Genomic DNA, 44,350 nt, shown 5'->3' on the forward strand with positions numbered 1-44,350 from the left:
CCCGAAGGCCGACCATCCGCGCGTCCTCGACATCACCGACGCCAACGTCAACGACGCCCAGATCGGTCGCCGGATCACTATCGAGTCCGCGGCGACCTATGTGTTCGACAAGGGCTATTGCCACTATGGCTGGTGGACGGCGATCGCCGAGGCCGGGTCGGTCTTCGTGACGCGGCCCAAGACCAACATGAGGCTGGCGCAGGTGTGCAACCGCCCCGTGGCCGAGCCGCAGGGCGACGGCTTCCTGATCCTGGAAGACAGTGAGGTGAACCTGGTCAGCAAGGGCGCTTGCAAGCTGCCGATACGCCTGCGGCGCCTGCGCATCCAGCGCCAGGAAGGCGACACCATCATGCTTTTGACCAACGACATGGAGCGCTCCGCAGTCGAGATCGGGCAGCTCTACAAAGGCCGCTGGCAAATCGAGCTTCTGTTCCGCTGGATCAAGCAGCACCTCAAGATCGGCAAGTTCCTGGGCAACAACGGCAATGCAATCCGCCTGCAACTCTTCGCGGCAATGATCGCCTATGCGCTGCTGCGCATCGCCGCGCGCAACAGCCGTGTCGCCATTCCAATCCTGAGGTTCACAGAGCTGGTCGCCCAATACTTGTTCGGGCGGCGAAAAATACACGCCATCGACAAGCCGCCGCCGGTCAATCCGAGCCGACCAAGAGACCGATCCTCCCTCAATCAGATGGCCTTCATATATGAATAACTTTCCCCGGACAGTCCTGCGTGAACGGGGAGAAGGGAAAGCTAGCTATGCGCAACCATCACATGGCGCACGGCGGTGTAGTCTTCCAGCGCGTAGAGCGACATGTCCTTGCCGTAGCCGGACTGCTTCAGTCCGCCATGCGGCATCTCGTTGGTGAGCATGAAATGGGTGTTGATCCAGGTGCAGCCATATTGCAGGCGCGCGGCCGTCGCCATGGCCCGCGAGACGTCCTTGGTCCATACCGATGACGCCAGGCCGTAGTCGCTGTCATTGGCCCAGCTCACAGCCTCGTCGACCTCGGAAAAACGAGTGACCGAGACGACCGGCCCGAACACTTCGCGGCGTACGATCTCGTCTTCCTGCAGCGCGCCGGCAACGACGGTCGGCTGGTAGTAGAAGCCGGAGCCCTCGCCCGGCTTGCCGCCGGTGGTGATCTCGATGTGCTTCAGTTCCGAAGCGCGCTCGACGAAGCTGGAGACGCGGTCGCGCTGGCGGCGCGAAATCAGCGGACCGATCTCGTTTTCGGTGTCGTCGGGACGGTTGTACTTGATGGTCGAGACGGCCGATGACAGATCGGCGACGAGCTTGTCGTAGATCTTCTTGCCGGCGTAGATGCGGCAGGCGGCGGTGCAGTCCTGGCCGGCATTGTAATAGCCGAAGGCGCGCAGGCCATTGACCACGGCGCCGAGGTCGGCGTCGTCGAAGACGATGACCGGCGCCTTGCCGCCGAGTTCGAGATGCGTGCGCTTGACCGACTTGGCGGCCGCCTGCAGCACCTTCTTGCCGGTGGCGACATCACCGGTGATCGAGATCATGTTGACCTTGGGGTGGTTGATCAGCGTGTTGCCGACGCTGTCGCCGCGGCCAAGCACGACGTTGACGACGCCTTTGGGCAGGATCTCGGCAAGGATTTTTGCCAACTTCAGCGCCGTCAGCGGTGTCTGCTCGGACGGCTTGAAGACGACGGTGTTACCGCCGGCGATCGCCGGCGCCAACTTCCAGGCCATCATCATCAGCGGGTAGTTCCACGGCGCGATGGAAGCGACGATGCCGATGGCGTCGCGGCGGACCATCGAGGTGTGGCCGGGAATGTATTCGCCCGCGGCCACGCCCGGCATCGAGCGAACGGCGCCGGCGAAGAAGCGATAACAATCGACGATCGCCGGGATTTCGTCATTGAGCACGGCGTTGATCGGCTTGCCGCAGTTGAGCGCCTCGAGCGTGGCGAACCCCTTGGCGTCGGCTTCGATGCGGTCGGCGATCTTCAGGAGATAGCCTGAGCGCTGGGCCGGCGTGGTGCGCGACCACAAGACGAACGCTTGTTCGGCGGCAGTGACAGCCGCCTCGATCTGTGCCTGGTTGGCCTCGGGCAGGTTGAGGATGGTCGCCCCGGTCTTGGGATTGAGGATCGGTTCCTCGGTCTCGGTACCCTTCTCGAATTTCGAGCCGATCAGCATTTGGGTGTCCATAAGGTTTCTCCCTTAACAGGAGCGAATAGCGAGTGGCGAATAGCGAGTAGGGTTTGACCGTCGATCTTCCCTATTCGCTATTGGCTACTCCCTATTCGCTGTTTTTCATTTCCCGCTTCCAGCGATCTGATCGCCGTCGCGGGTGAGGTAATAGGCGGCAAGGATCGGCAGGAGCGTCACCAGCACCACGACCATGGCGACGACATTGGTGACCGGGCGCTGGCGCGGACGGATCAGCTCTTCCAGCATCCAGATCGGCAGCGTCTGCTGCTGGCCGGCTGTGAAGGTGGTGACGATGACCTCGTCGAAGGACAGCGCGAAGGCCAGCATGCCGCCGGCAAGCAGCGCCGTGGCGATGTTGGGCAGCACGACATGGCGGAAGGTCTGAAAACCGTCGGCGCCGAGATCCATCGACGCCTCGATCATCGAACCGGAGGTGCGGCGGAAACGGGCGACGGCGTTGTTGTAGACGACCACGACGCAGAAGGTGGCGTGGCCAAGCACGATCGTCCAGAACGAGAACGGGATATCGGCAAGCGAAAAGGCCGAGCGCAGCGCGATACCGGTGATGATGCCGGGCAGCGCGATCGGCAGGATGACCAGCAGCGAGATGGTTTCGCGGCCGAAGAATTTTGTCCGCGACACCGCCGCCGAACAGAGCGTGCCAAGGATGAGCGCAATCGCTGTCGAGATGGCCGCGACCCTGACCGAAAGCGACAGCGCCTGCCAGACATCCGGCCGGTTCCAGGTGACGGCGAACCATTGCGTCGTCAGTCCGGGCGGCGGCCAGACAAAACTCTTCTCCTCGGTGGTGAAGGCATAAACGAAGATCAGCAGGATCGGCAGATGCAGGAACAGCAGCCCGCAGGCGGCGTCTATCTTTAGGCCGCGCGGAGCCGACTGGGAACCATCAGAGCGCATCGAAGGCCCCCATGCGCTTGGCGCCCCAGAGATAGAAGCCCATGATGACGATCGGCACCACGGTGAAGGCGGCGGCGAGCGGGATGTTGCCGGCGGTGCCTTGCTGCGAATAGACCGCCTGGCCGACGAACAGGCGCGACGTGCCGATGATCTGCGGGATGATGTAGTCCCCCAGCGTCAGCGAGAAGGTGAAGATCGAACCGGCGACGATGCCCGGCAGCGCCAGCGGGAACAGCACGTTGCGGAAGGTCTGTCCGGGCGAAGCCCCCAAATCGGACGAGGCCTCGACCAGATTGCCGGGGACGCGCTCAAGTGCGGCCTGCACGGGCAGGATCATGAACGGCAGCCAGACATAGACGAAGACGATGAAGGTGCCGGTGAACGACACCGACAGCGAATTGCCGCCGACGACCGGCAGCGACAGCCAGGCGTCGAGCACCCACAACAGGTGCAGCTTGGCGAGCAGCCAGGTGAGGATGCCTTCCTTGGCCAGGATCAGCTTCCAGGCGTAGATCTTGACCAGATAGCTCGACCACAGCGGCAGCATGATGCCGAGGTAGAACAGCGCCTTCCAGCGGCCGCGCGTATAGCGCGCCGCGTAGTAGGCGATCGGGAAGGCTATGACCGCAGAGGCCAGCGTGACCAGAGCCGCCATGGTCACCGTGCGCAGGATGATGTCGAGATTGGCGGCCTGGAACAGGTCGCCGTAGGTCTTCAAGGTGAATTCGCGGTTGATGAGGCCGGAAAACTCGTCGATGGAGAAAAAGCTCTGCGCCAGCAGCGCGAACAGCGAGCCGATATAGACGATGCCGAGCCACAGCACGGGCGGCAGCAGCATGAGCAGCAGCAGGACCTTCGGCTTGCGCCAGAAGAGGTCCGACAGGGCGCCGCGCAAGCCGCCGCTGCCCGGCAGGATGGCGGGGGTGGGATTTGGGTTGAGCGCGGCGATTGTCATGACGCGGCTGCCGTGCTGATTGGATCAATGGCCGCAAGGCCGCGATCCTTCACACCCCCCTCTGTCCTGCCGGACATCTCCCCCGCAAGGGGGGAGATTGGCTGTCCCCACAGGCTTCGCCAGCTTCCAACACTGCAAAACTGGTGAGGCAGACAAGCTGCTGATCTCCCCCCTTGCGGGGGAGATGTCCGGCAGGACAGAGGGGGGCGCTTCGCGCAAGCCTTCGTCATGCCGGCTCATCCATCAGGTGCAGATGCTCGCGGTTGAAGGTGAGCACGACCGTCTCGCCTTCCCCCGGCAAGGCCGTGCCGGCCGGCACGATGGCGTGCAACCGCAGCCCGTCGGCGTCGAGCGCCAGCTTCGTCGTGGCACCGAGATAATTGGTCGAGACGAGGCGTGCGGACACGCCTTCGCCAACCCCGCTGGCCGCGCGCCCGACACGAATGGATTCAGGGCGCAGACTGCCCCAGCGATGCTGACCGGAGTAACGCTGGACGAAGTCCGGCGGCAGCACGTTTGAGGAGCCGACGAAATCGGCAACAAAACGCGTCTTCGGCCGCTGGTAGATATCCTCCGGCGTGCCGATCTGCATGATCTTGCCATCGTTGAAGACGGCGACGCGATCGGCCATCGACAGTGCTTCGCCCTGGTCGTGGGTGACGAAGACGAAGGTGATGCCGAGCGCCTTCTGCAGCGACTTCAGTTCCTCCTGCATGTTCTCGCGCAATTTGAGGTCGAGCGCGCCGAGCGGCTCGTCGAGCAGCAGCACCTTGGGCTGGTTGACCAGCGCGCGGGCGAGCGCGACGCGCTGGCGCTGGCCGCCGGAAAGCTGGCCCGGACGGCGCGCGCCATAGCCGGGCAGCCGGACCAGCGACAACGCCTCTTCCGCCGCCTTGTGCCGCTGAGCCTTGCCGGCGCCCTTGACCATCAGCCCGTAGGCGACGTTGTCGAGCACGTTCAGATGCGGGAACAGCGCATAGTCCTGGAACACGGTGTTGACGTTGCGGCGATAGGGCGGAACGCCCTCGGCGCGTTCGCCGAAGATCGAGAGCGAACCCGAGGTCGGCTGCTCGAAACCGGCAATGAGGCGCAGGCATGTGGTCTTGCCGGAGCCGGACGGCCCAAGCATAGCGAAGAATTCGCCCGGCGCGATGTCGAGATCGACCGCGTCAACGGCGCGAACGCTGCCGAAATGGCGCGAGGCTTTCTGGAAGGAAACGGCTGATGTCATGGTGCTGTCAGTCTGTTGCCGATTTTAGTTCTGTCGATCACCTCGCCTGCAAATCCTGGCAGGGGATGCGAATTCGCGCGCCACTACACCTCCCCTCGATGGGGGAGGTCGCAGCAAAGGCCACGGTGGGGGGCGGCCTCATAGGCAAAATCGTGTCTGGGCGAACCCCCACCCCGACGCTGCGCGTCGACCCTCCCACAAGGGGAGGGAAGGGCGCTTAACGACCGCCGATGACGCCGATATAGTCCGACACCCAGCGGTAGTAGGGCACGCACTGGTCGTTCTGGGTGGCGCATTTCGACACTGGGGTCTTCCAGAACTTGATCTTGCCGAAATTGTCGTAGCCGTTGGTCTTGCAGCCTTCGTCGGTCAAAAGCTCATTGCCCTTACAGGCGGCTGGCACGACGGGCAGCGAACCAAACCAGGCCGAGACATCGCCCTGCACCTTGGGCGACAGCGAATGTTCCATCCACATATAGGCGCAGTTGGGATTGGCCGAGTCGGCTTCCATCATCGTGGTGTCGGCCCAACCGGTTGCGCCCTCCTCCGGAATGGTCGAAGCGACCGGCTTCTTGGCGGCAACCAGCGTATTGACCTGATACGGCCACGAACCGGAAGCGACGACGCCTTCGTTCTGGAAATCGTCGACCTGGATAGCGGCGTCATGCCAATAGCGGCCGACCAGGGTGCGCTGGACGCGCAGCAGGTCGAGCGCTGCCTTGTACTGGTCCTCGTTCAGTTCATAGGGATCCTTGATGCCGAGTTCCGGCTTGTGGAACATCAGATAGTTGGCGGCATCCGCGATGTGGATCGGCCCGTCATAGGCCTGCACGCGCCCCTTGTTGGACTTGCCGTCCGGCAGCTTCATTTCCTCGAAGACGATGTTCCAGCTCTTGGGAGCCTCCTTGAACACGTCGGTGTTGTACATCAGGACATTGGGACCCCACTGGTAGGGAACGCCGTAGTGGGCGCCGCCGACGGTGAACCACGGCGCGTCCTTGAGGCGCTCGTCGACCGTCTTCCAGCTCGGGATGAGATCGGTGTTGATCGGCTGTACGCGCTTGCCGGCAACGAGGCGCAGCGAGGCATCGCCTGAAGCGGTGACGAGGTCGAAACCACCCTCATTCATCAGCGAGACCATTTCATCTGACGTGTTGGCGGTCTTGACGTTGACCTTGCAGCCGGTCTCCTTCTCGAAGGAGCTCACCCAGTCATAGCCCTTGTCGGTTTCGCCGCGCTCGATGTAGCCCGGCCAGGCCACGATGTTGACCTGGCCTTCGCCCTTGCCCAGTTCCTTGACCTGGGCGACGGCCTGACCGGAAAAGGTCAGCGCGACCGTCAGAGCAGTGCATGACTTCAGGAATGAATTCATTGTCGATCTCCCATTTAGGCGCCTGACTGCGAAGGCCGGTTTTCGGTCTTCGCCAGGAAGTCACGCGCAAACTGAAAAAGTCAGTCCGTTGGACTTGATGCCGCTCTGAATGGCGGCTTGATCCCTGGAATCGGAAAGTGCTTGGAAAATTCCGGTTTCGCAAATTCATTTATCAGAAGGGTGATATCGGTTTTTCCGATAGCCAGACGCCCCTTCAAGCCAGCGCCGTCACCAGCCAGCAGGCCGCATTGAAGCGAGCCTCACCGTCCTCCACGAAAGGCGCGAACGCAGCAGGCAACACCGTAGTGATTTTTTCGGCCGTTGCCCGGTCAACCTCGCGCAGCGCGGCGCCGACCGACCCTAGCCGGGTGACATACGTCATCAGATCGTCTTGGGCGATCTGACACAGGACGTCCGCCTGTTCGACTTCGATCGATGCCCAGCCGCTCGCGTCAAGGATCCGCTTCACCTTGGCGCCGTCGGCAAAGGCAAACTGCCCCGGCGCATCGGGGTCTTGCGCGGGTGCGGGCGGCAGGAAAGGCGCAGCCGCTCGCGCAGCGGTCGTCATGAAATCATTCTCGACCGGACTGCGCCAAGCAACAAAGGCGAGTTTGCCACCGCGCCTTGCGGCCCGTCTTATGTTGGTGAACGCGGCCACGGGATCATCGAAGAACATGACACCAAAGCGCGAGACAACAGCGTCGAAGTGCCCGGATTCGAATGCATATGCCTGGGCATCGCCCACTTCAAAACTTGCGTTTGCTACCAATTCCCGCCGCATGCGCTCCGTCGCCAGGGCGACAAGCGGCTGCGAGATATCAAGCCCAACACAACGTCCGTCCTTGCCCACGAGGCGCGCCATCGCCAGAGTTGTAGCGCCGGCGCCGCAGCCGATGTCCAGGACATTGCCCCCTTCCCCGGGATAGCCGGCATCGACTACCAGCCGCTCGAACGGCGCCAGTACCTCGTCGAGGATCGGCTGCATCTCGACCCAGGCCTTTCCGCTGACATCATTCCAGAGCGCGGCTTGCCGTGTGTTTGGCTGCGCGGATTGTGGCATAACGGACCTCACTTTCTGTTGCTCTCACCGCTCGTCGCGAGCACTCTACGAGTTCAAGCCGACTTGAGGTCAAGCATGAAAGATATGGATATTGCCGAAGTGTCACGCCGCACCGGCGTGCCCGCCTCGACACTTCGCTACTACGACGAGAAGGGCCTCATTGCCTCGATCGGCCGTCGCGGCCAGCGCCGCTTGTTCGACCCGGCCGTCCTGGAACGGCTCGCCTTGATCGCGCTTGGACGCGCCGGAGGATTTGCACTGGACGAGATTTCCGCGATGCTGACGCCCGACGGCCTGCCGAAAATGGATCGAAGGCGCCTTGATGCCAAGGCGAACGAACTTGACCAAACCATCCAGCGCCTGACCGCGATCCGAGAGGCTTTGCGTCACGCCGCCCGATGTCCGGCAGCCCGGCCGATGGAGTGTCCGACGTTCCGCCGCGCCGTCAGGCTTGCCGGCGCCGGCCGCTTCGAGGTTGCTCCAATCGGGCCGTTCAAGGCGGAGGCGGTTTCTGTCTCAAGGCGCGAGCGCAAGACTGGCGACGTCAACTTGGAGTAGGCCACACTAGCGGCGGACCGTCCGTTGCGATTGGGCAAGGCCGATGAAATCGCGCGCAGCCTGCGGCAGGCCGGAGCCGCGCCGCCAGACCATGCCGACCTGGACCACCGGCAAGGAGCCGGAAATATCGCGCGACTCGATGCGGTCGCCTTCCAGCGACCAGGGCCGGTAGACGAGATCGGGCAGCAGCGCCACGCCAGCGCCGGTGGCGACGAGACTGCGCACGGCTTCTACGGAACGTGTACGGAAGGCGACATGCGGCTTGGCGCCAATTGCCGTCAGCAGCTTGCCGGTGTTTTCCTCGATCTCGTCGACGGTCAACATAATCAGCGTTTCGGAGGCAATGTCGCCGATGCTGATGATGTCAGCGCTGGCGAGCGGATGACCGAGCGGCAGCCACAGCCGATAGGCCGAGACTTCGAGGATTTCCGACTGCAGCGCGGTGCGGTCGCGCAAATTGGAGGTGACCATGACGGCAATGTCGAGCTTGCCGCCGATCAAGAGATGTTCGAGATAATCGCCATTGTCCTCGATGGCCGAGACCTCGACGCCGGGATAGGCACGGCGATAACGGGCAAGCAGATCCGACAGCACATAACCGGCGACCAGCGAGGTGACGCCGAGCTGCAGTCGTCCGCCCACTGCCGCCTGTTCGTCTGAGAAAGAGCGGCGCGCGTCGGAAACATCGGCGAGGATCTTTGTCGCATGGCGCAGGAACTGGTGGCCCTTGTGGGTGATGTTGAGGCCGCGCGGATGGCGTTCGAACAGTTCGACGCCAAGATCGCTTTCGAGTTCCTTGATCGCTTCGGTGACCGACGATTGCGAGATGGAGAGGTTCTGCGCGGCACCCGACACCGTGCCTTGCTCGGCCACGGCGATGAAGAACTGCAACTGGCGGATGGTGAAAGCCATGGCCGGACTAAACACCGGCGTGGAAGCGAAGGAAAGCCGACGGCAGAGCTTATCCAATGACCGGAGAGATGGCGCTCAGCCGAGCACCAGCTTGATGCGCCGCCGGCATGCGGGGCCATAGCGAAGCGCGAGCATGAATGCCGTCTCCAGAGCCACGACAATGACAATGATGCGCAGGCCCACCGTGAAGGAATCCTGGCCACTGCCGCGCAGCAGGTAGCCGGTCAAGAGAAAGCCCGCGTTCCAGAGCGTGGCGCCGAGTAGCGTTACGGCAGCAAAGGGCCAAACAGGAAGACAGAGCGCGCCGGCGGCGATCGGCAGGTAATTGCGCACCGTCGGGATGAACTGCGCCAGCAACGAGACCCGGACATGATGGCGCCGATAGGCCTGGCCGAGCCTGCAGTAGGTCACATGACGCAGAAAGACATATTTGCCGAAACGGTCGACCAGCCTGTCGGCACGGTCAAATCCAACCCGGCGGCCGACCGCATACCCAGACAAGGCAGCCACTGGTGGAGGCAAGCGTCGTCACCATCAGCACGATCGCCAGCGTCAAACCATCCGGCGCCGCCGTCATGCCGAGGAACAGCAGCAGCACATGCGACGGCGGCACGGGCAGGATCTTTTCGGTGAAGGCGAGGCAGAAAACGCCCAACAGGCCAAAGCCCAGAATAGTCGCCAGCGGCCCCGTCATGCGAAGCGCCAGTCATAGGTGCCGAGCGTCTTGATCCTGGCGATGCGATAGACGGTCGCCGGCGGGAAATTGCGGAAGGTGCGGCCGACCCGTGTCGCTTCCAGATCCAGCCGGTCGAGCAGCGTCTGGTCGAACGGGCATCGTCCACCAAGCGTGAACTGATAGAGCGCGCCGCCTGGACGAAGGTTTGCGAAAACGCCTTCAAGTATGGCGAGCGTCTTGCGCGGGGAAATCAGGAGGAAGGGCAGGCCACTGACGGCGGCGCCGACCAACGGCCTAGGGAATAGCGAAAGGTGGCGCAGACCGACGGCATCCATTTCGAACACCCGGGCGGCGGGAAAGCGCCGCTTGAGCAGCGCGGCAAAGTCCAGATCGGATTCGATCACGTCAGATCCTCTTCGTTTACGCCCCGCGCCAGCAACGCCCGGGTGAACGGGCCGGTTCCAGGACCAAGTTCCAGCACAGGCCGGTGTCGGGACCGATGTCGCGCGTCATCAGCGCCGCCAGGCTGGAGCTGGACGGCGTGACGGAGCCGATCCTGAACGGCGCGGCGGTCCAGGCCATGAGAAAAGACAGAGCATCATTTGCAGACATAGCTAACCTCAATCCGGACAGCAGCGCGACAATCAGTTTGGTGCGGCCATTTGATTTCGTTTCAGCGTCGGACCCAAACCTGTTGCATATTCGGGCCCGACGCCTTGATGCCGGCATGGCGGTTCGTGCCGACCGGTGCTGTTTGCGGCGACTGGATTGCATAGACATTGCGCAAGGTGGCAGATGCAAAGAAAGGACTTGTCGCCGCCGGCCGCCAGGATTTGCCATGCTTGCGCAATGTTGGCGCTGTAGCGCCCCCAGCAGTGGCCTTCGTGAGAGGATGATGGATGCGTATCTTGCTGGTCGAAGACGAGCCCGAAATGGTCTCGGCCTTGCGCGCAGCCCTGAAGCGCCATGACATGGTCGTCGATCACGCGGGCTCGCTGCTCGAGGCGGAAGGCTTCGTTGCCACCGACAGCTACGACGCCATACTGCTCGACCGCCAGTTGCCGGATGGCGACGGGCTGTCGCTGGTGCCCAGAATGCGTTCGGCGAAAAACACCACGCCCGTGCTGATGCTGACGGCGAAGGGGGATACGCCGGACAAGGTCGACGGGCTGGATATGGGCGCGGACGATTATCTAGCAAAGCCATTCGCTTTCGAGGAATTGCTGGCCCGGTTGCGCGCGCTGCTCAGGCGCCCGGTACCGATGCAGTCGCAATTCATCCGCGCCGGCCATTTGGTGCTCGATGTCGGGCATCGCGAGGTGTCGATCCGTGGCGAGCCACTCAGCCTGCCGCGCCGCGAACTCCTGGTGCTGGAAACGCTGATGCGGCGGACCGGCCGCATGGTGCAGCGCGAGGCGCTGATGGAAGCGGTGTTCGGCCTCGACGATGAGATCCAGTCCAACGCACTCGACACCCACGTCTCGCGCCTGCGCCGCAAGCTCGCCGACGCCGATGGCGGGGTGACGATCAACGGCATTCGCGGCGTCGGCTATCTCTTGCGCGAGACGACATGACCATCAAGCGCCCGCGTTCGCTGAAATGGAGCCTGGTGCTGCGCATCGCATTGCTGCAATGCGCGATGCTGACACTGATCATCGTCGGCATTGTTGGCGCCATGCTGGCAACCGGGCTTATTCCACACGACTATGAGGACGGCACGATGGACATACTGGCGGATGCGGTGGCACGCGATATCGGCGGCAAGCTTGTCCTCAACGAGACGCCGGACATGGCAAAGCTGCGATCTGGAGTTCCGGACCTCTGGTTCATCATTCGCGACAAGCAAGGGCAGCGGCTGCGGGAAGGAACGGTGCCGACCATCTTCCAGCCCTTTGTCGGACTGCTGGACACCATCAGCGATGCCCGTATCGACCAGGCAATCGGGCAAGCCGCGCCGCCCGGGGGAAAGATACGCTGGACCGACACGGCGGCCGGCAATGTCCAGATCTTCACCGGGACCAAGGGCGGCCTTTCGCTCATGCGCCTGCTTCAGCAGGCGCCGCAATTTTTCCTGCAAGGGATATTGCCGCTGGCCGGGCTGATGGCACTGGCCACGCTGTTCGCCACGCCCTGGGTGGTGCGCGGCGCGCTTTCGGGCCTTGGCCATGCGGCCGCCGAGGCCGAACGCATCGACATCGACCAGCGCGGCGCGCAACTGCCGCTGAAGGACGTGCCGACGGAAGTGACGCCGCTGGTGAAGGCGGTGAATGCCGCGCTATCGCGCCTCGACAAGGGCTATGAGCGCCACAAACGCTTCCTGACCGACGCCGCACACGAACTCCGCACGCCGGTCGCCATCCTCAACACGCGTCTCGCCTCGCTGCCGGCGACACCGGAACGGGCGCGGCTGCTGCAGGACGCAGCCCGGCTTTCGACGCTGACCGACCAGTTGCTCGACCTGCAGCGCCTCGACCGGCAGACGACGCCGTTCGAGAGGATCGACCTTGTGGCGATCGCGCGCGGCGTCATCGTCGACCTGGCGCCGATGGCGTTCTCGGCCGGATACGAGATGTCGTTCGAACCGGAAAGAGAAACAATTTTCGCCACCGGCGACAGAACGGCAATCGAACGCGCCGTGACCAATCTCGTCCAGAACGCCATCGAGCATGGCGGCTGTTCGGGCAAGATCACTATCGGCGTCACCGCCCCTGCCATCATCGAAGTGCGGGATGAAGGCGGCGGCGTGCCTCCGGCCGAGCGGGAGCGTATCTTCGAACCCTTCTACCGGCTGCGCCCGCAGGATCACGGCGCGGGGCTCGGCCTCAACCTGGTGCAGGAGATCATGCAACTGCATGGCGGGCGCATCGAGATGCTCGACGGCGAGCCGAGCGGCGCCTGCTTCCGGATGAGCTTTCGCGCTTTGCCTGTAGAGACATTCCCGCAAGCCACCATGTGAGTGTAGGCGCGTTTGATATCAATCGCTGGTGTTCGGCTAAAACCCGGCTTCCCCGCCGGCGATGCTGAGCCGCGCACCGGCCTGCGCAAGGGCGGCGGCTATATCGCGCGGCGGTGACCGGTCGCTGGCAAGTTCGGAAAAACTGTCGAAGCCGCAGACCTGGACCAGGCCCTGGCGGCCGAACTTCGAGTGATCGGTGATGACAAGTGAACGCTGGCCGCGCGACAGCACCATGCGGGCGAATTCGGCCTCTTCCAGGTCATAGTCCATGACGCCCATCACCGCATCGATGGCACCGGTGGAGATGATGGCGTGGCTGACCGAGAAGCGGCTGACGAAGTCGATGGCCGAGGCGCCGAAGGCAGCGCCGGAATCGCTGCGCAATTCGCCACCGGCCATATAGACCTTGTTGCCGTTGATGGTGGCCAGCGTGCGGGCGATATCCGACGAATTGGTGACGACCGTCAGGCGCCGGTGGCCCAGCAGCTCTCGGGCAAGGAACGAGGTCGTCGTGCCGGTGTCGAGCATGATCGATTCGCCGTCGCGAATGGTGGCGGCGACCATGCGGGCAATGACGCGCTTGGCGTCGGCATTCTCACGCATGCGCCGTTCGAACGGCGCTTCGCCGACCATCGACGGCAGGCCGATGGCGCCATGCATCTTGAGGACCGAGCCGTCGCCGGTGAGCGGTTTGACGTCGCGGCGCACGGTCTCGAGCGACACGCCCAGCCGGTCGGCCAGACTGGCGATGGTGACGGTGCCTTCTTCCTGCAGGAGCCGCAGGATTTCGCCATGGCGTTTGGATTGGGCCATTTGGTTCCCCGAACTGAGAATTTGACCGATTTTAGGGTAATTCAAGCGCTTTTAAAGGAGCTATCTTATGGTTTCGGGCAAAACACCCAAAAAAGGTCACATCTTTTTCTTGACAACCGGGCAACCCTGGCGTGAAATCGAGACAGGGTTCGGAGCTGCAACGGGAGGATGATGGCAGAGCCGCAACTCACGCATCAGGCCGTTTGGAACGTGCCGGGCGCAAGGAATTTTCAGATCCGCGGGGGCGGATGCCGGGCTCAAAAACCTGGCCAAGGGGCTCGTCGGTGCGGTGCGGGATACCGATCCTGGCATCCCGCACCGACGAGATTTTTGCGTTTCTCTCCACCGTCGTTGCGCTGTCTATGGCACCCTATCGAACCCCCAGCAAACCAGGGATGATTCTGTGACTGCCGAAGAACGCATCCGCGCCCTGCCCTGCTGGACCGGCGGCATCGAAATCGCACCATTGCCTGGCGGTCTGAGCAACGCCAACTATGTGGTCGCGGACGCGACCGGCAAACATGTCGTTCGCTTCGGCAAGGACTATCCGTTCCACCATGTCTTTCGCGAGCGCGAGGTGATGACGGCGCGGGCGGCCCATGCCGCCGGTTTCGCGCCGGCAGTCCTCCATGCCGAACCGGGCATCCTGGTCACGGAGTTTCTTGGCGCCAAAACCTATCAGGCGGAAGATGTGCGCGCCAACCTTGGCCGTGTCGCTGCCTTGATGCGCGCCTTCCACCGGGAGATGCCCAATCACGTCTCCGGGGCCGGCTTCATGTTCTGGGTGTTCCATGTCATCCGAGACTATGCGCGCACGCTTGAAGAAGGCGGCAGCCGCAAACGCAGCGACCTGCCGCGCCTGCTGACGCTGGCCGACGAGCTGGAGCGCGCGCAGAAACTGCTGCCGATCGTCTTTGGCCACAATGACCTGTTGCCGGCCAACATTCTCGACGACGGCAACAGGCTGTGGCTGATCGACTTCGAATATGCCGGCTTCAACACGGCGATGTTCGACCTCGCCGGCGTGGCCTCCAACGCCGGCATGAGCGACGAGGAATCCTTCGCCTTCCTGACCGCCTATTTCATGAAGGAACCGGATGAGGCGATCCGCCGCTCGCACGCGGCCATGCAATGCGCCTCGCTGCTGCGCGAGGCGATGTGGAGCATGGTGTCCGAGCTGTATCTCGACGCGCCCGGCATCGACTACGTCGCCTACACCGAGGAAAACCTGACGCGGCTCGAAGGCGCGCTGGAAAACTACAGAACGAAGTACGGGACACAGAAATCATGACATTGCCTAGCCAGGCCGCGATCGTCGTCATCGGCGGCGGCATCATCGGCTGTTCGACGGCCTATCATCTGGCGCGCGACCACAAGGCCGACGTGGTGCTGCTCGAGCAGGGCAAGCTGACCTCGGGCTCGACCTGGCATGCCGCCGGCCTCGTCGGGCAGCTGCGCTCATCGGCTTCGATCACCCGCGTGCTGAAATACTCCGTCGACCTCTATAAGGGACTGGAAGCCGAGACCGGCCTTGCTACCGGCTGGAAGATGACCGGGTGCCTCAGGCTCGCCACCAATGCAAACCGCTGGACCGAGTACAAAAGGCTGGCGACGACGGCGAAAAGCTTCGGCATGGACATGCAGTTGCTGTCGCCGGCGGAGGTCAAGGCCATGTGGCCGCTCATGGAAACCGGCGATCTTGTCGGAGCCTCCTGGCTGCCGACCGATGGCCAGGCGAGCCCTTCCGACATCACGCAGTCGCTGGCCAAGGGCGCGCGCATGCATGGCGCGAAATTGTTCGAGGATGTCCGCGTCACCGGTTTCGAGATGAAGGACGGCCGCATCACGGCGGTGAAGACCAGCAAGGGCGACATCGCCTGCGACAAGGTGGTCAACTGCGCCGGGCAATGGGCGCGGCAGGTCGGCGGGATGGCCGGCATCAACGTGCCGCTGCAGCCGGTGAAGCATCAGTACATCATCACCGAGAAGATCGATGGGCTGGCGACCGACGCGCCGACCATCCGCGACCCGGACCGGCGCACCTATTTCAAGGAAGAGGTCGGCGGGCTGGTGATGGGCGGCTATGAGCCGAACCCGCAGGCCTGGGCGACTGATCTCCCCGGAGGCGATGTGCCTGACGATTGGGAGTTCCGGCTGTTCGACGACGACTACGACCATTTCGAACAGCACATGATGCAAGCGATCGCGCGGGTGCCGGCGCTGGAAACCGTCGGCGTCAAGCAGATGATCAACGGGCCGGAGAGCTTTACGCCGGACGGCAATTTCATCCTCGGCACAGCGCCCGAATGCGCCAACATGTTCGTCGGCGCCGGCTTCAACGCCTTCGGCATCGCCTCGGGTGGCGGCGCCGGCTGGGTGTTGGCGCAGTGGGTGGTCGATGGCGAAGCGCCGCTCGACCTGTGGGTGGTCGACATCAGGCGCTTTTCCAACCTGCACCGTGATCGCCAATGGGTACGCGAGCGCACGCTGGAGGCCTATGGCAAGCATTATACGATCGGTTTTCCGCACGAGGAGTACACCAGCGGGCGGCCGCGCATCGTCTCGCCGCTTTACGACAGGCTGAAGCAGCAGCGCGCCGTGTTCGGCTCGAAGCTCGGCTGGGAACGGCCGAACTGGTTCGCCCCAGAAGGCGTCGAGGCGCAGGACATCTATTCGATGGGCCGGCAGAACTGGTTCGCGACGGTCGGCGGCGAACACCGGCATGTGCGCGAAAAGGTCGGCATCTTCGATCAATCGTCCTTTGCCAAATATGAGCTGAGCGGGCCCGACGCGCTGAAGGCGCTGGACTGGATCTGCGCCAACGACGTCAACAAGCCGGTCGGCCGGCTGACCTACACGCAGCTTCTCAACACACGCGGCGGCATCGAGGCGGATCTGACGGTGGCGCGGCTGGCCGAGGAGAAGTTCTACATCGTCACCGGCACAGGCTTCCGTACGCATGATGCCTCATGGATCAGCGATCACATCAGCCAAGGCCTCGATGCCACGCTTGTCGACGTCACGGAGGACTTCGGCACGCTGTCGCTGATGGGTCCCCGGGCGCGCGACGTTCTTTCGGCGGTGACCGAAGCCGAGGTGTCGAATGCGAGCTTCCTGTTCGGCCATGTGCGCGAAATCGCTGTCGCCGGTCACACGGTTCGGGCGCTGCGCGTCACCTATGTCGGCGAGCTCGGCTGGGAACTGCATGTGCCGATCGCGGCCACCGGCGAAGTCTTCGACGCGCTGATGGCGGCAGGCAAGACGCATGACATCCGCCCGGTCGGCTACAGAGCGCTCGAATCGCTGCGGTTGGAAAAAGGCTATCGCGCCTGGGGCTCCGACATCACGCCCAATGACACGCCACAAGAAGCCGGGCTCGGCTGGGCGGTCAAGCTGCGCAAGAACACCGACTTCATTGGGCGGCGAGCGCTCGAGACGGCCAGCGGCGCGGCACTAAAGAAACGCTTTGCCGGCTTCACGGTCGATGACCCCGAGATCGTGTTGCTCGGACGCGAGACCATCCTGCGCAATGGCGAGTTGGTCGGCTATCTCACCAGCGGTGGCTACGGCTACACGCTGGGCAAGAACATCGGCTACGGCTATGTGCGCAACGCCGATGGCGTCAGCGACGATTTTCTCACCTCGGGCGACTACGAACTGGTGGTCGCGATGGAACGAACACCGGCCAAGATCCATCTCGAGCCGATGTACGATCCGACAGCCGCCAAGGTCAAAGCGTAGAGTTCTTTAATAGGACGCAATTCCGGACGGAAAACCGCTTCACACTTTTCCTGGAATTGCTTTAGTTCACGCGCAAAGCGAGACCGCGGCTCGGCACGGTGTCGGCCTCGCCCGGCATGGAGATGTAAGGCCTCGTTTCCTCGACGCGGCTGACGAGGCCTTGCGCTTCGAGCTCGGCGATGCGCGCGGCGAAGCCCGCTTTCCACAGCGTGTTCTTGACGGTCAGCACGATCACTCCGCCCGGTCGGCAGATGCGGATCAACTCGTCCAACCCCTCGACGCCGACATGGCCGGAGGTGAAGACGCCGGCCGAGATGATCCCGGCATAGGCCCCGTCGGCAAAGGGCAGATGACCGCCGAGAGCCAGGCAATGGAGCGCCGAATAGACGCCTTTGCGCGCCGCCTGAGTCAGCATGCCTTCAGAAATGTCGAGCGCCTCGACCTCGGGATAGCCAGCAATGTTCAACCATTCGCCGATCAGCCCGGTGCCGGCGCCGGCATCGAGCAGCGGGGCTGAACCGCGCGGCAGATGGCGCGCTAGCAGCGCAAGGCAGATCGTTGGATGGCGATAGCCGGCGGCCGACATGTCGGCGTCATAGGTCTGCGACCAGCTGTTATAGAGTGCTGCGACCTCCTCCGGGCGCTTGGCCGCATAGACGGCGCCAAGTGCACCATGATGTTTGCTGTCCGCCACTTTTGTCCTGTCCACCATTCCTTGGGTCTCACATCGGATGATAGCCAAAGCACGAAAATTGTGGAACCGTCGCTGCGACAAATAACAGCGTGGGGGCGCAGGCATGGTGACAGACGAAGTGCGCGCGACATTGGCCGCCATTCCCATGCTGGTCGGCTACACCGGGCCACTCGAACGGCTTGGCGGTCTCACCAATCTGGTATTCAGGGCCGGCGACTTCTGCCTGCGTATTCCCGGCAAAGGCACCGAAGAATACATCAACCGGGCCAATGAAGCTGTGGCGGCGCGCGAAGCGGCAAAGGCAGGGGTCAGCCCTGAGGTGCTGCATGTCGACCCCGCCACCGGAATCATGGTGACGCGCTTCATCGCCGGCGCCGAGACGATGTCGCCGGAAAAATTCAAGCTTCGGCCGGGCAGTCCCGCGCGGGCCGGCGAGGCTTTTCGCAAGCTGCACAATTCAGGCGCGGTGTTTCCCTTCCGCTTCGAATTGTTTGCGATGATCGACGATTATCTCAAGGTGCTGTCGACCAAGGATGTCGCCCTGCCCGCCGGCTACCATGACGTGGTGCACGAGGCCGAGACTGTGCGATCGGCGCTCGCCACCCATCCGCTGCCCATCGTCGCCTGCCACTGCGATCCGCTGTGCGAGAACTTCCTCGACACGGGCGAGCGGATGTGGATCGTCGACTGGGAATATTCGGGCATGAACGACCCGCTCTGGGACCTTGGCGACCTCAGCGTGGAAGGCAAATTCGACGCCGCGCAGGACGAAGAGATGATGCGCGCCTATTTCGGCGGCGAGGCGAGGCCGGCCGAGCGCGGCCGCATCGTCATCTACAAGGCGATGTGCGATTTGTTGTGGACGCAGTGGGGACTGATCCAACTCGCCAACAACAATCCGGTCGATGATTTCCGCGCCTATGCCGACGGTCGGTTTGTCCGCTGCAAGGCGCTTATGGAGACGTCGGAGTTTTCACGGCATCTGGCGATTATACGTCAGGGCTGAGCCTGGACTAATTGACGCCCTTCGGCACGTTTTCGGGCGGCACCGTGGTCTCGACCAGTTTCTGGCGGTGGAAGATGAACAAGCCGGCCAGCACGACGATGCCCGAGCCGATCAGGATGCGCGGGCCCGGAACGTCACCGAAGAACACCAGCCCGAACACAACCGCCCACAGGAGCAGCGTGTAGTGCAGCGGCGCCAGCGTCGAGGCCGGCGCCAGCTTGAGCGCCCTGGTGATCATCAGATGTGCGCCGCAGGAGACAATGCCGAGCAGCAGCATGGCGCCGAAATCGAGTGCTGACGGCGTCTGCCAGGCGCCGATGGTCAGCACACCGCCGACCAGCAGCGTGCCGATGGTCTGCCAAGTCACCAGATTGGTGTCGCTGGTGCCGCGCAAGCGGCGGTTGAGGATGATGGCGAAAGCGAAGGCGACGCTGCCTGCGAGCGCGAAGCCCGATGACAGCGAGAACGCCGCCGAGGACGGTTTCAGCATGATCAGCACGCCGCAGAAGCCGAGCAGGATAGCCATCCAGCGGCGCCAGCCGACCTTTTCGCCAAGCAAGAGGTGCGAGAGTGCCGCGACATAGATCGGCCCGGCCATGTAGAAACTCATCACATCGGCAAGCGGCAGATAGACGACGGCGGCATAGAAGAGCGCGGTGTCGAGCGTGGTCATCACCACGCGCAGCAGCTGCAGCTCCAGGCGCTCCATGCGAAACAGCTTGGCCGTGCCCTGATGGGCGATCATCGGGCCAAGCACGAAGAAGGCGCCGATGGACCGGATCAGCACAACCTGGCCGACGGAGAAGCTGGCGACCAGCCACTTGCCCATGGCGTCGTTCAGCGCAAACAGGAAGTCGCCGGCCAGCATCAGCAGAATGCCGGCCAAAAGCACGTTCCTGACTGTGGAATTCTGCGCCACGGGCTGCGTCATGCCGATCCCGAATCCTCCCTGCGTAAGCCGCGTCGTAGACGGAAGCGGCGGCTTTGACGAGGAGAAATCCGGAAATCGGCAAGGCCAGAGCCGGGAATCGGCTGTATCTAGGAGCAATTCCAGGAAAAGTGTGAAACGGTTTTCCCGGGAAAAGCGCATAGCGCTTTCCCTTGGGAATTGCGTCAAAACAAAGAGCTAGCAGTGGTTCGCCGTTTCCGCGAAACGGTGACCCACCCTAGCCGGATATGTGCCGCCGGTTCACCAGTGCCGGCCGTCCAACGATCGAAAGCCTGGTCTCCTGCTTCGTCCGCTCCGCCACCACCTTGCCCCTGGCGATGACACACAGGCGTTCGGCGCGCAGGCGCAGGGCCTCGACCGGATTGCCGGCGTCGAGGACGACAAGGCTGGCGCGCTTGCCGACCGCCAGGCCGAGATGGTTGAGCCCCATGATCGATGCGTTGACGTTGGTGACCATGTCGAAGCAGCGCGCCATGTCGGCCGGGCTCGACATCTGGGCAACGTGCAGCCCCATGAAGGCGACATCGAGCATGTCGGCGGTGCCCAGCGAATACCAGGGATCGAGCACGCAATCCTGGCCCCAGCCGACGCGGATGCCGAGCGCCTGCATTTCCTTGACCCGGGTCATACCGCGGCGCTTCGGGAAGGTGTCATGGCGGCCCTGCAGCATGATGTTGATCAGCGGGTTGGGGATGGCCGAGACACCGGCTTCGGCGATGAGCGGCAGCAGCTTCGAGACGTAGTAATTGTCCATCGAATGCATCGAGGTGAGATGCGAGCCGGCCACCTTGCCCTGCAGGCCAAGGCGCTGCGTCTCATAGGCAAGCTGTTCGATATGACGCGACAGCGGGTCGTCGGTCTCGTCGCAATGCAGGTCGACCATCAGGCCGCGCCTGGCCGCGATCTCGCACAGCTCCGTTACCGAGCGCGTGCCGTCGGCCATGGTGCGCTCGAAATGCGGGATGCCGCCGACAATATCGACGCCCAGGTCCAGCGCGCGGATGGTGTTTTCACGTGCTGTCGGCGAGCGGTAAAACCCGTCCTGCGGGAAAGCCACCAGTTGCAGATCGATGTAGGGGGCGACCGTCTTCTTGACCTCGAGCAGCGCCTCGACCGCCAGCAGGCGGTCATCGCAGACATCGACATGGGTGCGGATGGCGAGCAGGCCCATCGACACCGCCCAGTCGCAGTATGCCAATGCGCGGTCGCGCACCGCCTCATGCGTCAGAAGCGGCTTCAACTCGCCCCACAGTGAAATGCCTTCGAGCAGCGTGCCCGACGCATTGATTCGCGGAATGCCGTAGGAGAGCGTTGCGTCCATGTGGAAATGCGGATCGACGAAGGGCGCAGAGACCAGATTGCCACGGGCGTCGATCGTCGCGTCGGTGGCGACGTCGAGCTTCGGCTCGATCGCCGCGATGGTCTCACCGGTGATGCCGATGTCGGCAACCCTGCCATCGGGCAGTGTGCCGCCGCGAACGATAAGGTCGAAATCCATCTGTCGTCATCCCGTCAAAAGAATCATCTGATGTAGCCGAGGCTGAAAATCGCATCCCGTCGATGCCGCTTGCAACAGCGGTTTGTCCGCAGCGGCAGCGGATGGTTCCATCCGGCCGCAACTCCCTCTATAAGCCGCCTTCGTTGTCGCGGTTTCAAGGACCAGCCGTTTGTTTCGTTTCTTCCGCTCGACGGAGAACCAGCGCCTCGTCGCGAGGCTGCTTCGGGAATCCTTCCGCCAGCATATGTTTGGCTACGGCGCCGCCATCCTGTCGATGCTGGTGGTGGCCGGCATGACGGCTGCCAGCGCATGGATCCTGCGCGAAATTACCAATGAATTCGTGATCGACAAAAGGATCGATCGCGTCAACATGATTGCCCTGGCGGTCGCAGCGATCTTCATCGTCAAGGGCATCGCCAATTTCGTCCAGGCCTATTTCATGAGCCGGGTGGGCAACGCCATCATCGCCGAACGGCAGCGCAAGATCTACGATCGCGTCCTGGCGCAAGGCATTGAGTTCTATCATTCGACCTCGTCATCCGACCTGATCACCCGCATGACCAACAATGCGCAGGCGGCGCGCAACGTGCTCGACCTCATCGTCACGTCCTATGTGCGGGATCTGGTGACGTTGGTTGCCTTGGTGCTGGTCATGATCGTGCAGCAGCCGGCGTTGTCCCTGATCTGCTTCATCGTCGGCCCCCTGGCCATCTATGGGGTCAACCGCATCCTGAAGCGCGTTCGCAAGTTCGCAGCGCTGGAGTTTCGCTCGGTCGGCCAGATCGTGCAGGTGATGCAGGAAACCGCGATCGGCGTGCGCGTGGTCAAGTCCTTCAACCTCGAAGGCATGATGCGCAAGCGCATGTTCAAGGCGGTGTCGGATGTCGAGAACCGGGCCAACAACATCGCCACGCTGGAAGCGATCACCAGTCCGGTGATGGAGACGCTCGCCGGGCTGGCAATCGCCGGCGCCGTCCTGGTCAGTGGCCTTCTGGTGCTGCAGGGCGGCCAGACACCTGGCGGCATCATGGCTTTCATCGCGGCGCTGCTGCTCGCCTATGAACCGGCAAAGCGCCTTGCGCGCGTGCGCATCTCACTGGAAAGCGGCATCGTCGGTGTGCGCATGATGTTCCAGCTGGCCGACGAGCCGCTGACGCTGGCCGAGAAGCCGGATGCGAAGCCGCTTCTGGCCGGACCGGGCGAGATCAGGTTCGACGCCGTCAGCTTCGCCTATCAGAATGGCCCTCCGGTGCTGGACCGGTTCGACATGACGCTTGCGCCCGGCAAGATGACGGCACTGGTCGGGCCTTCCGGCGGCGGCAAGTCGACCATTCTGAACCTGATCATGCGCATGTACGACCCGCAGAGCGGCAAGGTGCTGTTCGATGGCCAAGACATCTCCCATGCGACGCTCGCGTCGCTGCGGGAAAAGATCGCCTATGTCAGCCAGGACACGTTCCTGTTTGCCGGCACGATCATGCACAACATCCGGCTTGGGCGCGAGGGCGCGACCGACGAAGAGGTGATCGCTGCCGCCAGGGCGGCCAACGCGCATGAGTTCATCAGCGCGCAGGCGAAAGGCTACCACACCGAGGTGGGCGAAAACGGCGCGCTGCTGTCCGGCGGCCAGCGCCAGCGCATCTCGATCGCACGCGCCATGCTGCGCAATGCCGAAATCCTGCTCCTGGACGAGGCGACCAGCGCGCTCGACGCCGAATCGGAAGCGCTTTTCCGCGATGCGCTGCAGCAGCTGACCGAAGGGCGCACGACGATCGTCATTGCGCATCGCCTGTCGACCGTGCACCAGGCCGACACAATCGTGGTGCTCGAAGCCGGCAAGGTGGTGGAAAGCGGTCCGCACAAGACCTTACTCAAACAGGGCGGGCTCTATCAGAAGCTTTATGAGTACCAACTGATGCCGTAGCACACTCTTCCCTTCTCCCCTTGTGGGAGAAGGTGGATCGGCGCGTTAGCGCCGAGACGGATGAGGGGTGTTCCAGCGGAGTGAGGCGTTGGCGTTCCCTGGAACACCCCTCATCCGACCTCGCTTCGCGAGGCCACCTTCTCCCACAAGGGGAGAAGGAAGAACCGCACTACTCCGGCACGAACCTCACCGCGCCCTTGGCCGCGCTGGTGGCCATGGCGGCATAGGCGCGCAAGGCGGTGGTCACCTTGCGCTTGCGCTTTTCTTCAGGCTTCCAGGCCAAGGCGCCCTTTGCCTCCATCGCAGCGCGGCGGGCAGCGATTTCAGCGTCGCTGACAGCAAGGCGGATGCTGCGGTTCGGGATGTCGATCTCGATCGTATCGCCTTCCTGCACCAAGCCGATCAGCCCGCCTTCGGCGGCTTCCGGCGACGCGTGGCCGATCGACAGGCCCGAAGTACCGCCGGAGAAGCGGCCATCGGTGACCAGCGCACAGGCCTTGCCGAGGCCCTTCGACTTCAGATAGCTGGTCGGATAGAGCATTTCCTGCATGCCGGGGCCGCCGCGCGGTCCCTCATAGCGGATGACGACGACATCGCCGGCCTTGATCTCGTTGGACAGGATCGCCTTGACGCTCGAATCCTGGCTTTCGAAGACGCGCGCCGGGCCGGTGAACTTCAGGATCGATTCGTCGACGCCGGCCGTCTTCACGATGCAGCCGTCGAGCGCCAGATTGCCTTTCAGCACGGCAAGGCCGCCATCCCTGGAAAAGGGATGTTCTGCCGAGCGAATGACCCCCTTCTCGCGGTCGAGATCGAGTTCGTCCCAGCGGCGATCCTGGCTGAAGGCGACCTGCGTCGGCACGCCGCCGGGGGCGGCGAGGAAGAAATCGCGCACACTCTGGCTGGTCGAGCGTGAAACATCCCAATGGTCGAGCGCTTCGCCGAGCGTTGACGTGTGAACGGTCGGCAGGTCGCGGTTGATCAAGCCGGCATTGTCGAGCTGGCCGAGGATCGCCATGATGCCGCCGGCGCGGTGGACGTCTTCCATGTGGACGTCGGACTTGGCGGGAGCCACCTTGCACAGCACCGGCACCTTGCGCGACAGCGCGTCGATGTCATCCTGATCGAAGTCGATCTCACCCTCATGCGCGGCGGCGAGGATGTGCAGCACGGTGTTGGTCGAGCCGCCCATGGCGATATCGAGCGTCATGGCGTTCTCGAAGGCGCCTTTTGAGGCGATGTTGCGCGGCAGAGCGGTCTCATCATCCTGCTCGTAGTAGCGCTGGGCGAGATCGACGATCAGATGGCCGGCCTCGACGAACAGACGCTTGCGGTCGGCATGCGTGGCCAGCGTCGAGCCGTTGCCCGGCAACGACAGGCCAAGCGCTTCGGTCAAACAATTCATCGAATTGGCGGTGAACATGCCCGAGCAGGAGCCGCAGGTCGGGCAGGCTGAGCGCTCGATGACCTTGACGTCCTCATCGGAGATCTTGTCGTCGGCCGCTGCGACCATGGCGTCGACCAGGTCGAGCGCCTGCGTCTTGCCGGCTAGCACCACCTTGCCGGCTTCCATCGGCCCGCCGGAAACGAAGACGGTCGGAATGTTGAGGCGCAACGAGGCCATCAGCATGCCGGGCGTGATCTTGTCGCAATTGGAGATGCAGACCATGGCATCGGCGCAATGCGCATTGACCATGTATTCGACGGAATCGGCGATCAGCTCGCGCGACGGCAGCGAATAGAGCATGCCGTCATGGCCCATGGCGATGCCGTCATCGACGGCGATGGTGTTGAACTCCTTGGCGACGCCGCCGGCCTTCTCGATCTCGCGCGCGACCAACTGGCCGAGATCCTTCAGATGGACATGACCCGGCACGAACTGGGTGAAGGAGTTGACCACCGCGATGATCGGCTTGCCGAAATCGCTGTCCTTCATGCCTGTGGCGCGCCACAGACCACGGGCGCCGGCCATGTTGCGGCCATGGGTAGTGGTGCGGGAGCGATAGGCAGGCATGTTTTTTCCTTGGTGGCTGGCCGCAGCCCAGGAATGGCGCGGCAGAGCTGAATTCGGACCGCAGGCGTTATAGACGCGCAAACATGGTCTGGCCACAATTTTGCAATGCGCCAGATTCCCTGCAAAAATCAGATCTTCCAAAAAAATTGCACCCCGTTGTCGGATTGCGTGCCGCACGGCCGTCCTTGGGCAAACGGCAAGATATGCACCATTCCCGGAGTCAGCCGTTTCGCCGTAACCGCAACCAAAACACCCGAGGAGCACGACATGCAAAAGATCACCACCTGCCTGTGGTTCGATGGCCAGGCCGAAGAGGCCATGAATTTCTACGTCTCCATCTTCAAGAATTCGAAGGTGCTGAGCGTGATGCGTTGGCCCGAAGGCCACGCCGATGAAGGCAAGGTGTTGGTGACCACGTTCGAACTCGACGGCGTGCAGTTCCAGGCGCTCAACGGTGGACCGCAGTTCAAGCACACCGAAGCGATGTCGCAGTCGATCGACTGCAAGACGCAGGAAGAGGTAGATTACTTCTGGGACAAGCTCATCGAAGGTGGCGGCCAACCGTCGCAATGCAGCTGGCTGAAGGATAAATTCGGCGTCTCCTGGCAGGTTGTGCCGGAGCAGCTACCGCACCTGCTTCTGGATCCGGACCGGGCCAAGGCCGGCCGCGTGATGTCAGCGATGATGCAGATGAGCAAGATTGACGTCGCCAAGATCGAGGAAGCGGCGAAAGGGTGAGAAGCGGTCCGCGTAGCGGACGGAAAGCCAATTGCTTCGAACGCCTGGAGCTGCAACGGGCGGGGAACGTTGGAGTCTATTAGACCCAGGTCGACGCTGCCCCTTATCCGCCCTTCGGGCACCTTCTCCCCGTAAACGGGGGAGAAGGAAGAGCTGCCGCTCATGCCGCCTTGTCGCGGACCTGATAGTCCTTGATCGTGGCGAAGCGGATCGCCTTCCAGCGTTCCGCTTCGTAGTTCAGCGAAAAGGCGTGCTGGGCCAGAAACACCGGATCGTTGTCAAGATCGCGGGCGATGTCACCGCGATGCGCCTCGATGAAGCGGTGAACCTCGGCCTTGTCGTCGGCCGAGATCCAGCGGCAGACCGAAAACCGCGACATCTCGAACTCGACCGGAAGCGTGTATTCGAAGTTCAGCCGTTCCTTCAGCACGTCGAGCTGCAGCGCACCGACAACGCCGACGATGGCCGGCGAGCCATCCTCCGGCGAGAACAGCTGCACGACGCCCTCCTCGGCCATCTGTTGCAGCGCTTCCTTGAGCTTCTTGGCCTTCATTGCGTCGCCAAGGCGGACGCGGCGCAGGATTTCGGGCGCGAAGTTCGGCACACCGCGGAACAGGATCTCCTCACCCTCGGTCAGCGTGTCGCCGATGCGCAGCGTGCCGTGGTTGGGAATACCGACGACATCGCCGGCAAAGGCTTCGTCCGCGGTGACGCGGGTGCGCGCAAAGAAGAATTGCGGTGCCGACAGCGACATCGGCTTTCCCGTGCGCACCAGCTTTGCCTTCATGCCGCGCTCGAGCTTGCCCGAGCAGACGCGGACGAAGGCGATACGGTCGCGGTGGTTGGGGTCCATGTTGGCCTGGATCTTGAAGACGAAGGACGTCATCTTCTCTTCGGTCGCCTCGACCTTGCGGGTGTCGGCCTCCTGCGCGCGCGGCGGGGGCCCAAACGCGCCAAGCGCCTCGATCAGGTCGCGGACGCCATAATTGCGCAGCGCAGAACCGAAATAGACCGGCGTCAGATGACCTTCCCGGAACGAGTCAATATCAAGAGGTCGGCAAGCCTCCCGCGCGAGCTCCAGCTCCTCGATAAAGGCCTCACGCTCGTTTTCCGGCAGCAGCCCGGCAACGCGGTTGGAATCGGGACCGTTGACCGGTGTGCGTTCCTTCTCGTCGTCGCCTTTGCGTACCGCGTTCAGCGCCAGATGATAGGTGCCGGAAAAGGTTCTTCCCCGACCAATCGGCCATGTGATGGGCGCGGTATCCAGCGCCAGCTTCTGCTCGATCTCGTCGAGGATCTCGAACGGATCGCGGCTTTCGCGGTCCATCTTGTTGACGAACGTGATGATCGGGATGTCACGCAGCCGGCAGACCTCGAACAGTTTCAGCGTGCGCGGCTCGATGCCCTTGGCGGCGTCGATGACCATCACGGCCGAGTCGACCGCCGACAGCGTGCGGTAGGTGTCGTCGGCGAAATCCTCGTGGCCGGGCGTGTCGAGCAGGTTGAAGACAGTGTCCTCATACTCGAAGGTCATCACCGAGGTGACGACCGAAATACCGCGCTCGCGCTCGATCTTCATCCAGTCGGACCGCGTCTGGATTTTGTCCTTCTTGGCCTTGACTTCGCCGGCAAGCTGAATGGCGCCACCGAACAGCAGCAGCTTTTCGGTGAGCGTCGTCTTGCCGGCGTCGGGGTGCGCTATGATCGCGAAGGTGCGGCGGCGCGCCACTTCTTCTTCTATTGCTTCGGGCATTCTCTGGGATTTCCGTGTGACAGGCCGGGCTTCTAGCAGCGCAGTGCCGGGCTGTCGACCGGTCCGGCGGGGATGCTGCTGGTTGCCACCTCTCGGTCAGAGCATGCAGCTCCGTCATGCTGTGGCTCAGGCCAGCGCATTGCGGCATATTTTGCGCTGCTCGATGTTGGCAAACGGCTGCCAGGATGGCAGTTGGATGAACATCCCTCCGGATGACGAGGCAGAGGAGCGAGCATGAGCAACGGGAAACAAGTGATCGTCATCGGTGCCGGCATCATCGGCGCCTCCATCGCCTGGCATCTGAGCAAAGCGGGCGCGCAGGTGACGGTCGTTGCCGACAGCGCCGCCGGCGGGGTCGCAACGCCCAATTCCTTTGCCTGGATCAATGCCAGCTGGGGCAATCCGGAGCCGTATTTCCGACTGCGCACCCGCGCGATGGCCGAATGGACGCGGCTGGCGCAGGATCTGCCCGGCCTCCCGCTCAGCTGGTGTGGCGGCCTGTGCTGGGATTTGGCGGCGGCCGACATGGAAACCTACGCCACAGAGCATTCCGTCTGGGGCTACGGCATCGAACGAGTCGACCGCGCCGGTGCCGCGCGCATCGAGCCCAATCTCGCCGAGCTTCCCGACTTTGCCCTGCATGTGCCTGAGGAAGGTGTCGCCGAACCGGTGGCTGCTACCCGTGCCCTTTTGGCAGACGCGGAGCGACATGGCGCACGCATCATCTCCAGCACGGTCACGGCGCTGGTCCAGGCCGGTGGCAAGATCACCGGTGTCGACACATCGCATGGCCTGATTGCATCAAACGAAGTGGTGATCGCGGCCGGCGTTGGCTCACCGGATATCGCCGCGACTGCCGGGATTAATCTGCCGATCGAAACACCGCCCGGCCTGATCGTCCATTCAAGGCCTTACAAAAAGCTGCTCAACGGGCTGGTGCTGGCCGAGCGGCTGCATATGCGCCAGACGGCCGAGGGTCGCATCATCGCCGGCTCGGATTTCGGCGGCGCCGACCCTGGCATGAATGCAGAAGCCACCGCCCACGCGCTGTTTGCGGCGATGAAAGCCATGCTGCGCGGCAGCGAGGGACTGGAACTCGATTTCCACACGGTCGGCTACCGGCCGACGCCGATCGACGGCTTTCCGATCATCGGCCGCGTCGAGGGCATGGACGGTGTCTATGTCGCGGTCATGCATTCGGGCATCACGCTGGCGCCGGCCGTCGGCCTGTTCGCCGCGCGGGAGATACTTGAGGGCGAGCGCGACCCGCTTTTGGCGCCTTATGGATTGGGACGCTTCGCTCAATAGCCCAGCGGACGACGAAAGCCAGCGGTCAATGGCCGCGGGTCATCGATCCGACGCCGGCAAGCAACCGGCCTAGTGGAAATTGAGATATAGCGCCGGCGGGTACTGCATCCCGTCGATGGCTGGCGCCTTTGCATCCGCGGCAGGTTTAATCCCGCCTGTCGATGCGTTGTCGAGCGGCGGCCGGGTCGCCTGCGCCTTGGCGGCATTGTCCGGCGTCACCACGACTTTCTTCTTCGCCTCCGCTACCTGCGACAAGGCAAGCAGCACAAGCAACGCGGACAGAACGAGTCTCATGACGATTTCCTCTCTGGCTCCAAAGCGCTCCGCATTTTCTGGATCACCCATGCGTCGCGCCCAAGTTCTAGTCTCATGCACTCAAAACCGCCGCACGACCTTGCGCGGCTTGGCGCCTTACTGTCTGAAACCGGACTGATCGAGCAAGGCGACCTGCTTGCCATCGATGTAGAAGCGTATGGCGTGCGCCTCATTGTCGACGTCGATGCGCGTCGGATTTGCGGCGAGTGCCACCGGTGCGGTCTTGATATATTTCGAGGGAATTCACCGGCCGGCGCGTATCGAAAGAGCAGCGCCAACGCGATACAGCCAGCAGTAAATACAATGAACGTCAGTCTGGAAGAGGCGTTCGAGGTCATCCGGTCGTTCCTTCAGGTTGAGGTGGCATTACGGTTCGGTTGCTAGCAGGCTCCTTTAGCCCAGTTCGGCCGTTGCTCGATTGGAGCGAGTCACTGCTCTGCGAAGAAAGGGACGTGCTCAGCTCACGTTCAGCACGTTCTCGCGGATGATATGCCCCTTGCCCTCTACGAGCTTAGCGCCGGCCCGCGACCCGAAAAGGCAGCACGTATGGAATACCGTGGAATTCTCTGGAATTCCTGGAATATTAGCTGATGGAAATATAACAATGGGAGGATGGGTGACGGGGTGTTATGGCAGACAGCGAGCAGCAAGAGGCAGCCGTATGGCACAACACATTGCGCAGAAATTGCGGCTGACCTCGGCGTTACTGGGGACCGTCACCCGCAAGGATCTGGCGGCGGCGTTCCGAGCCGTTAATCCGAAGACCGCGTTCGATCTCGGCCGCGCCGACAAATGGCTGCAGGGCCGCGCCCAGCCGCGCGAGCACAGTGTCTATGATGATTGGGCGAAGCTGCTTCGCTTGGAGCAGCCAGGCGCATGGATCGCCGACTGCGACCTGCCGCACTTCACCGCCGCCATCGCGGCCCGCCATGGCGTCGACAGCGCAGTGCTCGAACGCCGCGCCGGCACTCAATTCGACACCTCCACCGGCCATGATGAGCGCAGCCTCGTCTTCGCGCTGACCGGTACCTATGCATGCTATTCGCGCGCCTGGTCGCCTTATTATCGCGGCCAGATCATCAAGGGCATCCTGTCGATCGAGACAGGGCCTGGTCTGCATGGCCTGACAGCCACTTATCGCGAAGCGTTGCCGACAGGCCAGTTGGTGCTTGGCGGCCCTGTCACGCCAGCCAAGCGCGCTCTTTACGTGCATCTGAAGGAAGCCGGCGGCGATGCCCAGTTCTTCATCAGCCTGCTGCCGCAGTCGCAGCCGGGAAGTGTGCTTGGCGGCTATATGTGCGGAACCGGTATTATCGGCCCAGAGGCCCTGCCGTCATTGACCAGGATCCTCATCGTACGTCTGCGCGATCCGGCGCCCGGCGCTACCTCGTGGGGCGGATACCTGCTGAGCGACCAGTCGATATCAGAGGATTTGGGATCGCTCGGCATATCCATCGAGCAACCGGAGCAGGTCGACCGACAGCTCATACGGTTCCTCATGGGAGGCAGCGATGGCGGTGTCCACCAGGTCCCGCCAGCCGAGTTCCGCGCCATTCTCGATGTCTTCGACCGCCATTGGCTGAGACATTCCAGCGTGCCGGAAAGCTTCTGAAGGTGATAGCCAGGGCGAGGCCCGCGACGGTGCCGTGATTTGTGATTTGCGATTAGACGACCAGCGCCAGCTTTGCAGTAGCCGGTGCAAACGGGCGAATGGCCATGCCATCGCCGGTGATCGTGACAAAACTCGATGGCGGGATCGCCTGCCAATCGCCGCCCTCGCGATCGAACGGCTCGGAAACGATGCAGCGGCCGCCGCCTTTGCGGAAGGTCGAGGTGTAGAGCGTCGGCGCGTGGGCGTCGGTGGCATAGCGCACCGCATGCAGCGCCTGTCCATCCGAGAAGGCGGCGGTGAGTTTCAGCGCCGCGGCTAGGCCGCGGCGGCACCCGGCGTGAATAAACCGGCGGGTGGGGCGGGGGGCGGCGCCCTGCGGATCGGTGGCCAACCCCTCGTCGATCATCAGGAGAAAGAACAATTCGGAATCGGTGGTGCCTTCGCGCTGGTCGAAAACGGCGTCGGACAGCGAGTTCTCCAGCGCGCGGCGGATTTTTTCGAAGCCGCCGATCTGGCCGTTGTGCATGAACGACCAGGAGCTGGAGATGAACGGATGGCAGTTCATGCGGCTGGTGGCGCCACCGGTGGACGCCCGCACATGGGCGAGGAACAGGCCGGATTTGATCTGCCGGCACAGGCTCTTCAGATTGGGATCCGACCAGGCCGGCAGGATGTCGCGGTAGAGACCCGGCTCCGGGCGGTCGCCATACCAGGCAAGGCCGAAGCCGTCGCCATTGGTCGGTGATTTCGCTTCCTGGGCGCAATGGCTCTGGGCAATCAGCGAGTGACAGGGCGCGGTGAGGATGTCTTCGAGAAAGACTGCTTCACCGAGGTAGGCCGCCCACCGGCACATCGCTTCTGTCGCCCTCTAGGCGCGATCCATAAGAGCCGCAGGCTCCTTGGTCGCGTGCGTGCCTCTGTTTTGCGTCCGCTCATAAAGCTCGCGAACGATTCGGCTGGCGGTAGTCTCAAACAGAAATGGCAAGAAAGCGTGAACGAGCGCGGCGCCCGCCGCCATCAGCAGCCGCGACGAGAACCAGGCGGCAAAACCCATGTGACCGAGATAGGTTTCGCCGACCTTGGCCGGATGAGAGGTGAAAATCCTTGCGACCGACATGCTGGTTCCCCTTCAGTGTTCGAGTTCCTGATATGAGTATCCTGACATGCTTCGCCGGTTCATCGGTCTCAAAATGTCCTTGTATTTGGCCTACTCATGGGACAAACATCCCACATGGCGCAGGAAATCGACGAAATCGATCGAAGATTGCTGACTGAATTGCAACGCGACGGCACGCTGTCAGTCGACCAGCTGTCGGAACGGGTGTCGCTGTCGCGCAATGCCTGCTGGCGCCGGGTGAAGCGGCTGGAGGAGGATGGCGTCATCACCGGCCGCGTGGCGCTGGTCGATGCTGAAAAGCTCGGGCTTGGCCTTTCCGTCTTCATCCTGATCCGCACGTCCAACCACGACCCGGAGTGGCTGCAGAAATTCCGGGCGGCGGTGACCGGCTTTCCCGAGATCACCGGCGTCTACCGCATGTCCGGCGACCTCGATTATGTCTTGCGCGCCCGCGTCGCCGACGTGAAGGCGTACGACCGGCTCTACCAGCGGCTGATCGCCAAGGTAGCGCTGTCTGATGTCTCCGCTTCCTTCGTGATGGAGGAAATCAAGGAGACGACCGTCGTTCCGATGGCCAGGTCATAGTGATGCCTGAAAGAAAGACGTTGATAGCATTGCGGTCGAGTTGACCGAATCGCCGTTCGCGCCGATAGGATCGATTTTATGCGCGCAGCCCTCCAAACTCCCTCCGTCATCGGTCCCACCGTCGGCTTCGTCAGGTTGCCGCATGCTGAGGGACTCCCGCTTCCCGCCTATGAAAGCACCGGCGCGGCCGGCATGGATCTGCGCGCCGCGGTGCCCGACGACCGGCCGCTGCTGATCCTGCCTGGCAAACGCGCTTTGGTGCCGACCGGGCTGATCCTGGAGATTCCGGAAGGCATGGAAGGCCAGGTCCGGCCGCGCTCCGGACTTGCTTTCAAACATGGCCTGACCGTGCTCAACACGCCCGGCACCATCGACAGTGACTATCGCGGCGAGGTGAAGGTGCTGCTGATCAATCTCGGCGACGAGGATTTCGCGGTGACGCGCGGCATGCGCATCGCCCAGATCGTCTTCGCGGCGGTGACGCAGGCAGCCGTGGAAGAGCGCACACTTGCCGGCGGAACGGCGCGTGGCTCCGGTGGGTTCGGATCGACCGGCACCGCCTGATGCGAATTCCTAAACTTGTCATCTTCGACTGCGACGGGATCCTGGTCGATACAGAGAACCTGGCCAATCGGCGCCTCGCCGAATGGCTGAGCGCTGCCGGTTATCCGACGAGCTTCGAATATTGCCGCAAGCATTTCTCCGGCCGCAGCATGGCTTCGGTGCAGAAACAGATCGAAGAGGAAACCAGCGTCAGACTCGGCGCCGATTTCGTCGATCGCTGGAATGCCGGCCTGCCTGACCTGTTCGCCCATGGCGTCGAGGCAATCCCTTACGTCCGCGAGTTTGTCGAAGCCGTGCGTTCAGCCGGCATCGCCTATTGCGTCGCCACTTCGGCCAGGGTGTCGAAGATGCACATCACGCTCGGCCAGACCGGGCTGTTGCCGTTGTTCGAGCACGCGATGTTTTCCTCGACCATGGTCGCGCGCGGCAAACCGTTCCCCGACCTGTTCCTGCATGCGGCCAAGACCATGGGCTTCGCGCCCGCCGACTGCATCGTCATCGAAGACAGCGTCGCCGGCACGCAAGCCGGCATTGCCGCCGGCATGCGGGTGTTTTCCTATCATGGCGACCCCTATTCCGACCGCGACGGCCTGATCCAGGCCGGCGGCATCCTGTTCGACGACATGCGCGAACTGGCCGGGCTGGTGCCGATCCACTGACCTGATCTCAGCCCACGGCTGTGCGCCTCGATTGTCCGTGCTAGCTTGGCCGCCAACTTGAGGCCGCGCATGAAACCCACCCTGCTTCGCTTCGTCCTCGCCCTGATGCTGCTGCCGTTCCTGTGGACCGCGGCCGGCGCGCAGGCCGTCGGCTTCCCGGAGCTCGGCAGCGCGCGGCCGGGCCGCAAGGATGTCACCTATCTCGATCTGGCGAGGATGGTTATCCCAGATCTCGCCGCAGACAAGGACGGCTTCTACAAGGGCGGGCTGCCGATCGAGATGCGTCATATCGAGGGGCCGGACAGCGGCGGCTCGCCGCCTGAGACGTCGGGCTTTTCCAATGCCGCGGTGCTTGCCATCAAGGCCAGCGGCAAGGATCGGCTGACCATGCTGTTCGATCTTGGGGATTCCCCCGACAGCGCCGAGGGCTATGCGGTGCTGGCGCTCTACGACATTGCGGCCAAACCAAAACTGCTCGACGCCGTCAATGTCGCGCTCGATCGTGGCACCTATTTCCGCGAACCAGGCAAGCTTTCCGTCGGTGCCAACGATGACGTCCTCGTCACCATGAGCGCGCATTTCAATTCGAGCCAGAACTATGTGATCACGCCGCTGATCATGGTCCGCGACGAAAAATTCGAACTGATCGACATGATCTATACGTTCGATGAGAACCTGTGCGCCTTCAGCCGCAAGCAGGACGTGGCTTTCGAGATCGTCGCCGACGGCCAGCCTTATGCCGCCATCAAGGTGACCGTGACCGATGCCACGGTGCTGAGTGGCGAAAGCTGCGACGACGAACCGCCCAGGCCAGAGTCTCATGCGATTTCCGTCGCCTATCGGTGGGATAAGAAGACATCGCGCTACGCCAAGGATTCCGACGCGCTGGACAAATTGGCAGGAGAGAACGCCAAACGCTTCTGACCCAACCGCATTCGTTTGCCCGGCCAAATGAGGCAGGATAAAATCCGCTTAGCTACACCGCACAGGGGGAACTACCATGGACAAGGGCAAGATCTTTCGCGACCTGCATGCCTCGACCTTCGTCATGCCCAATCCCTGGGATATCGGCACGACGAAGCTGTTGGCTTCTTTCGGCTTCACGGCGCTGGCGACGACCAGCGCCGGCTTTGCCTTTTCGCGCGGCCTGCCGGATGGCACCGTGACCTTCGACCAGATGATCCACCATTGCCGCGAGGTGACGGCGGCGACCAGCCTGCCGGTCTCGGCCGATCTCGAGAAGGGCAAGGGCGACAGCCCGACCAGTGCCGCGGAAACCGTCTTCGCGGCGGAAGCGGCCGGCCTTGCCGGCTGCTCGATCGAGGACCACACCGGCGACCCGGACAAGCCGATCTATGATTTCTCGCACGCCGTCGAGCGCGTCGCGGCGGCCGTGGAGGCAGCTCGCGCGCTGAAGCGCGATTTCGTCTTCACCGCGCGCGCCGAGAATTTCTTGTGGGGCAAGTCCGACCTCGACGACACCATCAAGCGGCTGCAGGCTTTCGAGAAGGCCGGCGCCGATGTGCTCTATGCGCCGGGCATCGGCGACGTCGAGATGGTGCGTGCGATCTGCTCGGCGGTCGGCAAGCCGGTCAACGTCATGGCGAGGCCCGGCTTTACCATCGCCGATCTCGCCATGGCCGGCGTCAAGCGCATCTCGCTCGGGCCGTGGCTGACCAATTTCGCCTATGGCATGCTGGAGACAGCGGCGCGCGAAATCCAGCAGGACGGCACCTTCGGCTTCACCCGCGCCGCCATGCCGTTCGGCAAATTGCAGGCGCTGTTCGGCAAACCTTCAGCTTAGATAAGGCCCATCGCATGACGCTGACCGTCGTCGATATGCATACCGGCGGCGAGCCGGTCAGGATCGTCACCGGCGGCTATCCGGACATCCCGAGAGGCACGATCCTGGAAAAGCGCGCCTATGTGCGCGACCATCTCGATCATCTCAGGAAAATCCTGATGTTCGAGCCGCGCGGCCATTACGACATGTATGGTGCCTTGCTGCTCGAGCCGGACCTGCCCGGCGCCGACCTGGCCGTGCTGTTCATGCACAATGAAGGCTATTCGACCATGTGCGGCCACGCCGTCGTCGCGCTCGGCCGCTACGCCGTCGACGAAGGACTGGTGACGAAACGCGAGCCGGTGACGACCGTCAACATCGAGGCGCCGTGCGGGCTGGTCATCGCCTCGGTCGAGGTCAGGGACGGCAAGGCCGGCGCGGTGTCGTTCGAAAGCGTGCCGGCGTTCCTGTTCGCGGGCGACCAGACGATAGAGCTTGCGGGCCATGGCACGATCGGCTTCGACGTCGCCTATGGCGGCGCTTTCTACGCGCTTGCCGATTGTTACCAATTCGGGCTCGAATTCGGCCGCGACCGGGTACGCGATTTCGTCGATGCGGCAACGGCGCTGACGAACCGGCTCAAGGCCGAATTCCCACTGTCGCATCCCGAACACGCCGACCTCGCCTTCCTCTACGGCACCATCCTGACCGACGGAAAGGATGCCTTTTCCAGCGAGGTGACCAAAAACGTCTGTGTCTTCGCCGAAGCCGAAGTCGACCGCTCGCCGACCGGCTCCGGCGTCACCGCAAGGCTGGCGGCCATGCATGACAGGGGCGAGATCGCGATCGGGCAGACGCGCATGTTCGAGAGCATCGCCGGCTCGCGTTTTTCCGGGGCCGTGGTGCGGACGGCGACGGCTGGCCCGCACGATGCGATCATCGCCCGCGTCGGCGGTCGCGCCTATTATTCCGGGCGGGCTGAGTTCATCGTCGAGCCCGACGACGAACTGGGACGCGGATTTCTCCTGCGTTAAGTGCGCCTATATCCGGATCGAGCCACTTCCCGCACCGAAATCGCCTTGTGCAGATGCACCATCATGGCGGCAGCGAAGAGCGGCGTCACCAGGTTGAGCAACGGCACGGCGAGGAAGGCAGCGATTACCAGTCCGGCGAGAAACACGGTGCCGGCATAGTGCCGGCGCAAGGCCCTGGCCTCTTCTTCCCCGCGAAAGCGCATGGCGGCGAATTCGAAGAACTCGCGTCCGAGCAGATAGCCGTTGACGATGAAGAAAGCGGCGATGTTGACGCCCGGCACCAGCAGAAGCAGCACGGCGACGATGTTGCCAAGAATGACAACGCCGAGGAATCGCATCGACAGCACCAGCGAGCGCAGCGCCGGCATGGCGCGGCCGGGCGGATCGTCGGGATAGTCGGTGCGCTCGACCACTTCGGCGATATCGTCGAGGAACAGGCCGGCGACAACAGCCGTCACCGGCGCGATGAGCAACGCCATCCCGAAGGCGAGCGCGATGGCTGCGATGATGCCGCCCAGCCAGCCGGCCCAGGACGGCATGCCGGGCAACAGCGTCTGCAGCCACGGCAGGGCCAGCCACTCGACAAGGCTGGTCAGGCCGAACCACAAGGCCACCAGCGCAAGCAAGGTCAGCCCGAGCGTCTTCACGAACACGGCACGAAACGGAGGCGAGAGCAGCTCAAGGGCCGCGGTGCGTGCTGCGTCGAAAATCACCGTGCTTCAGCCCCTCTAGCGGACGCCGCCGAGCGGCGGACGCTTCCGAGATAGGCAGCTTAGGTCGCGCGCACAAGCGGGCTGGTTCTTTTGCTTTGACGCAATTCCCAAGGGAAAGCGCTATGCGCTTTTCCCGGGAAAACCGCTTCACACTTTTCCTGGAATTGCTCTACCGCGCAAACGCCGGCTTTCGAACCGGTATGGTCATGGCAGCGACGCAGGCAATGACAAAACCCATGCCCAGCCATGCCGTTGAACCAAGGCTTTCGCCAAGGAAGACGGCGCCGATGCCGACGCCGATCGGCACGCGCAGATAGGCTTGCGAGGTGGTGCCGACCGAGCCCAGCGTGTGGATGAGGCGGAAATAGATGACGAAGGCCAGCGCCGTCGAAAACACCGACAGGCCGAGCAGCGCCAGGATCGACGCGGTCGACAGCGACAGCGTCCATGGCTGGTCGAACACAAGGCTGAGCGGCACGAGAATGACTGCGCCGCAGAGCATCGAGCCGGCGGCCGGCAGCATCGGGTCGAGGCTCTTGAAACCACGGCCGAAAATCGCCGCGCCGGCATAGCAGATTGTTGCGGCGACGATTGCCAACTGTGCCCACAGTTCATGACCGAGACCACCCAGCGCCTGCGTGCCGATGATGAGGCAGATACCGGCAATGCCGGCGCCGATGCCAATCAGTTTGCGCAACGTGACCGGCTCGTGGCGGGTGATGAGCGCGGTCAAGAGGAAGGTGAAGATCGGTGAGGTCGCGTTCAGGATGGTGGCGAGGCCGGCGTCGACCGAGCGTTCGGCGGCGGCGATCAGGGTGAACGGTATGACGCTGTTGAGGCAGGCCTGGAACGCAAAGCGGCGCCAGCTCGCCGCATCGCCCGGCATGGCGAGCCCGCGCCAGCGGATGATGGCGAACAGGATGCCACCCGCGATCAGGGTGCGGGCGGCAATCAAGGTGACCGGCGGGATCGTCTCGACGCCGATCTTGATGAAGGTGTAGGAGGCGCCCCAGAGCACCGCCAGCACGGCGGGCAGTGCCAGATCGGTGGTCATGTCGTTCCCTGTCGGCGTGTTCTTTGTCGGCATGGGCTGGCTCGCCTTAAAACGTGATCGTCTGAGCCAGGCTTTTAAGTGGTGTCGCGATGAAATGCTTCGGCCACGGTCGAATTGTCATAGCGCCTCGTTGCGGATGCGCTTTTGGCCTGTTCTGGCCTGATCCACCAAAGTTGTGGGTCGCGCTCTAGGCAAACCGGTTTCAAATCGCTAGACCCGCGCCCGGCCGACGTGGCAAGAAGCCGGCTCGGGTTTTTGGCGGAGATTTTGATGCCGGATTATGACGTGCTTTGCATCGGCAATGCCATTGTCGACATCATTGCCCAGTGCGACGAGGAGTTCCTCGAGACCAACGGCATCATCAAGGGCGCGATGAATCTCATCGACACGCAGCGCGCCGAATTGCTCTACAGCCGCATGGGCCCGGCGATCGAAGCGTCCGGCGGCAGTGCCGGCAACACGGCGGCCGGCGTCGCCAGCTTCGGCGGCCGCGCCGCCTTCTTCGGCAAGGTCTCCAGCGATGCGCTGGGCGAAATCTACGCCCACGACATCCATGCGCAGGGCGTCGCCTTCGACACCAGGCCGCTCAAGGGCGAGCCGCCGACGGCGCGCTCGATGATCTTCGTCACCCCCGACGGCGAACGCTCGATGAACACCTATCTCGGCGCCTGCGTCGAGCTTGGCCCTGAGGATGTCGAGGCCGACAAGGCGTCTGGCGCCAAGGTCACCTATTTCGAAGGCTATCTGTGGGACCCGCCGAGGGCCAAGGAAGCAATCCGGCAGACGGCGAAGCTGGCGCACGCGGCAGGCCGCGAAGTGTCGATGACACTGTCGGATTCGTTCTGCGTCGACCGCTACCGCGACGAGTTCCTCGACCTGATGCGTTCGGGCACGGTCGACATCGTCTTTGCCAACAGCCACGAGATCAAGTCGCTCTACCAGACATCGTCGTTCGACGAGGCGCTGGCGCAGATCCGCAAGGATTGCAGGATCGCCGCCGTGACGCGTTCGGAAAAGGGCTCGGTGATCGTACGCGGCGACGAGACCGTGGTCATCAAGGCGACCGCCATCAAGGAGCTGGTCGACACGACAGGCGCCGGCGATCTCTATGCCGCCGGCTTCCTGCATGGCTACACGCAAGGCCGCGACCTGCAGACCTGCGGCGACCTTGGCTCACTGGCGGCCGGACTGGTGATCCAGCAGATCGGCCCCAGGCCGCGGCAGAACTTGCGCCGCGAGGCCGAGCAGGCGGGATTGTTGTAGCCGACCGTCAAGCGGCGTCACAAGGACGTGGAGCTCGGGCGCAAACATCGCTGCGCAGCGATCTTTCGCGCCCCCCTCTGCCCTGCCGGGCATCTCCCCCACGAGGGGGGAGATCGGCAGCTTGGCCGTCCGTGCTTCTCACCGTCGCGCGGCTGTCACACATCGCACCTACACGCAATCGAGGCGCCCTGCGACTGACATTTCGGGGCGCTCGCAGTCAGTTGGGGGTGTCCAGAAATGCAAGACAGCAAGCTGTCGGGCCGCTGCATCTGTTGCCGCCGCGATTTCCCCTTTCTGCTCTAGAAGTTCAACAATCCGCCGCTGGGAGGAGCGCGCGGCCCGGAAGACAGATGCATGAACAAATTTCTGATCCAGGACATCAAGCAGGACGACTTCGCGGAGATGGTCGCGGAGGAGGTCGAACGCGCGCTTGCCCACTATGACGAGGCCATCAACAATCCCACCATGGTCTCGGTCGGCAAGATCGCCGGCAGCATAGCGTCCGCCGTCACCTTGCTGTCGCCGAAGCACCAGCGCGCCATCGACACCATCCATGCCGACCTGCCTGGCCTGGCCTCGAAATTCGTGCGCGCGCTGGCGGCCGAGGCCGCGCGCCGCAGCGAAGCCGGTATCGCTGGCGCGACAAATCCGACGACCACCCTGTTGGCCGATGCCGAGCCCCCTTCGCTCCCCAAATCCGACGATCTCGAATCGATGCTGATCGAGGATTGGGCGGGCCGCGTCGCCGGATCGACCTATCTGGAAGAAAACCTGCGCATCGCCCGCTCGACTCTGCATCGCTGGCAAAGGCGGGGCGAGGTCATCGCCTTGCGCAAGGGCGGCCGCAAGCATGTCTTCCCGCTGGCGCAGTTCGTCGACGGCAGGCCGGTCGCGGGCATCCCTGGGGTGCTGTCCCAGATCAGCAATCCGAGGCTGGCCTGGCTGTGGCTGACGCGCCCCTCGGCGCAGCTTGACGGCCGCGTTCCCATCGACCTGCTACGGCACGATCAGGTCGATGAAGTCGTCGAAGCCGCACGCGTGTTCGCGCCTGCTTGATGGGCTTTGGTGCAGATCCCTGATAGCGCTAGGCGGTCTTGCGAATCGGGTGGCGAGGACCGGACGATGCCTGTTGCGGCGCCATTTCCTTCGCGGTGACCAACCGGTTGCGGCCACTCTTTTTTCCGATGTACATCAGCCGGTCGGCGAGTGCGATCAGCGCTTCGGAATCGGCGGCTTCCGCCGGATACATGGCCACGCCAACGGTGCAGCCGACCTGGATCTCGCCATTCGGCGTAGGAACCTTGATCCGCAACCTTTCCAGGATGCGTTCGGCGACGCGCACAGCCTTCTGCTGCGCCAGACCGGAGTCGCCCGAGAACAAGAAGGCGAACTCGTCACCGCCAAGCCGGGCGACGAAATCGGCGCTGCGCAGAATCGAGCGAAGCTGGCTCGAGACGCGCTGCAGCAGCGCATCGCCGGCCTCGTGGCCGAGCGTGTCGTTGACTTCCTTGAACCGGTCGAGGTCGATGAACAGAAGTCCGGCCGCCTCGCCGGTGGCGCCGCAGCGGGCGACCACCGATTTGAGTTCGTTGTGGAAGGCACGCCGGTTGGGCAGGTCCGTCAACAGATCGTGGTTGGCCGAATGGTCGCTCTGCAGCTTCGCCAGCTCGATCTCGCGCTTTTGCGCGGACAGTTCCTCGTTGGCGGTCTTCAGATCCAGCAGCAGCTGCGAATTGAGGTCCTCGACAACCTTGCGGTCGCTGATGTCGACGACGAAGCCCTCCAGGAATTCGAGTTCGCCGGTATCATCCCAGACACCGCCGCCGATCTCGCGGACCCAGAGCGGTTCGCCGACCTGCGGCACGATGCGGTAGTCGACGTTCCAGTTGCAGCGCGCCTCGAGCGCGGTGTCGACGGCGGCATAGACGGCGGCGAGATCATCCGGGTGGATGGCCGAGACATAGTCGCGCACCGCGTTGTGAATGAAATCGCTCGGCCGATAACCGCTGACGGTGAGTATGCCGTCGCTGATATAGAGCATGGTGTAGGACGCATCGTTGCGGCAGCGGTAGAGATAGCCGTCCATCCGGCCGGTAATGCTGAGCAGCGCATCCAGGCGCTCGTCGTGATAGGCTCCCTGGCCGACCACGGATGCTGGAATCGTATCGCGCTTCACGGCTGCAAATCCATGACGGTCACCACCCCAGTCTGTCCAAAATGCCGCTCTGGCACATCGACGACAGCTCCCTGGTATAACCACCGAATATTATCAATATCTTATGGATTCCGGTGATTTGCCCGTAAAATTGGCCTGAACCGCAGGATACAGGCCGAACGCGAAATCCGACCGATCTCTTGCTATCGGCGCTGGCGGTGCGCGCGAGCCCATCAATGGTGGCCGCGAGGCACTGGTCATGGCGCGGGACCTGCTGGCCAGCGGGCGGCCGGAATCAGGTGGTCTTGGGAGTGCCTGTTGGCGGAGATTGCCTAGCAAAAGCGGGTGATGGGGCGGGTTGAAGTCGATCACATATCGATCGAGCCACTCGCTAGTTGCTGACCTTAGTGACTTGCATCAAATGCGCAGTCCGTAGATGCTGACTCGATGGGGGATTCGATATGGATAAGTCATGGGACAAATTTGAGGATAAGGTTCGCGGTCTTGCCCAGCACATCTGGGGAAAGCCTTGCTTGCCGACCAAGATTGGAGGCGTAAACATCGATGGCGCAATTGCTATCGATTCAGAAGTCAGTATTCACATAGAAATCACAGAAGATCGAACACTATCCAAGGTTCGAACGGATATTACTAAGCTTATAACAGCTAAGGCTGATTCTTTTTCACGTGGCATCCTTGCGAAGTCATTCTGCGTTGTTAATGGACCGATTACCAACAGCATGAAGGAAGCTGGCGTTTCTCATCACATTCAAGTTCTTTCAATTGCCGAATTTTCCCGTTTATTTTTCGACTTCGATCGTTACAGCGTGGCTCGCCAGAGTGCACCATTTGGAAGTTCTGTTGACCCACTTACTGGTGAAAGTGACGAGACGGCTTACGTACCAGTTCGCTATAAGATAGACGGACGCGTTTCCGACGTTACCTCTCATGAGATCGCTCGATGGTTGAAAGACGGATCGAGAATCATTCTTCTCGGAGAATATGGAAGCGGAAAGAGCCGCTGCATTAGAGAGGTGTTCCGACTTCTCAGCACGAATGCCGTCGAAACGCTGGGGTACCCTGTCGCAATCAATTTGCGGCAATCTTGGGGACTCAGTCGAAGCAGTGAATTGCTACGGCGGCATCTTCAAGATCTAGGCCTGGATGACCTTGAAGGCGCTGCAATCCGTGCGTTTAAGAGCGGCTCCGTCGCACTTATGCTTGACGGTTTTGACGAAGTAGGATCACAGGCTTGGAGCAATGATGGACAAAAGCTAAAGATTATTCGAGCAAAATCCTTGCAGGGTGTAAAAGATATAATTTCTGAATCTAAAGGTGGTGTTCTCATAACTGGCAGAGAACACTATTTTCCGAATAGCGCCGAGATGTTTTCTGCTCTTGGATTGGACCCAAAGAAAACTATCGTAGCTAGATCGAAAAACGAATTTAGCGATACTGAACTTCTGGAATATTTCGGACAACTTGATATTGAAGTTGACATTCCAAGCTGGTTGCCTCGGCGACCTCTAATATGCCAAACCATCGCCAATCTCGACACAGAGACATTCAATACGATGTTTGGCAGTGAAGGGAACGAGGTTGATTTCTGGAATCACTTTATCCGGGTGATTTGTGAACGTGATGCACGGATACACGTATCTTTCGACCCTGACACCATTTTCGCCATTTTCGTTCAACTTGCTCGGCTCACACGATCGAAGGCCGCAAACGTTGGTCCTATATCGCTAAATGAGCTTCAAAGTGCATTCGAAGCCGCAACCGGCGCCGCCCCAATTGAGGAAGCGTCTTTAATGCTGCAACGATTACCTAGCCTAGGTGTGGAGCCTCAACAGGTTGTCCTCGGTTAAGGCGAGGCGACTGATAGGTGGTTTGGACTTCAGGCTGCCGTGAGGTCGATGCCAATTGTATCGGTGCAGCCAGACAGGCAGTTCGGCGGCGCGGTGGTCTGAAGTCGGATAGGCAATGGCGTAGGCCCATTCTCGCAGTGCCGTCTGGATGAAGCGCTCTGCCTTGCCGTTGGTCTTGGGCGTATAGGGCCTTGTCCTGACATGCTTGAGGCCGAGATCGCGGCAGGCCTTGGCGAAGGCCTTGGATCTGTAGCAGGAGCCGTTGTCGGTCATGACGCGGGCTATCGCGACGCCGAGGCTGGCGTAGTAGGCAACCGCCGCCTTGAGGAAGGCGATGGCGCTTTCTTTTTTCTCGTCGGGCAGTATCT

The 44,350-nt window shown here is 62.6% G+C and carries 42 protein-coding genes and 1 pseudogene; 20 read left to right on the top strand and 23 right to left on the bottom strand.

What is annotated here, in order from left to right; all coding sequences use genetic code 11:
* On the top strand, positions 1 to 712 hold a 712-nt coding region (locus tag NKJ06_RS19700), incomplete at its 5' end, for an IS4 family transposase (RefSeq protein WP_352810441.1).
* Between the two features lie 41 nt (positions 713 to 753).
* Here NKJ06_RS19700 and NKJ06_RS19705 read toward each other — a convergent pair.
* From NKJ06_RS19705 to NKJ06_RS19730, 6 genes are all read right to left on the bottom strand, one after another.
* Entirely contained in the window at positions 754 to 2,181 is a 1,428-nt protein-coding gene (locus NKJ06_RS19705) for a gamma-aminobutyraldehyde dehydrogenase (protein ID WP_352634907.1), read from the bottom strand.
* Positions 2,182 to 2,286: 105 nt separating this feature from the next.
* Positions 2,287 to 3,102 carry an ABC transporter permease gene (locus tag NKJ06_RS19710; protein ID WP_352810442.1) on the bottom strand — a complete coding sequence of 272 codons (816 nt, stop codon included), beginning with the start codon at positions 3,100 to 3,102 and terminating at the stop codon, positions 2,287 to 2,289.
* On the bottom strand, positions 3,092 to 4,057 hold the full coding sequence (locus tag NKJ06_RS19715) for an ABC transporter permease (RefSeq protein WP_352810443.1): 966 nt from the start codon (positions 4,055 to 4,057) through the stop codon (positions 3,092 to 3,094). The genes NKJ06_RS19710 and NKJ06_RS19715 overlap by 11 nt, the downstream gene beginning before the upstream one ends.
* Positions 4,058 to 4,283: 226 nt before the next feature.
* Positions 4,284 to 5,288 carry an ABC transporter ATP-binding protein gene (locus NKJ06_RS19720; protein ID WP_352634913.1) on the bottom strand — a complete coding sequence of 335 codons (1,005 nt, stop codon included), beginning with the start codon at positions 5,286 to 5,288 and terminating at the stop codon, positions 4,284 to 4,286.
* A 217-nt stretch (positions 5,289 to 5,505) separates the two neighbouring features.
* Complete coding sequence (locus NKJ06_RS19725; RefSeq protein ID WP_352634915.1) at positions 5,506 to 6,660, bottom strand: ABC transporter substrate-binding protein; 1,155 nt, start codon at positions 6,658 to 6,660, stop codon at positions 5,506 to 5,508.
* Positions 6,661 to 6,874: 214 nt separating this feature from the next.
* Positions 6,875 to 7,720 (bottom strand): class I SAM-dependent methyltransferase, encoded by an 846-nt coding sequence (locus NKJ06_RS19730; RefSeq protein WP_352634917.1) that lies wholly within the window; start codon positions 7,718 to 7,720, stop codon positions 6,875 to 6,877.
* Between the two features lie 75 nt (positions 7,721 to 7,795).
* On the opposite strand from NKJ06_RS19730, the gene NKJ06_RS19735 reads away from it, so the two are divergent.
* Entirely contained in the window at positions 7,796 to 8,278 is a 483-nt protein-coding gene (locus tag NKJ06_RS19735; protein ID WP_352634919.1) for a helix-turn-helix domain-containing protein, read from the top strand.
* Positions 8,279 to 8,284: 6 nt separating this feature from the next.
* Here NKJ06_RS19735 and NKJ06_RS19740 read toward each other — a convergent pair whose 3' ends face one another.
* The 4 genes and pseudogenes from NKJ06_RS19740 to NKJ06_RS19755 form a co-directional block, all read right to left on the bottom strand.
* Positions 8,285 to 9,190: a LysR family transcriptional regulator gene (locus NKJ06_RS19740; RefSeq protein WP_352634921.1), complete on the bottom strand. Its 906-nt coding sequence runs from the start codon at positions 9,188 to 9,190 to the stop codon at positions 8,285 to 8,287.
* 75 nt (positions 9,191 to 9,265) lie between these two features.
* Complete coding sequence (locus NKJ06_RS19745; RefSeq protein ID WP_352634923.1) at positions 9,266 to 9,691, bottom strand: DedA family protein; 426 nt, start codon at positions 9,689 to 9,691, stop codon at positions 9,266 to 9,268.
* On the bottom strand, positions 9,654 to 9,884 hold the full coding sequence (locus NKJ06_RS19750) for a hypothetical protein (protein ID WP_352634925.1): 231 nt from the start codon (positions 9,882 to 9,884) through the stop codon (positions 9,654 to 9,656). Before NKJ06_RS19750 ends, NKJ06_RS19745 begins: the two co-directional genes overlap by 38 nt.
* Positions 9,881 to 10,478: pseudogene (locus NKJ06_RS19755) on the bottom strand (class I SAM-dependent methyltransferase). The gene NKJ06_RS19750 and the pseudogene NKJ06_RS19755 overlap by 4 nt, the downstream one beginning before the upstream one ends.
* 287 nt (positions 10,479 to 10,765) lie before the next feature.
* Here NKJ06_RS19755 and NKJ06_RS19765 point away from each other — a divergent pair.
* Together NKJ06_RS19765 and NKJ06_RS19770 are read left to right on the top strand one after the other, a co-directional pair.
* Positions 10,766 to 11,440 carry a response regulator transcription factor gene (locus NKJ06_RS19765; RefSeq protein ID WP_352634931.1) on the top strand — a complete coding sequence of 225 codons (675 nt, stop codon included), beginning with the start codon at positions 10,766 to 10,768 and terminating at the stop codon, positions 11,438 to 11,440.
* Positions 11,437 to 12,822, top strand: coding sequence for a sensor histidine kinase (locus NKJ06_RS19770; protein ID WP_352634933.1), 1,386 nt, complete (start codon positions 11,437 to 11,439; stop codon positions 12,820 to 12,822). The genes NKJ06_RS19765 and NKJ06_RS19770 overlap by 4 nt, the downstream gene beginning before the upstream one ends.
* A 36-nt stretch (positions 12,823 to 12,858) precedes the next feature.
* Here the strand turns inward: NKJ06_RS19770 and NKJ06_RS19775 are convergent, their stop codons facing one another.
* Positions 12,859 to 13,635 carry a DeoR/GlpR family DNA-binding transcription regulator gene (locus NKJ06_RS19775; protein WP_352634935.1) on the bottom strand — a complete coding sequence of 259 codons (777 nt, stop codon included), beginning with the start codon at positions 13,633 to 13,635 and terminating at the stop codon, positions 12,859 to 12,861.
* 403 nt (positions 13,636 to 14,038) lie between these two features.
* Between NKJ06_RS19775 and NKJ06_RS19780 the strand changes: the two genes are divergently transcribed.
* Entirely contained in the window at positions 14,039 to 14,926 is an 888-nt protein-coding gene (locus NKJ06_RS19780; protein ID WP_352634938.1) for a phosphotransferase, read from the top strand.
* Positions 14,923 to 17,376 (top strand): GcvT family protein, encoded by a 2,454-nt coding sequence (locus NKJ06_RS19785; RefSeq protein WP_352634939.1) that lies wholly within the window; start codon positions 14,923 to 14,925, stop codon positions 17,374 to 17,376. The genes NKJ06_RS19780 and NKJ06_RS19785 overlap by 4 nt, the downstream gene beginning before the upstream one ends.
* A 61-nt stretch (positions 17,377 to 17,437) precedes the next feature.
* Here NKJ06_RS19785 and NKJ06_RS19790 read toward each other — a convergent pair whose 3' ends face one another.
* Entirely contained in the window at positions 17,438 to 18,070 is a 633-nt protein-coding gene (locus NKJ06_RS19790) for a class I SAM-dependent DNA methyltransferase (protein WP_352634940.1), read from the bottom strand.
* Between the two features lie 103 nt (positions 18,071 to 18,173).
* Between NKJ06_RS19790 and NKJ06_RS19795 the strand changes: the two genes are divergently transcribed.
* Positions 18,174 to 19,076, top strand: a complete 903-nt coding sequence (locus NKJ06_RS19795; RefSeq protein ID WP_352634942.1) for a phosphotransferase — start codon at positions 18,174 to 18,176, stop codon at positions 19,074 to 19,076.
* A 7-nt stretch (positions 19,077 to 19,083) separates the two neighbouring features.
* Here NKJ06_RS19795 and NKJ06_RS19800 read toward each other — a convergent pair whose 3' ends face one another.
* Positions 19,084 to 20,007, bottom strand: a complete 924-nt coding sequence (locus NKJ06_RS19800) for a DMT family transporter (RefSeq protein WP_352634944.1) — start codon at positions 20,005 to 20,007, stop codon at positions 19,084 to 19,086.
* Positions 20,008 to 20,242: 235 nt separating this feature from the next.
* Entirely contained in the window at positions 20,243 to 21,523 is a 1,281-nt protein-coding gene (locus NKJ06_RS19805; RefSeq protein WP_352634945.1) for an amidohydrolase family protein, read from the bottom strand.
* A gap of 169 nt (positions 21,524 to 21,692) precedes the next feature.
* On the opposite strand from NKJ06_RS19805, the gene NKJ06_RS19810 reads away from it, so the two are divergent.
* Positions 21,693 to 23,447: an ABC transporter ATP-binding protein gene (locus NKJ06_RS19810; RefSeq protein ID WP_352634947.1), complete on the top strand. Its 1,755-nt coding sequence runs from the start codon at positions 21,693 to 21,695 to the stop codon at positions 23,445 to 23,447.
* 169 nt (positions 23,448 to 23,616) lie between these two features.
* Here NKJ06_RS19810 and ilvD read toward each other — a convergent pair whose 3' ends face one another.
* Positions 23,617 to 25,461, bottom strand: a complete 1,845-nt coding sequence (ilvD, locus tag NKJ06_RS19815; RefSeq protein WP_352634949.1) for a dihydroxy-acid dehydratase — start codon at positions 25,459 to 25,461, stop codon at positions 23,617 to 23,619.
* 267 nt (positions 25,462 to 25,728) lie between these two features.
* Here ilvD and NKJ06_RS19820 point away from each other — a divergent pair, with 267 nt between their 5' ends.
* Positions 25,729 to 26,199 carry a VOC family protein gene (locus NKJ06_RS19820; RefSeq protein ID WP_023758244.1) on the top strand — a complete coding sequence of 157 codons (471 nt, stop codon included), beginning with the start codon at positions 25,729 to 25,731 and terminating at the stop codon, positions 26,197 to 26,199.
* Positions 26,200 to 26,359: 160 nt separating this feature from the next.
* Here NKJ06_RS19820 and NKJ06_RS19825 read toward each other — a convergent pair whose 3' ends face one another.
* Positions 26,360 to 27,952, bottom strand: a complete 1,593-nt coding sequence (locus NKJ06_RS19825; protein WP_352634951.1) for a peptide chain release factor 3 — start codon at positions 27,950 to 27,952, stop codon at positions 26,360 to 26,362.
* A 234-nt stretch (positions 27,953 to 28,186) separates the two neighbouring features.
* Here NKJ06_RS19825 and NKJ06_RS19830 point away from each other — a divergent pair, with 234 nt between their 5' ends.
* Positions 28,187 to 29,260, top strand: coding sequence for an NAD(P)/FAD-dependent oxidoreductase (locus NKJ06_RS19830; RefSeq protein WP_352634953.1), 1,074 nt, complete (start codon positions 28,187 to 28,189; stop codon positions 29,258 to 29,260).
* Positions 29,261 to 29,329: 69 nt separating this feature from the next.
* Here the strand turns inward: NKJ06_RS19830 and NKJ06_RS19835 are convergent, their stop codons facing one another.
* Complete coding sequence (locus NKJ06_RS19835) at positions 29,330 to 29,605, bottom strand: hypothetical protein (protein ID WP_352634955.1); 276 nt, start codon at positions 29,603 to 29,605, stop codon at positions 29,330 to 29,332.
* A 631-nt stretch (positions 29,606 to 30,236) separates the two neighbouring features.
* On the opposite strand from NKJ06_RS19835, the gene NKJ06_RS19840 reads away from it, so the two are divergent.
* Positions 30,237 to 31,187 carry a hypothetical protein gene (locus NKJ06_RS19840; protein ID WP_352634956.1) on the top strand — a complete coding sequence of 317 codons (951 nt, stop codon included), beginning with the start codon at positions 30,237 to 30,239 and terminating at the stop codon, positions 31,185 to 31,187.
* Positions 31,188 to 31,239: 52 nt separating this feature from the next.
* On the opposite strand, the gene NKJ06_RS19845 is transcribed toward NKJ06_RS19840, so the two are convergent.
* Together NKJ06_RS19845 and NKJ06_RS19850 are read right to left on the bottom strand one after the other, a co-directional pair.
* On the bottom strand, positions 31,240 to 32,040 hold the full coding sequence (locus tag NKJ06_RS19845; protein WP_352810444.1) for a class II glutamine amidotransferase: 801 nt from the start codon (positions 32,038 to 32,040) through the stop codon (positions 31,240 to 31,242).
* Between the two features lie 15 nt (positions 32,041 to 32,055).
* Positions 32,056 to 32,304 carry a DUF6356 family protein gene (locus NKJ06_RS19850; RefSeq protein WP_352634960.1) on the bottom strand — a complete coding sequence of 83 codons (249 nt, stop codon included), beginning with the start codon at positions 32,302 to 32,304 and terminating at the stop codon, positions 32,056 to 32,058.
* Between the two features lie 114 nt (positions 32,305 to 32,418).
* Between NKJ06_RS19850 and NKJ06_RS19855 the strand changes: the two genes are divergently transcribed.
* The 6 genes from NKJ06_RS19855 to NKJ06_RS19880 all read left to right on the top strand — a co-directional run bounded on the left by NKJ06_RS19855 (position 32,419) and on the right by NKJ06_RS19880 (position 36,929).
* On the top strand, positions 32,419 to 32,889 hold the full coding sequence (locus NKJ06_RS19855) for an Lrp/AsnC family transcriptional regulator (protein ID WP_352634962.1): 471 nt from the start codon (positions 32,419 to 32,421) through the stop codon (positions 32,887 to 32,889).
* 78 nt (positions 32,890 to 32,967) lie between these two features.
* Entirely contained in the window at positions 32,968 to 33,453 is a 486-nt protein-coding gene (gene dut / locus NKJ06_RS19860; protein ID WP_127289994.1) for a dUTP diphosphatase, read from the top strand.
* Positions 33,453 to 34,112 (top strand): HAD family hydrolase, encoded by a 660-nt coding sequence (locus NKJ06_RS19865; protein ID WP_352634964.1) that lies wholly within the window; start codon positions 33,453 to 33,455, stop codon positions 34,110 to 34,112. The genes dut and NKJ06_RS19865 overlap by 1 nt, the downstream gene beginning before the upstream one ends.
* Before the next feature lie 69 nt (positions 34,113 to 34,181).
* A complete protein-coding gene (locus NKJ06_RS19870) occupies positions 34,182 to 35,036 on the top strand; it encodes a hypothetical protein (protein ID WP_352810445.1) in 855 nt (284 codons plus the stop codon).
* A gap of 76 nt (positions 35,037 to 35,112) precedes the next feature.
* Complete coding sequence (locus NKJ06_RS19875; protein ID WP_352634968.1) at positions 35,113 to 35,916, top strand: isocitrate lyase/PEP mutase family protein; 804 nt, start codon at positions 35,113 to 35,115, stop codon at positions 35,914 to 35,916.
* 14 nt (positions 35,917 to 35,930) lie between these two features.
* Positions 35,931 to 36,929 (top strand): proline racemase family protein, encoded by a 999-nt coding sequence (locus NKJ06_RS19880; RefSeq protein WP_352634971.1) that lies wholly within the window; start codon positions 35,931 to 35,933, stop codon positions 36,927 to 36,929.
* On the opposite strand, the gene NKJ06_RS19885 is transcribed toward NKJ06_RS19880, so the two are convergent.
* Together NKJ06_RS19885 and NKJ06_RS19890 are read right to left on the bottom strand one after the other, a co-directional pair.
* A complete protein-coding gene (locus NKJ06_RS19885) occupies positions 36,926 to 37,642 on the bottom strand; it encodes a sulfate transporter family protein (protein ID WP_352634974.1) in 717 nt (238 codons plus the stop codon). The two genes, NKJ06_RS19880 and NKJ06_RS19885, sit on opposite strands and share 4 nt — an antisense overlap.
* Before the next feature lie 169 nt (positions 37,643 to 37,811).
* A complete protein-coding gene (locus NKJ06_RS19890; protein WP_502905638.1) occupies positions 37,812 to 38,729 on the bottom strand; it encodes a DMT family transporter in 918 nt (305 codons plus the stop codon).
* A gap of 237 nt (positions 38,730 to 38,966) precedes the next feature.
* Here NKJ06_RS19890 and NKJ06_RS19895 point away from each other — a divergent pair, with 237 nt between their 5' ends.
* The gene (locus tag NKJ06_RS19895; RefSeq protein ID WP_352634975.1) at positions 38,967 to 39,959 is read left to right on the top strand and encodes an adenosine kinase; all 993 of its coding nucleotides are present in this window, start codon (positions 38,967 to 38,969) and stop codon (positions 39,957 to 39,959) included.
* 354 nt (positions 39,960 to 40,313) lie between these two features.
* Positions 40,314 to 41,015 carry an antitoxin Xre/MbcA/ParS-like domain-containing protein gene (locus NKJ06_RS19900; protein WP_352634977.1) on the top strand — a complete coding sequence of 234 codons (702 nt, stop codon included), beginning with the start codon at positions 40,314 to 40,316 and terminating at the stop codon, positions 41,013 to 41,015.
* Between the two features lie 28 nt (positions 41,016 to 41,043).
* Here NKJ06_RS19900 and NKJ06_RS19905 read toward each other — a convergent pair whose 3' ends face one another.
* Positions 41,044 to 42,135 carry a GGDEF domain-containing protein gene (locus tag NKJ06_RS19905; protein ID WP_352634979.1) on the bottom strand — a complete coding sequence of 364 codons (1,092 nt, stop codon included), beginning with the start codon at positions 42,133 to 42,135 and terminating at the stop codon, positions 41,044 to 41,046.
* Positions 42,136 to 42,575: 440 nt separating this feature from the next.
* On the opposite strand from NKJ06_RS19905, the gene NKJ06_RS19910 reads away from it, so the two are divergent.
* Positions 42,576 to 43,982, top strand: a complete 1,407-nt coding sequence (locus NKJ06_RS19910; RefSeq protein WP_352634981.1) for a hypothetical protein — start codon at positions 42,576 to 42,578, stop codon at positions 43,980 to 43,982.
* Here the strand turns inward: NKJ06_RS19910 and NKJ06_RS19915 are convergent.
* Positions 43,947 to 44,350, bottom strand: a 404-nt coding sequence (locus tag NKJ06_RS19915; protein ID WP_352634983.1) for an integrase core domain-containing protein, incomplete at its 5' end; no start/stop codon positions are given. The genes NKJ06_RS19910 and NKJ06_RS19915 overlap by 36 nt on opposite strands.

This window comes from Mesorhizobium sp. M0293 (assembly GCF_040321735.1).
Taxonomy (GTDB): Bacteria; Pseudomonadota; Alphaproteobacteria; order Rhizobiales; family Rhizobiaceae; genus Mesorhizobium.

Coding starts and splice junctions, on each gene's coding strand:
- NKJ06_RS19840 (WP_352634956.1), top strand. CDS start 30,237: ATGGCACAACACATTGCGCAGAAATTGCGGCTGACCTCGGCGTTACTG.
- NKJ06_RS19770 (WP_352634933.1), top strand. CDS start 11,437: ATGACCATCAAGCGCCCGCGTTCGCTGAAATGGAGCCTGGTGCTGCGC.
- NKJ06_RS19795 (WP_352634942.1), top strand. CDS start 18,174: ATGGTGACAGACGAAGTGCGCGCGACATTGGCCGCCATTCCCATGCTG.
- NKJ06_RS19835 (WP_352634955.1), bottom strand. CDS start 29,605: ATGGGTGATCCAGAAAATGCGGAGCGCTTTGGAGCCAGAGAGGAAATC.
- NKJ06_RS19735 (WP_352634919.1), top strand. CDS start 7,796: ATGAAAGATATGGATATTGCCGAAGTGTCACGCCGCACCGGCGTGCCC.
- NKJ06_RS19805 (WP_352634945.1), bottom strand. CDS start 21,523: ATGGATTTCGACCTTATCGTTCGCGGCGGCACACTGCCCGATGGCAGG.
- NKJ06_RS19875 (WP_352634968.1), top strand. CDS start 35,113: ATGGACAAGGGCAAGATCTTTCGCGACCTGCATGCCTCGACCTTCGTC.
- NKJ06_RS19725 (WP_352634915.1), bottom strand. CDS start 6,660: ATGAATTCATTCCTGAAGTCATGCACTGCTCTGACGGTCGCGCTGACC.
- NKJ06_RS19890 (WP_502905638.1), bottom strand. CDS start 38,729: ATGCCGACAAAGAACACGCCGACAGGGAACGACATGACCACCGATCTG.
- NKJ06_RS19845 (WP_352810444.1), bottom strand. CDS start 32,040: ATGTGCCGGTGGGCGGCCTACCTCGGTGAAGCAGTCTTTCTCGAAGAC.
- NKJ06_RS19750 (WP_352634925.1), bottom strand. CDS start 9,884: ATGACGGGGCCGCTGGCGACTATTCTGGGCTTTGGCCTGTTGGGCGTT.
- ilvD (WP_352634949.1), bottom strand. CDS start 25,461: ATGCCTGCCTATCGCTCCCGCACCACTACCCATGGCCGCAACATGGCC.
- NKJ06_RS19765 (WP_352634931.1), top strand. CDS start 10,766: ATGCGTATCTTGCTGGTCGAAGACGAGCCCGAAATGGTCTCGGCCTTG.
- NKJ06_RS19705 (WP_352634907.1), bottom strand. CDS start 2,181: ATGGACACCCAAATGCTGATCGGCTCGAAATTCGAGAAGGGTACCGAG.
- NKJ06_RS19800 (WP_352634944.1), bottom strand. CDS start 20,007: ATGACGCAGCCCGTGGCGCAGAATTCCACAGTCAGGAACGTGCTTTTG.
- NKJ06_RS19825 (WP_352634951.1), bottom strand. CDS start 27,952: ATGCCCGAAGCAATAGAAGAAGAAGTGGCGCGCCGCCGCACCTTCGCG.
- NKJ06_RS19720 (WP_352634913.1), bottom strand. CDS start 5,288: ATGACATCAGCCGTTTCCTTCCAGAAAGCCTCGCGCCATTTCGGCAGC.
- NKJ06_RS19910 (WP_352634981.1), top strand. CDS start 42,576: ATGGATAAGTCATGGGACAAATTTGAGGATAAGGTTCGCGGTCTTGCC.
- NKJ06_RS19710 (WP_352810442.1), bottom strand. CDS start 3,102: ATGCGCTCTGATGGTTCCCAGTCGGCTCCGCGCGGCCTAAAGATAGAC.
- NKJ06_RS19895 (WP_352634975.1), top strand. CDS start 38,967: ATGCCGGATTATGACGTGCTTTGCATCGGCAATGCCATTGTCGACATC.
- NKJ06_RS19880 (WP_352634971.1), top strand. CDS start 35,931: ATGACGCTGACCGTCGTCGATATGCATACCGGCGGCGAGCCGGTCAGG.
- dut (WP_127289994.1), top strand. CDS start 32,968: ATGCGCGCAGCCCTCCAAACTCCCTCCGTCATCGGTCCCACCGTCGGC.
- NKJ06_RS19830 (WP_352634953.1), top strand. CDS start 28,187: ATGAGCAACGGGAAACAAGTGATCGTCATCGGTGCCGGCATCATCGGC.
- NKJ06_RS19900 (WP_352634977.1), top strand. CDS start 40,314: ATGAACAAATTTCTGATCCAGGACATCAAGCAGGACGACTTCGCGGAG.
- NKJ06_RS19820 (WP_023758244.1), top strand. CDS start 25,729: ATGCAAAAGATCACCACCTGCCTGTGGTTCGATGGCCAGGCCGAAGAG.
- NKJ06_RS19865 (WP_352634964.1), top strand. CDS start 33,453: ATGCGAATTCCTAAACTTGTCATCTTCGACTGCGACGGGATCCTGGTC.
- NKJ06_RS19855 (WP_352634962.1), top strand. CDS start 32,419: ATGGCGCAGGAAATCGACGAAATCGATCGAAGATTGCTGACTGAATTG.
- NKJ06_RS19715 (WP_352810443.1), bottom strand. CDS start 4,057: ATGACAATCGCCGCGCTCAACCCAAATCCCACCCCCGCCATCCTGCCG.
- NKJ06_RS19730 (WP_352634917.1), bottom strand. CDS start 7,720: ATGCCACAATCCGCGCAGCCAAACACACGGCAAGCCGCGCTCTGGAAT.
- NKJ06_RS19850 (WP_352634960.1), bottom strand. CDS start 32,304: ATGTCGGTCGCAAGGATTTTCACCTCTCATCCGGCCAAGGTCGGCGAA.
- NKJ06_RS19870 (WP_352810445.1), top strand. CDS start 34,182: ATGAAACCCACCCTGCTTCGCTTCGTCCTCGCCCTGATGCTGCTGCCG.
- NKJ06_RS19740 (WP_352634921.1), bottom strand. CDS start 9,190: ATGGCTTTCACCATCCGCCAGTTGCAGTTCTTCATCGCCGTGGCCGAG.
- NKJ06_RS19785 (WP_352634939.1), top strand. CDS start 14,923: ATGACATTGCCTAGCCAGGCCGCGATCGTCGTCATCGGCGGCGGCATC.
- NKJ06_RS19775 (WP_352634935.1), bottom strand. CDS start 13,635: ATGGCCCAATCCAAACGCCATGGCGAAATCCTGCGGCTCCTGCAGGAA.